Here is a 57,671-nt window from a genome sequence, read left to right as displayed (position 1 = left end):
TCCACACGCCCGCGCCCTGCGACGGGACCACGTACTGGCCCGCCTGCTCTCCCGTGAACGGGAAGCAGGGCATGGCCCAGGTCGACGCCTCGTCACCGAGCACGTCGGGGACGTGGGCGGTGATCCGGCCGATCCGCAGCGGGTCGTCGGTGTCCGCCACCCGGCCCCGGAACTTTCCGAGGAAGCGGTTGTTCGCTGCTGGCGCCATGCGGGCTGCTCCTGCTGTCTCGTGCGGTCGCTGCTGCTTCGTCTGGTGCGGCGCTGGTGCGCTCGACCTGTGGTGCTGCTCTTCGCCTGGACTGCTTCTCGGGTGTTGCCTGCGCTGCCTGCTGCGCGGTTCCTGCTGGGCGGTGCCTGTGGTGTGGTGGCGGTGCGTCAGGGGCGGTGCGTCAGGGGCGGACGGTGTCGCTGAGTGCGACCAGGCCCTCCCGGGAGAGCGTGAAGTTCTGCCGGTAGGAGCCGGGCGTGAGGTGGTGGGTGACGGAGGTGACGTAGTAGTCGCCGTCGTAGGTGACGCCCGCTCCCCGCACCCCGACCAGCTCACGCGGGCGCAGCACGTACCCGTGCCGGTTGACGTCCAACTGACCTGAACCGGAGATGGCGTCGGCGGAGGTCGCGGCGCGGGCCAACGCCTCGGCCTCGGCCTGTCCCTGGTCCTTCTTCGCCGTGCCGGACAGGCGACGGCGCTTGAGCGCCGGACTGGCCCGGCGGCCCAGTGGCGGGCGCAGCGGGCTGATGTCGGGCTGCGGGAGCAGCGTGGACTCCCGGGTGAGCGGGTCCTGCCAGCGGGCCTGCGGCTCCTCCCGGGCGGCGCCGTCGTAGGCGAAGGTCAGCTGGTCGACGGTGGAGTTGACGTCCATGTTGACGTTGAGGGCGTGCTGCCGCTGGCCGAGGCGGCGCTGGGGGCCCCAGTAGGCGGTGGAGCGGCCGGGGGCCGGACCGGGTTCGAGGTAGAAGGTGTAGCCGTTGGCCCGGGCCAGTTCGTTGACGTAGCCGAGGTCGGTGCCGGTCTGGTAGTCGACGCGGAGCTCCTGGCGGGGCGGCTGGGCGATCTGCTCGGGCACCACCTCCGGCTCGATCCCGTAGTCCGCGTACCGCGCGAGGATGCGGGCCACGCGCTGCGATGGCGCGAGGTTGGGGAACCGGTCGGTCCGTTCCGCCAGATCCATCAGCAGCGTCAGGTCCTCACCGGTGAGCGTGAGAGTGGTCTGCCCGGGGACGTTGCTCGCCCCGACCTCCTGACGCACGATCAGGCCGTCCAGCAGGACCGTCGGCACGCCCCGGACGGTCGTGGCGACGATGATCCGGGTGCGCGGGTCGAAGAAGCCCTCGGGCAGCAGGCGCTCGATGATCGCGCCCTTCTTGGTGAGGTCGAAGGCCAGTTGGAAGCCGCTGCGTTCACCCGCCGTACTGGTGATCTGGGCGGAGAGCAGCGCCTCGATCACCTCCGCGGGCACCGGGCGGGTGAGCTGGGAGCCCATGTGCACGGTGAGGTGGATCGGGCCGCCGCCGACGGGTTCATCGGACACCGCGGCCCCCGATCCCTCCGGCGCTTCCCCGTCTCCCGGCCGTCCTTCCGGCCGTGCCGGCGGGGAAAGCGCCCGGCAGTGGGATGTCGACCTCCTGGCCGGGCCCGTCGGTCAGCTCCCGCGGGTCGAGCACCGGGTTGGCGTCGGCTATCCGCCACCACTGGCCGGGGTCACCGAAATAGCGCTGGGCGAGATGGTCGGGACGCTCACCGCTGCTCACGGTGTGGCAGGTGGTGCCGGTGTCCGACTCCTCGGGCAGCGGTGGCAGCAGCCGCCGCTTGGTGTAGCGGACCTCGCCGCCGTCGGCAGTGCGGTGCACCCCGATCTCTGCCTCGTGGTAGCGGCTGGAGCGTGGGTACGGATGCGCTCCGGGGAGCGAGTCCAGCGGGTTCGTCTCGTGCGGCTGGGCGGCCATGGTTCTGCTACACACTCCCCATTCCGATGTCGGACCCGGTCAGCCCGAGTGCGTCGAGACTCCCGGCGCGGGCCATGCCGGCGAGCCGCTCCTTCTGGGCCAGATGCGCGAGGTACAGCTCCGCGCCGCGGTGGCCCGCGGGGAGATCGCTGACGGTGAGCACCTTCATGCCGATGCTGAGCGAGGCCCGTATCGGGTTGAGGTGCACGTCGAAGGCGGATTCGTTGATCGACAGTTCGGTGAGCCGCACCGGCATCACCCGCTTGCTGCCCCAGGTGAACAGGGTCAGCGGCATCTCGATCGGGGAGATCTCGATGGTTCCCTGCTTGCTGAGCCGGCTCGCCTCCCGCAGCTGGGCGGTCGTCGGCTGCACCAGCATTTCGAGGGTGGCCAGTTGCGGGTGGATTCCGTCCGGAGCCGGGATCTCGAACTGGTCGGTGGCGTCGATCTCGGCGGTGAACTTCCAGCTCTCCTGAGCTGGACCCTTGAGACGCAGCGCCTCGTTCCGGTCCCCGCCACCCCCCGCACCGGAGTCTCCGCTGTCACCGGCGGACTGGGGCGCGATCGAACGCTCCAGGGTGTCCGGGTTGAACTGCAGGACGATGATCCGCTGCGGCGTGCCGCGCTCGGGATCGATGATGACGATGCCGGACCGGATGGGTTTGGGGATATCGGGGTAGCGGGTCACAGACGGGCCTCCAGCCGAGCACACAGCGGGGCGTAGTCATGCTCTGGGAAGAGTTCGGGGAAGACGTCGAGCATGGCGCGGAGCCCTTGGGTGATGTGGCACCAGGAGTCATCCCCCAGGAAGATGTCCACATAGAGGTACTGCCAGCCGAAGGTGCCCTTGGTGAGGAGTAGGGCGTCCAGGTATTCGCGGTAGGTGACGTTCATCCTGATGAAGCCGGGCGGGTACGGGGCACCGCCCATGTCTGCCAGATCGCTGTACCACATCTCCAGCGGATTATGGTCGGGCAGGAGGCGCAGGAAGGCCATCCGCCCACTACCCGAGCGGGGGGTGCTGTCGACGCACCGGAGGCTCGCGACGAACTCCTTCCTGAACTGCGTCGGCTCTTTCTGCACCCAGGGATCGATCGGCTGCGCCATGATGTCGTCGAGATGCGGAATAGAAAATTCTCCGCTGAATTGAGGAAGGGGTGGCACCGTCGCCCAGAAGGCAGCCACTTCTTGAAAACGGAGAAAGAAGTCCGGGAAATCGGAATCGTACTCGACGCCCGCCCATGTCGGATCGTATTCATGCGGTTCCAGAACTTCCGAAAAATCGTCCCCGATCCTCCCCAGGGAGGTTTCATGAAGTTCCAACGAGGGGCAACCGCGAAGCTCGTCCAGAGAGTTTCGATACAACGTCTCGTAAGGGGTCAGATCGGTCACTTTCCGTCCTTCCAACGACGCATGGTCACAGGGTGAAATGGCTGGGATACCGATGTCTTATCTCTTCAAGCCGGTCTCTGAGGTCAGGGAATTTTGCCGCCGACTTGTTTCCTGAACGGTAGCTCAGCATTTTTCTCACCAAGTTCTCGATATTGCCGTTGAAGGGCTGGAGATCAATCACTGCGCGGGCGAACGCCGAACTCTCCCCCAAGGCCGCTCTCACGGCTCCGACGTTCTTCTCCGTACTCAGGTTCGGCTTGTTGGCGGCAGCCCCGGGGACCGGCGGCCGCTCGAAATCAGAGTACGAGTAGGCCATCGACGCCTTGAGCTTCTTCCAGTCATTAGGGTTCTTCCCCGTCCGGTTCCCGCCTTTCTTACGTTGATACAGTCCCCACTCCGCCTTGATCTCCTGTGGGAATCCAGCCGGAAACTCGCCCTTCGGGTAGGCAGCGGTCTTGGGGTATCGAGTGTTCTCCCGTGGTCCCGGATAAAGCCCCAGGGTGATCCGGTACCAACCCGGTATCTTGGTGTTGTCAGGGGACTTCTGCCCGAACTTGTAGGCAGCTCCTTTCTCGACGTTGTTGTAGAAGTCCTTGTTGATCCAGTTCCGAGCCGGAACGAAGTTGGATCCCTTAGCCGGACCGCCCAACTCCCGGGGGAGCATGTGCATGCGGTCCCATTGCGCTCTTCCCTTCTCTTGGAGCGTGTTTCGATCGATGTAGTCGAACCCGATCGTATGACTGGCCGCGTGACCGTCCGGCGCCTGGCCCCTGAACGAGTATTTTCTGTTGATGAACTCCGCCTGGAAGCTTGATGCGAGCTTCTTGTTCTTAAACTCGGGAAGACGCGTCTCCGGCAGATCGTCATCGTCCCGACGCGTCCGGTAGTCGTTGTGGTCTTCGCGGTCCGTGTATCCGGTCGTCACTCGCCGGCTCGGGTTGAGTCGCGCCGTGACAGTGAAGTCCTGATCGTTCGACTTGTTGAGGCTGGTTAGCCGGTAGTGGGCGCGAAGGCCCTTCAACATGGCATCGTGGGCAGATTCGGAGATCCCGTGGTCAAGCTTCTTGTTGATCTGGGGGCGAATTCTCTCCACGATCCGACGCAGTCGAGCATCCTTCGAGTTCTCGTCGTCCTTGCGTTCATCCCTTCTGTTCGGCCGTCGGTTCCCGGCCCTCGGCTTACCACTGCCGTTCCTGGGCTTGTTGGAGTCCGGGCCCTTCGGTTTATCGTTGCCGTTTCTTGGCTTGTCGGAATCCCTGCCGTCGTTCCGCCTGGGCTTGTCAGAGTTGTTGCCGTCGTTCCGCCTGGGCTTGTCAGAGTTGTTGCCCTTCGGAGGAGAATCGGTCTCCGTGTCGCCCTTCTGTTTGGTGGACTGATTGGAGTTGGCGTCCGGTTCGCCGGCGTCCTTGTCCGTCTTCGGACTGCCGTCCTTGTCTGCGCCGGTTGGCTTCTGACCGGCACCGTCCCTGTCCGCCGTCGACCTGGGCTCGCCGGGCGTGCTGGTGGAGCTCTTCTCGTCTTTCCTTGGGGCGTCCCGGTCCGACTTCGCGTCGGTTCTCGTCTCCGGCTTCGAGGTCGGTTTCGTGCCAGGTGTGGTCTCCGGCTTCGGTCCCGGCTTGGCGTCCGGTTGTGAGATTGGTTTCGTGTCCGGCTTACCGCCCGGCTTCGGCTTTGTGGTGGACGGACGCGTTCCAGGGGCGCTCGTGTTCTTCGGGGCAGTTTCCTTCGGGCTCTGCTCGTGGTCCTTCCCGGTGCTGCCCTTGTCCCCCTGGCTGCCCTTGCCGTCCGAGCCGTCGGCGCCGGCCTCCTTGCCGCCGCCCGGCTTGTCGCCCTTGCCCTTGCCGAGCTTGGCCGCGACGCCCTTGAGGCGGCGGCCGACCTTCGCGACGTACTTGCCGATGCCGTTCAGCAGTGCCTGGTAGGCAAGTTCGAGGAGCGCGACGACGCCGGCCGCGACGGCCTTGGCGAACAGGATCCCCGCGCCGCCCTGGCGGACCGCCTTCAGCCAGGTGATGACCGCGCCGAGGGCGCGGAGGATCTCACCGAGTGCCCCGACGGCCGTGCGGATCGCGTCGATGACGGCCATCGCCCAGCCCGCGCCAGGGATCAGTTTGGCGACCACCTTGGTGATGACGGTCTCGCCGATGATGAAGGGGAGCATGGGGACGACCGCGTCCCAGGTCTCCTTCACGATCTTCTCCAGGGTGAAGCCACCCTTGATCAGCTTGTCGAAGATGGCCTTCGGGACGCCGAGGATCTGCTCGATCTTGGACTGGAACCATTCCTTGACGGCCGCCTTGACTTCCTGGAACAGGTGGTTCTTGGCGCCGTCCACCGCGGAGTCCTTGGCACCGCCCAACCAACCGCCCGGGTCGGATAGGAAGTCGACGGCGATGAGCATCCAGTCGCCGAGGGCACTGAGCAGTTTGGCGGCGTAGTCCAGGACGGTCTTGATCGCGTCCTTCACCGCGTTGACCACGTCGTGGAGCGCCTTCTTGAGGATCTCCAGGATGTTGCTCAGCAGCTTGCCGATGGCGTCGAGCAGATCGTTGACGATCTGCTTCAGCTTGTTGGCGAGTCGGTTGACCAGCGCGATGGCCGCCGCGATCAGATCGGTGATCAACCGCCTGATGCGGCTGGCCAGTTCGATGACGGCCCGCACCATCGCCTTGGCGAGGTCGATCAGGTCGTCGATGAGGCTCTTGATCGCGTTCACGATGGCCTCGCGGGCGGCGTTGATCCATCCCTCGACCGTCGTCTTGAAGTTCTCGATGAGATCCACGACGGCCCGGCGCGCTTCTCTGATGACGGAGACGATCGCGTTCTTGACCTCGATGACCTTCTCTTTGATCCAGTCGAAGGCCTTGGTGACCCAGTTCCCCGAGTCCTCGACGCTCTTGTCCCGCTTCTTCTCGGCCTCTTCCTCGGCCTTGTCGTTCTCCTCCTGGATCTTCCGGTCGCCGTCCTCCTTCTCCTGGGCGACGTCCCGGTCGGTCTCCTCTTCCTTGTCCTCGACGTCCTTGCGGACCTGCTCGTGCTTCTCGGTCTTCTTCGTGCCGAGGCTCTCCAGCTCCTCGTCCTGCTCCCTACGCCAGTCCTCGCGTTGAGCGGTGACGTCGCTCATCGCCTTCTCGCGCTCGCTCGCCTGGCTCTCGGTGTTGTGCGCGATCTCGGAGTCGACCTGCTGCTTGTGTTTCTGCTGGGAGTCCCGGAAGTCCCGGTCCTTGGTCTGCCGCCCCTCGGACACGCCCTCGCGGCCCTCGCTGAACGCGGCCTGGAACTCCGCGCCCCGGTCGTGCTCCGCCACCTCGGAGGCCGCCTCCGGGGGCACCATCCCCGTGGCGGCGCCACCACCGGGCGCTCCGCCCCTGCCCCCGCCCCGTACTCCGGGGACCTTGGCCCTCATCTGCTCCTTGGGAGCGTCCGGGTAGACCTGGTCCTCGCCCATCGAGCGCCCGGCGTCGTCGCGGCCCGTGGCCACGGTCTCCTCGCCCTTGGTGTCGACGGAGGTGCCCTGCTCGCCCGCTGTCTGCTCCGCGGCGCCGGCCATCTCCACATCCGGCGCGTTGCCCGCCTGGGCCTGCTTGAGCGCTTCGTCCTTGGTCGGCAGCCCGGCGAACTTGGCCGCGAGCTCACTGGCGTCCACGTCGAACCCGAGGCAGCCCGCGACCTTGCCGAGGCCGAACCCAAGGGCCATCTTGAAGGTGTCCCAGCCGCCGGGTTCCTCCGCCTGCTCCGCCTCGATCTCACCCTCGGGCTTCTTGGCGCCCTCGACCTCGGCCTTCTCGTCTTCGGGGGCCTCCGACCGCTCCGCCGGTTCCTCGGAGTACTGGGCGGGCGCGTCCGTCTGCGGCTGGCCGTGGAGAGTCTGCGGCGCCCCTGCCGGGCGGTCCATCGACGGCGGCGCCGCGGCGAGTTGTTTGTGTTCCTCGTCGACGGTGCGGTCCGCCGCGCCGCCGACCCCGTCCATCGCCTCAAGCGCCTTGTGCGGTTTGAGTTTGGCGGCCGTGGACAGCCCGGCCTCCGGGGACACCTGGGAGAGGTTCGGGGTCGGGCCCGAGTCCTTCTTGCCCTTGCCCTTGGCCGAGGCGCTGCCGCCGCCTCCGCCTCCACCCGCGCCGCCCGAGGATCTGGGAGCGGGGGCCGAACGCGCCGGCGCTGTTTCGGGCGATTCCGTCTTGGCGGTCGGTGCGGCCTTCGGCACAGACGCCGCGGCCGGGGCCGTTCCGGGCGCGGGAGCGGCGGAGGCGCTCTTGGTGGCCGGGGCGGGGGTCGGCGCGGAGGGCGTCGGCGTACTCTGCGCGGAGCTACCGCCCGTCGGCTCGCTCTGCGCCTGCTCCGAGGCGCCGCTGCTCGCGCCGCCGGGAATGTCCGCGTTCGAGCCGCCGGAGACATGGGTGTCGCGGGCCGGTGAGGCGGTCTGTGCGGCCTCGGCCAGCTCACCGCCCGTGGACGGGGAGTCAGCACCGCCCCTTTCCTGCGCGCCCCGGCTCCCCTCGCCCGCCTGCTCCTGGCCCGTCGGCTGGTCCTGGCCCGTCGGCTGGTCACGCGCTGCCGCCTGGCCGCCCACCGCCTGCTGGGACGCCTTCTCCGGCGCCTTGCCGGAGGTTTCGCCCCCGGCGGACGTGCCCTTCTCCTCCTTCGCCGCCCGTTCCCCGGTCCCGCTCTCCTTCTCTGAACTCCCGGGCGCCTCCTGCACCGTCGTCTGGGCGGTGACCGGCCCCTCCTTGGGGTCGGAGCCGGCCTTCGGGTCCTTCGACACCGCGCCCGGCACCGCACCCGGCACCGCTTCCGTCCGCTCGGGTGCGAGCCCGCCCGGCTTCCCGCCGCCCTCCGTCTCCACCGACGGCTCGGGCTCGGCCAGTACGGCGGTGCCGGACGCCTCGGGTTCGGCCTCCGCCGCCGCGTCCTCGGCGTCCTCGGCGTCCCGTTCGGCCTGCACCTTGTCGGCCCTGGTCTCCGGCGGAGCCGGGAAGGAGGGCACCGCGGGTGCGCGGGACGACGGGTCGAGCTGGTCCGCGGTCGGCACCCCGGACACATCGAGGTCCTGCTCGGGAAGGAAGTCCTCGGGCTGGAGCTTGACGTCCCAGGCGCTCTTCTCCCCGCCTCCGACCTCGACCTCCGACTCGCTGTCGGAGCCGAACGGGTCCTCCTCGGTGTCCTCTTCCGGACCGTCGAGGTCCTGCGCCCGGACGCCTTGGAGCGTGCTGGACGCCCCGGGCAGTTGGGGGTCGGGGCCGGTCGCCGCCGTCGATCCCGCGGGCTTCTGCTGCCCGGCCTTGTCCTCCTGCTTCAGCTGCCGGCCGGCCACCAGCGAATCCGCCGCGCCCGGACGGTTCTTGGCGGCGGACTCCTCCTTGCTCGCCGCCGGTACGCCCTGCTGCGCCGCCCCCTCGCCCTCGCCCGCCTCGGAGGACTCCTTCTCCGCGGCGGACCCGCCCGCCGCCCCGCCGTCCGAGGACCCGGCGGCGGTGGCGTCCGGGCTTTCGGACTCCGCTCCGGAGGCAGCGGACTCCTGCTGCGGGGCCGGCGCCGATACCGGTGCCGTGGTCTCCGACCGCGCCCCATCGGGGGGCGCGCCCGTACGGCCCTTGGCGGGCCGCTGCGGCTGCGTGGTCCCGCCCGGCTCGCTCCCCTTCTCCTCCCGGGGGCCGCCGTTGCCCGGTGTGCTGCCGGTGGCGCCGTCCTCCGCGGACCGCTCCTTCTCCGGCCCCGGCGCCGCGGCAGGCCGCTCCGCCCGGTCCCGCTCCTCCTCGGCGCTCCGCCGATCGTTCTCGCGCTGGAAGCGCAGGCCCTCGGCTGAGTCCGGCTCGATGCTCGGGGCCTCCATCGAACCCTGTGCCAGGTCGTCGTCCCGGTCCTCGATCTCGTCGACGAGGTCCAGCAGCCGGTCGTGTTCCGAGCTGAGCAGCCGGCTCTCCAGGCGTTCGAGCACCGACTCCTGCAACTCGTCGGGCAGCCTGGCGAGTTGTCTGCGGGTGCGTTTCGACCGGTCCTCCGGGTCGCCGCGGAGCGAGCGGACGACCGAGTTGGTCAGGCGGTCCACCAGCGTCGCCGGGTCGATCTGCTCCAGACGCTGGCGCTCCGCGTCCACCGTGGCGTAGCGGAGCCAGCCGGGGGTGGCCTGGCCTTCCTCGACCCGACCGGCGGACCCGCCCGCCGCGGTGGTGTGGCCCGGCTCGGTGGAGTGACTTGGATCCGTGGAGCGGACGGACTCCTGGGCGGCCTCCTCCGCCTCGCGTTCCACGGACTGCTGCGGCAGGCTGACCGCGCCCAGCTCGCGACCGGCTCGGAGGGCGCCGAGGCCGTGCGGGTTCTGCACGGTGTGCAGCAGCTCGTGGGCGAGCAGCCGCTGGCCGTCGCCGGTGCCCGGTCGGTAGGTGCCCTCCCGGAAGAAGACGTCCTGGCCGACCGCCACGGCGTCGGCGCCGAGCAGTTCGGTGAGGGTGTCGGCGTTCCGGTCGGTGTGCAGCCGCACCTGGCTGAGGTCGTGGCCGAGTTGTTCCTCCAGCTCGCGTCGGACACTGAGGTCCAGCGGGAGTCCGGCACCGCTCACGATGTCCTTGGGCTCGGGCACGGTGGACTTGGCCGGGCGCTCCTTGCGCCTGCGGCGCTTGCCGTCCTGGGCCGAGTGGCTGTCCCGCGCGGCCGCCTGGGGGCCACTCATGTCCGCCCCCGTCCCGCCGGACCGGGGCCGGGCCCGGCGGCCGGACCCGGCCGTCCGGCGGGACGGCCCGCGGATCCGCTCTCGCCGCCACCGGACAGTCCGGCGTGCACAGCCCGCGCCAGCGCCTCGCCGAGCCGGGTGGCCGAGACGGTCGACGGCAGGGGCGGCAGTCCGGACAGTTCGTCCAGCGAGCGGCCCTCGCCGTCCGCCGCCAGCGGTACACCGCGCTCCCGCACCAGCCGCGTCAGCTCGGCCTGGAAGGCGGCGGTGACGCACTCCGGGTCCACTCCCGGGGCGAAGCCGTGGAGCGCCAGTTCACCGATGTCCACCCGTACGGCCGTCTCGGGAACCCGTGCCCCGCGCGCCGTCGGCCCGGGTGGATTCGTCCGGCGCGGTGCCTCGTTCAGCCCCGTCCCCTTGGTCAGACCCATCCGTGGACCTCCGAGGGCGTCAAGGAGCGTTCCAGCTTCAGGTACTCGGTGCGGGCCGCCGCCAGCATGTGGCGCATCTGGAGCCGGTCGCCCTCCTCGGCGGCGAGGAAGGCCCCGGAGAGCGCGATGTTGCGGATCGAGCCGCCCGCCACCGTCAGCTGCGCCAACAGCTCCGGGTCGATCCCCTTCGTCGGGGCCCGGGCCGGTAGCACCCGGCGCCAGATCTCCGCGCGTTCGCTCTCGCCCGGGAACGGGAAGTCCACGACGAAGCGGATACGGCGCATGAAGGCCGTGTCGAGCGCCTTCTTCATGTTGGTGGTGAGGATCGCCAGGCCCCGGTAGGCCTCCATCCGCATCAGCAGGTAGGAGACCTCCAGGTTGGCGTAGCGGTCATGGCTGTCCTTGACCTCGCTGCGCTTGCCGAAGAGGGCGTCGGCCTCGTCGAAGAGCAGCAGCGCGCCGCCCTGCTCGGCCGCGTCGAAGACCCTGCGCAGGTTCTTCTCGGTCTCGCCGATGTACTTGGAGACCACCTGGGAGAGGTCGACGATGAACAGGTCCAGGCCCAGCTCCCGGGCCATCACCTCGGCGGCGAGGGTCTTGCCCGTGCCGGAGCCGCCCGCGAAGAGCGCCGTCACACCGAGGCCGCGACGCAGGGTGTGGGCGAAGCCCCACTCCTGGTGGACGGTGCCCCGCTGCCGTACGTGCGCCACGATCTCGCGCAGGACCCGCGACTGCCGGTCGTGCAGCACCAGATCGCCCCAGCCGGCCTCGGGCTCGATACGCCGGCCCAGCTCGTCCATGCCGACCCGGGCCTCGGTGAGCCCGGCCCGCCAGGCCAGCCGGGCGGCGTCCGGCTCCTCCTCGCCCGGCAGGTCACGGCGTACGCTCGCGGCTGCGGAGCGCACGATGTGCGGGGGCAGCGAGAACTGTGCGACCAGGCCGCGCAGTTCCTCCTCGCCGAGCCCCGGTATGTCGGCGAAGGCGTCGGCCCACAGCCCGAGCTGTTCCTCGTCGTCCAGCGCCGGAACGCTCACCCGCTCGCCTCGGCTGCGTTCGGAGCGCCGGGGATCGGTGCTGGAGACGATCAGCGGCACGGCGGCGGAGGCGATGAACGCCTCTGTGGCGGCGGTCTGCTCGCGGTCGCTCTCCCCGGCTTCCAGCAGCAGGGCGGCGGGCAGCAGGATCGCTTCGCGCTGCCACAGCCTGGCCAGGCGGTCGCGCTCGGCGGGGTCGGTGGGCAGGTCGGCGGCGTCGAGTGTGTAGAGGCCGAGTCCGGACCGTCGGGCCGCCGCGGCGGCGATGTCGTGCCGGCTCCGGCGGTCGCCGCCGACGAGTTCGACTCGCGGCGCCTCGCCCTGCCGTGCGGCGGCCCACCCCTCGGCGACCCGGCTCGCGGTGAGGTCGTAGGAGGCGGGGAGCGCTTCGGGCACGGTGGCGCGGGTGAGCATGCCGTGCAGCCGGGCGTCGAGGTAGGGGGAGCCGACGAGGAAGTGCAGGATCCGCTCGTCCAGGCGGATGCGGGTGGTGGTCAGCCGGGTCTCGTTGTCCAACTCGACCAGCCGCCAGCGGCGGAGGGGCGCCACCGGGGTGAGCGCGCTCCAGTGCGGTTCGCTGAGCGCCGCGAGAGCCAGTGAGAACGTGGGGTGGGCCCGCTGTGGATCTCCGCTGGCGGCGGCGCAGCGGCTGCCGGTGGACGGCACCAGTTCGGCGGCGGCGAGCAGCAGGAGCAGTTCGCGTTCGAAGTCGCTGAGGGCGAAGCAGTGTACGAGCGCATCGAGCGCGGCCGGTTCACCGACACCGGCCGGCAGGGGTGCCGGGCTGTCGGGGACGGCTGGTCCGACGGACGGTTCGGGGAGCGGGGGGCGTTCGGCGCCCGCCCCCTTGACTTCAGCTGCGGTGTCGGCGGGACGGGCGTGCGGTGACGGCCCGTCATGTCCGGCCGGACGCTCCGGGCGGCGGTCCGGTCGGGCCTGGGATGCTCCGTTCGGCTGGGCGGTGCGGTCGGCGCGGGCGGCGTGGGCGTCGATCCGTGCCAGTACCGCACGCATGGCGGCGGACAGCGCCGTGCTCTCCGCCGCCGGCTGCCGGCCGGTATCGGCACCGTGCCGCGCACCGCTCCGCCCGGTACCGCTCCGGGGAGTCTCCTCGCCGCCCGTCCGACGGTCTTCCGCCCTGGACGCCACCGTCTGTCAGCTCCCCTCGTCGCCGGAGTGACCGCCGGACTTCCCGGGGGTGCGCGGGGAGGGATCGCCGGTCTTCCTCGCCGCCGGGGGCGTCGCACCGGATCGGCGCCGGCGGGTGGACGCGGTGGCGGGCTTTGCCGAGGTGCGCTTCGCCGCGCCCGCCCGCGCCGTGCTCCGCCCCCCGGACTTGGGGGCGGTCCCCGTCGCCGCCTTCGCGGCGGAGCCGCCGGACGATCCGGCGGACGCGCTGGGGGAGGGTTTCGAGGTGTCCGCGGCGGGCCGCGGCTCCGCGGAGGGGGCTGCCTCCGCCCCCGTCCCGGCGCGGTCCGGGTCCCCCAGGGGCCGACCGGGCCGCTCCGGGGCACCGGGAGCGCCGAAGGGGGCCGCTCCCACGGTGAGCCGCCGCACGGGCTCGGCAGGGGCCGGCCGTTCCCGGCCGTCGACCAGGACGAGCGCCGCCTGGTAGACGACCGACAGGGCGTACGGCGTCTGGTGGAGCATCCCCCAGAGCTTTGAGGTTTCGTCGATGTCCATCCGGGTCGGTGTGAACCGCACCCGGTCGACGGCCCCGGCGAGATCGCTGCCGGCCAGGTGGGGACGTTCGACGGCCTCCTCGATCAACGCCTTCGGCAGCACCGGCACCTCGTGCAGGGCGCGCACCACGCAGCCGATCAGGCGCTGGCCGACGAGTTCGCTCTCCTCCCCGTAGGCGCTGATGAGGAAGTGCAGGTCGAGGGCTGCCGCCGGGCGCCTCAGCAGGGTCCCGTCGGCGGCCCGGGTCGGCAGGTCGTTGGCGCCGCGGGCGGCGTTGGGGGTGACCTGGTAGAGGAAGACGGTGATGGTCGGGTCGTCCGGGGCCTCGGCGGGCGGGCGCTGGGTCTTGACCGAGACCTGCATGTCGATCTCCGGCCGCAGGCTGTTCTCGATGAGCAGGGCGAGCGCCTGGGTGACGGTCGCGATGGCCAGTGCGTTGCTCATCCCCTCACCCCCTCCCCACCGCCGCCGGACAGGTAGTCCGCCAGGCTCAGCTCCGGCGGGCGGCGCCCGGGCCGCTCCGCTCCGGCCGGGGCCGTGGACGCCCCGCGCGGCGTTGCCCCGGCGCTCACCTCCAGTCGCCCGATCTGGACGTGCACGGTGCGTTCCACACCGGCTGACCGGCGTCGGCCCCCGGCCGCCCGGGCCGCCTCGCGGGCCGCCGAGCCCTCCGGACGGCCGGGCCGCAGCTCCGCGACGGCCTGCGGGGAAGGTCTGATCGGCGGCGGTGCGGCGGCTGCCGCCGGCGGCCGGTCGGCGGCGGCCGGTGGTGCGGCGGCCGGTGGAGTCGCTCGACGGCCGGTCTGCCGGGGCCGGGCACCCGCGGAGCGGGGCGCCGGGCCGCGACGGTCGTCGGTCCGGGGCGGTGGTGCGGCGCGGGCGGGAACGGCGGGACGCTCGGGTTCGGTACCGCGTGGGACCGGTTCGCGGGTGGTGGTGTGGTGTTCGGTGCGGATCTCCCGCTCCCGCCGCGCCCGTTCCGCCGGCTGCGCGGCGGGAGGGGGCGCGGCCTGCCGAGCGGGGCCGGCAGCCGGTGCCTCCTCGGGACCGGGCCGCAGCGACTCGACACGTTCGAACGGCCCGGGCAGACGGGGCCGGACCCGCACCGGAGCGCCCGCCGGCTGTCCGGTGCCACCGGGGTTGCCCACACCGGTCGCCGTGTGGCCCGTCGGCGGGGCGTGCCTGGCCAGCAGCCGGTCGAAGTAGTCAGACATCCGCACACAGCTCCAGGTAGTAGCGGCGCCGCAGCGGGCTGAGCGCCAGGATCTCCGGCTCGCTCCAGCCGTACGCACCGGCGAGCAGATGGACGTCGAGCAGCAGGTCCCGTGCCCAGGCGTCGAGTTCGGTCCACAGGTAGGAGGTGATGTCGAGTTCGGCGGGGGTCGTCTCCCCGCACTCCGGGCAGGCGATCTTGAGCGTCACCTCGGCGGTGGGGTCGGCTCGTTCGGCGGTCTCGGAGATCCGTCGCAGGACCGCTTCCGGTAGTACGCCGGGCAGCCGCTCCACCGGGGCGGGCTCCCCCGCGCGTGCGGCGGAGAGGAGGCAGCGGGCCAGCAGCAGCCGGCGGGCGTCGGGCGCGGAGCTGTCGACCCCTGCCCCGGCGACCGCGTCCAGGTCGGCGACGGTCGGCAGGCGGAACTCGACCGCCCACTCGCCCTCGGTCACCCGCAGCCGCTCATGCCCTCCGGAAGTCCGCCCGGCCCGCTGTCCGGCCAGCTCGTCGGTGCTCAGGTCGAACTCGACGGGCTCACCGCAGGCTCCGCACTCGACCCGCACCTCCATGCGCTCGCCGAAGAGCGTGCGGCGCAGCCCGTAGAGGTCCGCCTCCCGCTCGCCGACCTGCACCGACAGCAGTTCGCCGTCGGCGGCCCCGGGTCGGGCCGCGCGGTGCAGCAGGAGGGCGCGGTCCGCCCCGGGGCGCCCCAGCCCCGCCTCCCAGACGGTGAGCAACTGCGCGGGTCCCGTGTTCGTCATCGGCCGCCCCCACCGCCACTCAGGCCGGGTGGGTGAACGAGGGCTCGACGGGTTCCGGTACCTCGTAGTCGCGCTCCCAGCCCTCGCACTCGAGCTTGAGGCTCTGGATGGCCACGGCGTTGGCGTTGGCGTCCAGTTCCCCCAGCGCCTGGTACTCGCTCACCCAGGTGCGGTAGAGCTTGTGCGAGACCGCGACCTGACCGGCCTCGTTGAGCACCTGGATCACGATGTCCTTGCGGAAGTCCGCGAGCGAGACCTCGGCGCCCAGTCCGGCCCCGACCTGCCACACCTTGTTGGCCCAGCGGTCGAATTCCGGGTCGTGGGTGACCCCGCGTTCGAGGGTGATGCCCTCGAATTCGGAGCGGCCGGGAGACTTGCGGGGCGAGCTCGGGTCGCCGCCGTGCCGGTGTTTGACGACTTCGGTGGTCCGCTTCAACGGGCTGATCTTGCTGATGCCCGCGACCGTGCGCCCTCCCCACAGCACCAAGAACTTGAAGTTCTTGTACGGGTCGAAGCGCTGGGCGTTTACCGTGAATTCAGCCATGGGATTCCTCAACATCGAACTGTCCGGCCATCTGCTGGATCCTGACCACGACGAACTCGGCGGGTTTCACCGGCGCGATTCCGATCAGCACGTTCACCACGCCCTGATCGATGTCCTCGTCGGTGGTGGTGTCCTTGTCGCACTTCACGAAGTACGCCTCGCGCGGTGTGCTGCCCTTGAAGGCGCCCTGCCGGAAGAGCGTGTTCAGATAGGCCGAGGCGTCCAGTCGGATCTGCTGCCACAGCTGCTCGTTGTTGGGCTCGAAGACGACCCACTGCAGGCCGCGGTGGAGGCTCTCCTCGACGTGCAGCGCCAGCCGCCGGACCGGCACGTACTTCCATTCGCTGTTCAGCGCGTCGGCGCCCTGCAGGGTGCGCGCGCCCCAGCTGACCGGGCCGACGACGGGGAAGGTCCGCAGGCAGTTGAGTCCGAGCGGTCCCAGCAGGGCGTTCTCCCGGTCGGTGAGCCGGACGCTCAGCGACCGGACCCCGGCGAGCTTCGCCTCGGTGCCGGCCGGCGCCTTCCACACCCCGCGCTCGGCGTCGGTACGGGCGTAGACCCCGGCGACGGCGCCGGAGGGCGGGAAGGAGCGCAGCCGACCGGTGAGCGGGTCGACCATCTCCAGGTGGGGGAAGTACATCGCCGCGTGGTTGCCGCGCACCGCCTCGAAGGCCCCCAGGCCGGCCCGGGCGCGGTCGACGTTGCCCCAGGCGCCGGGGGCGTCGGCGATCAGGAAGATCCGCCGCTCCCGGCAGAGGGCCTGCGCCGCCGCGAGCACGGTGACCATGTCCTCGGTCGACTCGTAGCCCGCCACCTCCGGCAGCACCAGCAGGTTGACGCCGTCGACGTCGCGGAGCGCCTGCAGGCCGGTCTTGCCGGCCTCCTCGCCGACGATGTCGCGCGGGCCGGGCGGGTCGCCGTCCACACCGCCGTCGAGCCCGAATACCGGTGGGTTGACGGTGCCTTCGAGGCCGAGGTCGTTGGCGCACTCGCCGACGAAGCGGACGACGTCCTCCGGGTCGGTGGAGCCGGCCACCACCTGGAGCCGGCGGCCGAAGGCGATGACCTGGGCGCCGGCGAAGGCCCGCTTGCCCGGCGCGTCGGGCAGGGCGCGCAGCTTGCGCTCCAGCAGGAGCGCGAGTTCGGTGACGGTGGTGGGCGGTTCGCCGTCCCGGTCGGGGTCGTGGAGCCGGAACTCCCGCTCCACATCGCCGATCTTCACCGTCAAGTCGACGGCCAGCTCGGGCAGTTCCCCGGTGAACGGTCTGGAGACCGTGCCCGAGGGGTCGGGACGCCCCTCTCCGACCACGGACGCGCGCACCAGGGAGGAGCCGGAGTTGACCACCGTCTCGACGTGGCGACCGTGGCCGGGGTCCATGGAAAGCTCGGTGAAGGCCTCCCGGGTGCCGCCCCGGGCGTCCATCACCCGGAGGTTGAAGGTCTCGTCCGGCGCACGGGTGTCGTAGTCCACCACCAGGCGGAGTCGGGAGCCCCAGAGGCCGGGCTCCTTGGCGTGCACCGCCAGGACGGGGCAGGCGCTGTGCCCGTCCCGCGATTCCAGCGTGGTGCTGGCCTCCTCGCCGGTGCCGGCCGCCGCGACCCGCACCACGACGGCCACCGTGCCGCCGTTGCCGAAGAACTGGTGCACGGCGTAGGCGACCGCGCTCTGCGAGGTGAGGCCGCCGAAGCGGCGTTCGAAGTCGGCGAAGCTGGTGATCCGCACCGGCCGGTTGAGCGGGCCGCGGCGGGTGTGCCCCACGAACGCGGTGACCGAGGTGCTGACGGCGGAGATGGTGCGGACGCTGCTGGAAAGTTCTTCGATGTATACGCCGGGATAGCCCGTGTGCACCGGCATTCCCCTCCATTCCCATCGAGCACCAAGAGATGATGACGAGAAAGGGGGTGAAGAAATCGTGTACGAGCAGCACAGCGCCCGCACATGCCGTCCGTCCCCCCGTCGCACACGCCACACGTGATCGGTTCGCATGGTCAAGCCAGCGGCTTGCGACTCCTGATGCATGAGTGCCTATGTGAGTGTCACGGCATTCACAAGCACCGGTCAAGGAGAAGAACAAGTCATTCCGGTTATCCGGAATGCAGCGATCCAGGTAATATCATCTACGCGCGAATAAAGGTTTGCTCTGGCCTTTCAAGCACGGAATTCCGCAGGCATCGATTTCGATCAACGGGTGGCCCACCATAAACAAGCCGTATGAGTGAACCTTCCGGCGCGCCCCTTTGCCGGCATCGCTTCCGACAAGGTTTGTCCCGTCGCGACCCCCGGCACGCGCACTCGCCACGTTGGCCGAAAGCCCCGGTGGGGCCCAGCGCGGGTACCACCGGCAGCCGGCCGGCCGCCCACCCCGGAGGCCGCCCCTCGCCCCGATCCGGCCATGGAGTCGAGGCGGCCCTGGTCCGGACGAACGGGTTCCAGCACGCCCACGACACCCCCGGCTCGGCCGACGCGGACCCGCCGGCGCACTTCCCGCTCGGCTACCGGAGCACCGCCCGTGTCGACGTCAGCGGGGACTCCGCCCGTCCCGGCCGATGCCAGCCGGGGGGTTTGCCCGGGGAGACAGGGTGACGCCCGGGAGGATCGGCGCCGGGAGGCGGTCTCCCTCATAGCCCTCGACCCGGCCGAAGCGCTCCGCCGCGCTCTGCCAGTCCTCCCGGGCGCGGACGATCTCCTCGTGGGTGCGCCCGATGAAGTTCCACCACATGATGATCTCCTCCTCGAAGGGAGGTCCGCCCAGCAGCACCAGGCGTGCGGGCTCGCTCGCACCGTTGGCCAGGGTGAGCGCCCCTCGCCCCGGGGCGAGGTAGCCCAGTTCGGCCGGCCGTACCGGTGTGCCGTCGACGCGTACGTCACCGCTGTCGACGAGGACTCCGTGTTCGAAGCCGGGATCGACGTCGAGGACCACGGTGCCACCGGGCGCCACGGCCACCTCGGCGCCCAGTAGGGGCGTGAAGGTGCGGACCGGCGAGGTTTCCCCGGCCAGCGAGCCGAGGAAGACACGGACCTCCCCGCCGTCCAGGGCCACCCGGCCGGGCACATGGTGCCGGAAGTCCGGGGCGGTGTCGCGGTGCTCCGCGGGGAGCACCACCCAGAGCTGAACGCCGTGCAGCACCGTGGTGTCTGGAGTGGACACCTCGGAGTGGCTGATACCGCGGCCACCCGTCATGAGGTTGAGCTCCCCCGGCCGGACGAAGGCGTGACTGCCCAGGCTGTCGCGGTGCTCGATCTCTCCGGTGAACAGCCAGCTGACCGTCTGCAGGCCGATGTGCGGGTGCGGGGCGACGTCCATCCCACCCGTCGCGGCGACATCGTCGGGGCCGTAGTGGTCGGCGAAGCACCAGGCACCGATCATCGTCCGGGCCCGCTGGGGCAGGGTGCGCCGCACCCTCATCGCCCGCGGGCCGCCGAGCGGGACGTTCCGGGCGGTGAGGACCTCCACACCGGCGGCGGGCGCTTCGTCCTCGGCCGAACCGCACCGCAGCTCGGCGGGGTGCGTCTCCGTGTTGCTCACCGCTGTGCCCTCCCACTCGACAAAGGAATGTTTCAATTTCAACATCTATGAGGCCGATGATAGGACCTGCGACCGAGCGACGAAGGATCCCACACTGCGCGGCCGCCCCTGCTCACCGGCGCTCGACACCCGTGCCCCGGCCGCCCACGATCAACGAGGCAGTCGTTGGGCCCACCGCGAGTTGCGGGGCCCGTGGACCGGCCGGACGATGGGCGGACAGACGGACCGCGGGCACGGCGCCGCGCACCATGCGACCGGTCGCCGGAAAGCCGGGTCCGGCCGGCGGCGCCGCGGTCAGAGCAGTCTTCACAAGCGACGTCCACACCGGCGGAACCGGTGGCCCCCTTGCTAGGAGATGCTAGGAGATCTGATGGCGACACCCGGATCCGACGGTGTCCCATCGCGCGCCACCCCGGGGGTCCGCGGAGCCCGCGCCGAACAGCGGGGGAACTCCGATCCCGAGCAGGCCCAGACCGTCATCCGGGCGGACGGGCTGACGAAGGTCTACCCCCGGGCGGACTCCGCCGCCGTGGACGGCGTCGACCTCGAAGTTCGCCAGGGCGAGCTGTTCGGGCTGCTCGGCCCCAACGGCGCGGGGAAGACCACCACGGTCGGGATGCTGACCACCCGGGTGGTGCCCACCTCGGGCTCCGCACGCATCGGCGACATCGACGTGATCGACCAGTCCACCCTGGTCAAGCAGGTCATCTCGGTCGTCACCCAGCAGAACACCCTGGACCGCTCGCTCACCGTCTGGGAGAACCTCTACTTCCACGGGCTCCTGTTCGGGGTGCCGCGCCGCCCCTCCCGGGAGCGGGCCGACGAACTCCTGGAGAAGTTCCGGCTCTCCCGCTGGAAGGACGCCTCGGTCTTCGACCTCTCCGGCGGAATGGCCCAGCGCCTGATGGTGGCCCGCGCGGTCTTCCACCGCCCCGCGGTGCTCTTCCTGGACGAACCGACGGCCGGTCTGGACCCGCAGAGCCGGCTGGCGCTCTGGGAGATGCTCGACCGGCTGACCGCGAGCGGCCAGACCATCCTGCTGACCACCCACAACATGGAGGAGGCCGACCGGCTCTGCGACCGGGTGGCGATCATCGACCACGGCCGGATCCTCGCCCTGGGCACACCCACCACGCTCAAGCAGAGCCTGGGCGCGGACACCATCGTCACGGTCGCGACCAACGGCGACCCGGAGGAACTGGAGCAGCGCCTGCGCCGCGACGTCACCGACGTGGTGCGCACCCGCCAGGTGGACGGGGGCGTCGAGCTCCAGGTCAAGGGGAACAACCGGCTGCTGCCCCGGGTGGTGACCAGCGCCGAGTCGGGCGGCTTCGACCTCGTCGACCTCTCCCTCACCGAGAGCACGCTGGAGACGGTCTTCATCAACCTCACCGGAAAGGAGCTGCGGGAGTGACGACCGCATCAGGGGCCTCGACGCCCAGCGCCGTCCCGCGGGAGCGGCGTACCAGCGTGGTGCCGGCGCGGTCCGCTGCGGCGGCCAGCCGGATCGCGCTGGCCGCCCTCGTCCGCCGGGACCTCACGGTGCTGAAGAAGAACTTCGGCGAGTTCGTCGGGCGCACCCTCATGCAGCCGTTCCTGCTGGTCTTCGTCTTCCTCTACGTCTTCCCCACCATCGGGCAGGGCATCGGCTCCGGCGGCGGCAAGGCCGGGGAGTCGGCGTTCGCCACCGTGCTGGTGCCGGGGGTGGTCTCGGTCGCCATCATGTTCCAGGGGATCCAGTCGGTGGCCATCCAGATGTCCCAGGAGTTCGGCTACACCCGGGAGATCGAGGACCGGGTGCAGGCCCCCTGCCCCATCTGGCTGGTGGCGCTGGCCCGGGTGCTGTCCGGCGCGACCCAGGGCCTGATCTCGGCCGTGATCGTGCTGCCGATCGCCTCCGTGGTGCACGCCTCCGGGGTGGAGCCGAAGCTGAGCATCCACTGGTGGATCGTGGTGACCCTGATCCCGCTGGCCTGCATCGCCATGACCTCGCTGGGCCTGCTGCTCGGCACGACGTTCAACCCCCGCAACATCGGCGTCATGTTCGGGTTCGTGGTACTGCCGATCGTCTTCCTCGGCGGCACCTACTACCAGTGGACCAAGCTCTCCTCCGTGCACATCGGCGGGTTCCACTGGCTCCAGGTGCTCGTCCTGGCCAACCCGCTGATCTACATCAGCGAGGGTATGCGGGCCGGCTTCACCGACCTCTCCCATCTGCCGCTGTACGTCGTCTACCCGGTACTGCTGGCCTTCTGCGTGCTCTTCCTCGGCCTGGGCCTACGGAACTTCCGCCACCGGGTGCGCTCCTGAAGGCTCCGGAGCGGAGTGCGTCGGCCGTCGTCTTCCGCAGCCTTCCCGCCCCGCAGCGATCCCGGGAGGGGGCGGGGCCGGGCCGGGCAGCGGATCGACGGCGACCTCAGGCGGCGAGCTGCCGCACGTTGGCCCGCACCCAGTCGACGACGGCGCTGGTCGGCGTCCCGGGGGTGAAGATCTCGGCCACCCCGAGGTGCTTGAGCGGGGCGATGTCCTCGTCGGGGATGATGCCGCCGCCGAAGACCTTGATGTCCTCGGCCTCCCGTTCCTTCAGGAGTTCCAGCACCGCCGCGAACAGCGTGTTGTGGGCACCGGAGAGGATGGAGAGGCCGACCGCGTCGGCGTCCTCCTGGATCGCGGTGTCGACGATCTGCTCGGGAGTCTGGTGGAGGCCGGTGTAGATGACCTCCATGCCGGCGTCGCGCAGCGCCCGGGCGATGACCTTGACCCCGCGGTCATGGCCGTCGAGCCCCGGCTTGGCCACCACGACGCGGATCGGACCCGACACACCCATCACTGCCTCCATGTACGACTGCCGCCACCGGTCTGGGGCCCCGCGCCGCCGGAGGCGGCCAAGGGCGGTGAACGAACGTTATCTCCCTCCTTCCGCACCCGGCAGATACCCGGTGCCACAGAGGGGGAAATCACACGGGGCGGCGGTGGCCCACCACGGCCGCCGACACCTGACGGGCCTCTCCTCGGAAGACGCGCGAGGCGGACGGTACGTCGGGACACGGCAGCGGCCCCGCCGGTCCCGCGCGGGTTCCGCGGCGGAAAGCGCACCGCACTGTGGAGAGAGCACGGTGTCCCTGGAAGCGCGCGGCGTCAGCGACGGAGAGGCGTTACATATCCGGAGGCGTTCGGACGCTTCGGACAGTGAGGCGGCGCGCCGCGACCGTCACCGCGCGTCGATGGGGGCCACGACAACAACCCACACCTTCGAACACCGATCGAACGCAAAGTCAAACCCTCGTCCGCACTCCGCCGATAGGCAGCCAAATGCCCGTTCTCGGCGGGCGGTAAAACGAGCCGTAGATTGTCGGCCGCGTGTACCGCCGGGTACAGTCGCCGCTAATTCTCCTGCTGTCGAGGCGAAAGAGAAGTTGGTGGTGAACGACCGTCATCCGTCCGGGACCCCCACCCCGGCGGACCCCGCTACTGACGCCTCATACGGTCAGCATTCCCAGTACGGCGGCCAGTACGCCGGCTATGACGTGTACGGCGGCTACGGGGCCTACGACCAGCAGACGGCGCCATACGGTCACCAGGACCACGGCGGCTACTCCGCCGGCGGCTACGAGACCAGCGGTTACGACAACCTGGCCACCGCCTACGGAGTCGGCGATCCGCTCTTCGGCCAGATGCCCGCCGGAACCGGCACCGACCACCTCGGCCAGGGCTACGACACCACCGGCTACGGCACCGCGGGCTACGGCACGCTCGGGCAAGGCATGGACGGCCAGCAGCCCACCACCGGGTGGGGCACGGGCTTCGACCCCTTGGGCGGCCAGGACTTCCCGCAGCCGGCCCATGAGGTCGCCGGCTACGTCCAGCACGGCTACGGCACAGGGGCACAGGACACCGGCGGATACGACCAGACGCTGTGGGCCGGGGCCGAGCAGCAGGCCTGGCTGGGCTACCCGGAGCAGGCCGGAGCGGACCAGACCGGTCAGTGGGACACCACCGGCTGGGGGACGGCGGATCCGTACGGCACCGCCCAGAGCCCGTACGAGGGCTCCGACTGGCAGACGGCGGGGCAGTACGAGGCCACGGGAGCCGAACACACCCACGCCGGGTTCGACGCCACGGCTCAGTACGGCGGCAGCGGGTTCGAAAGCACCGCGCAGTACGACACCACCGCGCAGTACGACACCACCGAGTGGGCCACGCCCACCGGCCGATCCGCCCGGCAGGACCCGGCGGCCGAACCGGATCCCACGGCCGTCTTCGAGGCACAGCCCGAGATGGCCGCCCCCAGCGGCTCCGCCGAGGGATTCGAGCCGGAGCCCGGGGCCGTACCCGGCCCCGACGCGGAAACCGGCTACCGCACCGGCTACGGAGCCGAGTTCATCCCGCCTCAGCAGAGCCACGGCCTGGACCATGCCCCGGACAGCGGCCGTCACGAGGGAGCCGAAGAAGACGATCCGGAAGCGGCGTACCAGGACCACGAGTCCGCCGAGCGGCGGAACTCCGCCGCCGCCTACTTCGCCAACCCCTCCTCCGACCTCGCTGACAGCGATGGCACCGAGCCGTCCTCGACCCTCTCGCACTCCGTCGTCTCCCCCCGCGGCGCCGGCCGTGGCAGGCGCCGCTCCCCCGCCAAGCGCTCAGCGCTCCTCACCGTCGCCGTGCCGTCCGTCGCCGTGATGGGTGTGGCGGGCATCGCGGCCGCCTCCGTGAGCGGAGCCGGCAACGAGAAGGACGACTCGAGCAAGGTACAGGCCACCGCTGACAACGCCGCCGAGGTGAAGGCCGCCAACAGCAGGCTGGACACCCAGCTGGCAACGGTCGCCGAGGACGCCGGTGACTTCGGAGAGCGGGCCAGCCGGGCGCAGAAGCGCATCGACCTGAGGGAGCGGCAGGCGGAGGAACGGAAGCGCAAGGCTGCCGAGGCCGCCCGCAAGGAGGCGCTCCGCCCGAAGTTCTGGCTCCCGGTCGCCCAGCACGGACTGAGCGCCACCTACGGGCAGGCCGGCGTCAACTGGATGTCCGTGCACACCGGGATCGACTTCCCGGTCAACTACGGCACCCAGGTGATGGCCGCCACCGACGGCACCGTCCGCACCCAGTACCACCCGTCCTACGGCAACATGGCCATCGTCACCTCTCCGGACGGTACCGAGACCTGGTACTGCCATCTCAGCAGCACCAAGATCCGGTCCGGTTCGGTGAAGGCCGGCGACGTCATCGCCTACTCGGGGAGTTCCGGCAACTCCACCGGTCCGCACCTGCACTTCGAGGTGCACCCCGGCGGCGGCGCCGCCATCGACCCGCTGGCCTGGCTCCGCAGCCACGGCCTGGAACCGACCTGAGGCCACCGCCCGCCGCGGCACCGCGCGGCGGGCATCGCCACCTCTGCTCGGACACCGGCCTGGCGCGGATCCCTCAGAGCTTCTCCACCGGCGCGTAGCGGAGCAGCAGCACCTTGGGCTTCTCACCGCCGAAGTCGATCGTCGCCTTGGCGTTCTGGCCGCCGCCGCTGACCGAGACCACGGTGCCGAGCCCGAACTGGTCGTGGGTGACCCGGTCTCCGGGCAGCAGGCTCACCACCGGCCGTTCCTGGGCCTTGCGGGTCGCGAACCCGCTCGGCCCGGCCTTGGAGCGGCTGGTGGACAGCGCGGCGGAGGTCGTTCCCCAACCGCCCGCCGCCGGTCCGGTCTGGCCGGTTCGGCGCCAGTCCACGTAAGCGTCCGGGATCTCCTCCAGGAAACGCGAGGGCGGGTTGTACGAGGGCTGTCCCCAGGCGCTGCGCAGGGAGGCACGGGTGAGGTAGAGCCGCTCCCGGGCGCGGGTGATGCCGACGTACGCCAGCCGCCGCTCCTCCTCCAGCTCCTTGGTCTGCCCCAGGGCGCGCTGGTGCGGGAAGACGCCGTCCTCCATGCCGGTCAGGAAGACCACCGGGAACTCCAGCCCCTTGGCGGTGTGCAGGGTCATCAGGGTGATGACGCCCGGGTCGTCCTCGCCTCCGGCGTCCTCGGGGATCTGGTCGGAGTCGGCGACCAGCGCAACCTGTTCCAGGAAGTCGGCGAGGGTGCCCGGTTCGTCCTCGCCGCGGTCCTGCTCGTACTCGAGCGCCACCGCCGCCAGTTCCTGGAGGTTCTCCACCCGGGTCTCGTCCTGCGGGTCGTCGGAGGACTGCAGCTCGGCGAGGTAGCCGGTGCGCTCCAGCACCGCCTCCAGCACGGTCGCCGGGCCGGCCCCCGACTCCACCACCGTCCGCAACTCCTCCATCAGCGCGTTGAACCGCTTGACCGCGTTGGCCGAGCGCGCCGCCATGCCGTAGGCCTCGTCGACCCGGCGCAGCGCCTGCGGGAAGGTGATCTTCTCCCGCTGGGAGAGCGCGTCCAGCATCGCCTCCGCCCGCTCTCCGATACCGCGCTTGGGCACGTTGAGGATGCGGCGCAGCGGCACACTGTCCTCGGGGTTGGACAGGACGCGCAGGTAGGCCAGGACGTCCCGGACCTCCCTGCGCTCGTAGAAGCGCACCCCGCCGACGACCTTGTACGGCAGTCCGACGCGGATGAAGACCTCTTCGAAGACCCGGGACTGCGCGTTGGTCCGGTAGAAGACGGCGATGTCCCCGGCGCGGGCCTGCCCTGCGTCGCCCAGCCGGTCGATCTCCTCGGCGACGAACTGCGCCTCGTCGTGTTCGGTGTCGGCCACGTAGCCGGTGATCGTGGAACCGGCGCCGGCCTCCGTCCACAGGTTCTTCGGCCGGCGGTTCTCGTTCCGCTCGATGACGGCGTTGGCGGCGCTGAGGATCGTCTGGGTGGAGCGGTAGTTCTGCTCCAGCAGGATGGTGGTGGCGTCCGGGTAGTCCTCCTCGAACTGGAGGATGTTGCGGATGGTGGCGCCGCGGAAGGCGTAGATCGACTGGTCGGCGTCGCCGACCACGCACAGCTCGGCCCGCTCCTCGCCCGCTCCCACCAGCTCCCTGACCAGCGTGTACTGGGCGTGGTTGGTGTCCTGGTACTCGTCGACCAGGACGTGCCGGAAGCGCCGGCGGTAGTGCTGGGCGATGTCCGGGAAGGCCTGGAGCAGGTTGACGGTGGTCATGATGATGTCGTCGAAGTCCAGGGCGTTGGCCTCGCGCAGCCGGGACTGGTACATCGAGTAGGCCTCGGCGAGGGTCCGGTCGAACCCGCCGCCGGCCTCGGAGCCGCCCGCGGCGGCCTGCGCGGCGAAGGTCTCCTCGTCGATCAGCTCGTTCTTGAGGTTCGACACCTTCGCGGTGAAGGACTTCGGCGGGAAGCGCTTGGGGTCCAGGTCGAGATCGCGGCAGACCAGCGCCATCAGCCGCTTGGAGTCGGCCGCGTCGTAGATGGAGAAGCTGGAGGTGAAGCCGAGGTGCTTGCTCTCCCGCCGCAGGATCCGGACGCAGGCGCTGTGGAAGGTCGAGACCCACATGGCCCCGGCGCGGGGGCCGACCAGCTCCTCGACCCGCTCCTTCATCTCCCCGGCCGCCTTGTTGGTGAAGGTGATCGCCAGGACCGAGCCGGGGTGCACCCCGCGGGCGCCGAGCAGGTGGGCGATCCGGTGGGTGAGCACCCGGGTCTTGCCCGAACCGGCGCCGGCGACGATGAGCAGCGGGGAGCCGGTGTGCACGACCGCGGCCCGCTGCCGGTCGTTCAACCCCTCCAGCAGCGCGGCGGGGTCGATCACGGGCCGGGGGGCGCCGTCCCGGTAGTACGCCTCGTAGGGGGCGGAGCCGTCGAAGCGGCCCTCGAAGAGGTCGTCGGGGACCTCCTCCGGACCGTGCTCCTCCGGGGGCGGCGGCTCGTCCGCAGGCCCGAGGTCCGCCAGGAAACCGTCATCGAAAAGGCTGCTCATCGCCCACCGAGTCTAACGACCCGGTGCCGGTGCCCGGCAGGCGCTCCACGGAGCCGTCGGCGTCCGCCGGGCGGCGGTGGCGCGACCTGGGCTCAGGTCCAGAGCAGGGCGATGAAGATGTTGGCGACGGTGAGCAGGCCCACCGCGCCGAAGGCGGCCTTGTCGACCCGCTCCTCGTCCCGCTTGACGTAGACCAGGGCCAGGATCACCACCAGCACCGCCAACTTCACGCCGATCTTGACGTGGTTCACCGTCCGGCCGTCGGCCTCGTCCAGGCCCACCAGAGCCACCCCGGTGACCAGCATGGTCAGCGCACCGTGCAGCATCGCCGGGACGAACCGGGCCGTCCCCGCGGCCAGCGCCTTCAGCTGGGTGAGGAAGCCGCCGAGCAGCGCCGCGATACCGATGATGTGCAGGGCCACGAAGACATGGATGAGTACGTCCATGCCCGTGACCCTAGCCCGTGCCTCCCGCCCCGTTCCGGGCAGGTGCGCCCCCGCCCGGCCGGGCTCAGACCAGCCGGCGCGCGGTCGCCCAGCGGGTCAGCTCGTGCCGGTTGGACAGCTGGAGCTTTCGCAGCACCGCCGAGACATGGCTCTCCACCGTCTTCACCGAGATGAACAGCTGCTTGGCGATCTCCTTGTAGGCGTAGCCGCGCGCGATCAGGCGGAGCACCTCGCGCTCCCGCTGGGTCAGCCGGTCCAGGTCCTCGTCGACCGGCGGGGCGTCGGTGGAGGCGAAGGCGTCGAGCACGAAACCGGCGAGCCGGGGGGAGAACACCGCGTCGCCCTCCTTGACCCGGAAGACCGCGTCCACCAGGTCGGAGCCGGTGATGGTCTTGGTCACGTAGCCCCGGGCACCTCCGCGGATGACGCCGATGACGTCCTCCGCCGCGTCCGAGACGGACAGCGCCAGGAACCGCACCGGCTGGTCGCCGGTCATCAGTGAGGCGCAGCGGCGCAGCACCTCAACCCCGCCGCCCCCGGGCAGGTGGACGTCGAGCAGGACGACCTCCGGTCGGGTGGCGGTGATGACGGTCACGGCCTGGTCCACGTCGGCGGCCTCGCCGACGACCCGCACCCCGGTGCTCTCGGTCTGGCCGATCTCCGCCTGCACCCCGGTGCGGAACATGCGGTGGTCGTCCACGAGCACCACCCGCGCCCGGCGGCCGCCGGCGGCCGTCTCGTCCTGGCTCGGGTCCTGCCTGCCCTCGGTCATCGCCTGTCCGTCCCTCGTCTCCACCCGGCCGCCACCGGTTCGGTGGCCGCCGTCCTCCGGCGGGCCGCTCTGGCGCCCGCTCGGCGTCTCCGTGCTCCCGGTCAGGGCGCGGCACTCCCGGCACGCTCCATCTCCAGCTCCACCTCGGTGCCGCCGCCGGGCGCCGGGCGGATCCGGGCCGTGCCGCCGTGGCGCCGCATCCTTCCGATGATGGACTCCCGGACGCCCATCCGGTCCTCGGGCACCGCCTCCGGGTCGAAACCGGGGCCCCGGTCCCGTATGGACACGAAGGCCGTACCCCCGTCGACTTCGGCGAAGACCTGCACCGCGCCGCCCCCGCCACCGTACTTGGCGGCGTTGACCATCGCCTCGCGCGCTGCCTGGACCTGCGCCACCAGCCTCTCGTCGAGCTGGCAGTCGCCCACGCAGACCACCTCGACCGGCACCCCGTGGGCGTCCTCCACCTCCGCCACGGTGGCCTTCACCGCCTCGGCGAAGGTCTCGGGCTGCTCGTCCTCGTCCTTGCCCCGGCCCTCCGGGCGGTACAGCCAGGTGCGCAACTCCCGCTCCTGCGCCCGAGCCAGCCGCGCCACCTCCCGGGCGTCGTCGGCGTTCCGCTGGATCAGGGTCAGGGTGTGCAGCACCGAGTCGTGGACGTGCGCCGCGACCTCGGCTCGTTCCTGCGCCCGGATGCGCATCAGCCGTTCCTCGGAGAGGTCCTGGATCATCCGTACCAGGTAGGGGCCGGCCAGCAGCGCGATCCCCACCACCACCGCGAGCGAGGCCTGGAGCACGGTGCCCAGGTGCTGCAGCGAGCCCTGGAGCACCACGATGCCGCTCACCCCGGCGCAGACCAGCACCACACCGGCCGCGGTGCGCGCCACCGGCAGCACCCGCTTGCTCCGGCTCACCTGGGCCCAGTGCGCCCTGCGGGTGTTGTCCGCCTGCCGCCAGACCAGCGCCACACCGGCACCGATCAGCAGCGCCGGCCAGAGGTAGGCGTGGGTGCGGCGGCTGCCGAGTTCGAGGTTGTCGACGAACACCGCCGTGCCCACGACCAGCGCCAGCAGCGCCACCAGTTGGCCTTGGTCCGGCTTGCGGGCCAGGAGTCGGCGGCGCCCGTCGGCACCGGTCTCGGCCGGCGGTTCGGGCGCGGCCCGGCGGGCGTCGACACCGCCGACCCCCAGCGGCACCACGAACCAGAAGGCGGCGTACAGCAACGCCCCCAGCCCCTCGACCATGAACAACGCCACGAACATGATCCGCACCCAGGAGACCGGCAGCCCCAGATGCCCGGCGAGGCCGCGGGCGACCCCGCCCAGGAGCCTGCCCTCGGCGCTCCGGTACAGCCGGCGGCCCGGGGACTCCTGAGGAGGCTCGGGCACGGCGGAGCGGGGCGTGCCGGCGCGGGGCGGGGCGGCGGTCATACCCCGATCGTCACATGGCCGCGGGGTCGGAGGCATCAGGGTCGCCCCTGATCGTTCCCCGGGCCTTCCCGGGGCGGGGCCGCGGGTATCAGGGAGATCTCAGGGACGGTCCAGGGTCGGCCCCCGGTGCTTTCTCCGCGCCGGTACCCGCACCATGGATCCATGACCGAGCAGCAGTCCGTTCCGGGCGCGACGGCACCGCCCACCGCGGCGGCCGACGACCCCGAGCCAGCCCTCCCTCCGCTGCGGCGCAGCCGGCACAACAAGGTGCTCTCCGGCGTCTGCGGTGGGCTGGGCCGGCAGTACGACGTCGATCCGGTGGTCTTCCGGGTGGCGCTCACCGTGCTGGCGATCGCGGGCGGCACCGGGCTGATCGGCTACGGCTTCGCCTGGCTGCTGATCCCGCTCGACGGCGAGGACGAGAACGAGGGGCGCCGGCTGCTGTCCGGCCGGGTGGAGGGCCAGGGGCTGACCGCCCTGGTGTTCGCCCTCGTGGGCTGCGGCCTGCTGCTGTCCATGCTCAACAACGGCTCCGTCATCGCGTTCGCGCTGATGCTGTCGGCGGCCCTCGCCGGCGCGGCCTACTGGTCGCGCGAGCGCAGGCACGGGGAGCGGGATGGGGCGGCGGTGAACGCGGCGACGGCCCAGGCGGTCGCGGACGCGCCGCCGGAGGCCACGGCGCCGCCCGTGCCCGGCACGCCCTCCTGGTGGCGCGACCCGCCGACGAAGGGCGACGGCGGGCCGGCCGGGGCCGGCTGGGCCGCGGGAGGCGGCGGCTACCTCTGGGGGCCGGACGACGGCCCGCCCCCTCCCTCGCGTCCCGGGGACGACTGGTCCGCCCCGGAGCAGTCCCCGCTCTGGCCGGCCCGCCGGCGCGGCGGCTGGATCGGCGGCTGGACCTTCCTCTGCGCGGTGTTCACGGCGGTGGCCGCCGCCCTCCTGATCGGGCCCGGCCACCCGCTGGGCACCACCGCGCAGATCAGCCTCGGCTGCGCGCTGGCCGTCTTCGGATTGGGGCTGGTGCTCAGTTCCTGGATCGGGCGGGCCGGCGGGGGGACCGTCATCGCCGCACTGGTGACCTGCGCGCTGCTGGCCGGCGCGGCCGTGCTGCCGAAGAGCATCACCGCCGAGTGGGTGCAGCGGGACTGGAAGCCGGTGCAGGCGTCCACCCTGCGACCGGAGTACCAGCTGGGCACCGGTGACGGCATGCTGGACCTCAGCGGGCTCAGGTTGACCGAGCGGCAGGAGGTGTCCACCCGGGCGAGTGTGGGGGCGGGCAGGCTCCGGGTGGTGGTGCCCGCCGACGCGACCGTCGAACTCAGCGTCTCCGTGGGCCTCGGCGAGGCGCGGCTGCCGGGCGAGAACCGGCCTGGTGAGCACCGCTTCGTCCCCGGTCTGCACCGGGAGGAGAAGCTCGCACCGGCCGGCGGCCGATCCTCCGGAGGCACCGTCGTTCTGGAGCTGGAGATCGGTGTCGGCCAGTTGGAGGTGGATCGTGGGACGTCATGACTTCGAGCCGGCCAAACTGCTCGCCGGCCTGGTGCTGCTCGCGGCCGGCATCGCCTACGTGCTGGACGGGTTGGGCGAGGTGGACCTGCCGGGTGCGCTGCCGCTTGCGATGGTCCCGCCGGCGCTCTGCCTGGCGGGACTCGTCGGGGCGGTGACGTACGGCGCCCGGCGCCGCTCGGCCCGGCGCGGCGCCGGTCCCGGTCGCCCGGGCCAGCGTCCCTGAGGCCGGAGCCGTCCGGAGCCGGCGGGGTCGCGACCGGTCTCCGCCGCGCTCAGGGGCGCGGGCGCCTGAACCAGGCCACGCCTCCTTCCTGGAGCAGCAGGATGATCAGGAGGACGCCGGCGGCCAGTTGCACGACGGATGCCATGGTGGTGGTCGCGCCGGCGAAGCTGGCGGTGAGGCCGAGGGTGAAGGTGCCCACCACAGCGAGCCAGGCACCGTAGACGACGGTGCCGACGCGGAGCGCGTTGCCGCCGTTGCCGAACCGGGCGGCCAGCACGAGCGCGAGCACGGCGTAGACGACGTTCCAGACCATGCCGGCTTGGGCGAGCGCCGCCTGCGCCGCAGCCTTTCGCGCCGCCTCGTGGCCGGCAGGGGTCAGCCACCTCGCCGAGGACTCCCCGTAGGCGTCGAAAGCGCGCAGGGTCGCCTCGGCCTGAACGAGCGCGGCCAGGCCCAGGACGATCAGCAGACCCGACAGCAGGTACAGGAGGATCCGGGCCGTCCTGACCGGCTGCGGCATGTGCGGGGAGGCGTTGGGGCTCGGCGGCTGCGGCACGTGTCGGAAGACGGCCGGCGTCTGAGGTGGGGGACAACTCGGCGGGTTGTGACTCGGCCGGGGCGGCATGGCCGGGAAGGCCGGTTCCGGCTGCGGGCCGGGAAGCTCGCTCCGCTCGGACTCCGGACGGGATGTTCCGTTCATGAGGGTGTTCTCCTTCGGTCTTGGATCGACGGGCCGGTGTCGATCCCCGCGGGACGGGTTGCCGGTCGAACCGGTGCGGGGTGGGCCGGTGCGGGGTGGGCCGGTGCGGGGTGGGCCGGTGCGGGGTGGGCCGGTGCGGGGTGGGCCGGTGCGGGGTGGGCCGGTGCGGGGTGGGCCGGTGCGGGGTGGGCCGGTGCGGGGTGGGCCGGTGCGGGGTGGAAGAGGGCACGCCGGTGCGACGGGCCCACAGGCCTCACAACGAGGTCTGGGAGGGTGGGTGAGGGCTCCGAACAGGAACCCGGAAAAGGAGCCCTCACCGGAGAACGAGGCGGGTCAGCCCGCGGTGTTCACGCGGTCAGCCGCGGCCGTCGCACGCCTTGCAGTCGCCGCTGCCGCGGCAGCTGTCGCACTTCCACAGACCGCTGTAGCCGGAGCCGTCGCAGGTGGTGCACTTTCCCTTGCCCTCGCAGCGCTGGCACTGGTTCCACATGGTGGGGTCCTCTTCTCGTCGTCGCCTTGTCGGCGGTCGGACACTGGCTGGCGGGTGGGTCACGCCCGGCGGCGTCGGCGCGGTCGCGCCCTCGCCACCGGTGCGACGTGCGGATCCGCCCCTCAGCCCGTCGGGGCCTTCTGCCGACCGCCCGCGTTGCCGAGGGCGGTCGCGCAGTGCTTCCCGAGCGCGGCCGTGGGGAGGGGAGAAGGTGTGCGATGCTTTCGGGTCGTCAATCGCTTCACGGCAGGACTCCGCTCCCGGACAGCCGGGTTGAGGGCGGATCAGCTCTTCTCCGTCCGCCGCGACCCACTGTCCTGAATGCGGGGGGCCTGCTCCAGACCTTTCGTCCGGCAGGTGCTTGCAGTGCCAGGTACACCGGCTCTGACCTGCTGTTTCACTAGCGCGGTGCAAGCTTTGGAGCAGAGGGGAAGCAGTGGTGGGGGAACAGGAGGAGTTCTTCGAGGAGTTGGCGTACGCCCTCGTCCGGACCCTGGACGAGTGGAGTCGGTGCTTACAGGAAATGCTGGAGGGGCCCGGGCCGTCCCGCCCGGGGTTGGTCGCCCGACTGCGGGATGCGGTCCCCAAGATCGACAATCCCCTTCTGGGGCACTGGCTGCTGGGCCGCGATCAACTGCTCGGTGCGAACAAGAGATCCGGCCGGCTGCCGACGGTCCAGGACACCGCCCGGATCGTGGCGGCTTTCCGGGACGATGCCGGGGCCCAGCGCCGGCGACTGATGGCGATCGCCAGGCGGATCGAGTTCCACCGGGACGTGTTGCAGAAGATCAGAGGACACCAGTGGCGGAGCGCGGTGGTCAACGCCCTCCGGGCCCCGGAGCAGCCCAACCCGCCGGCCCCCGAGGGCCCACCGGGCTCCCCGGAAACGGACCTTCCGCCGGGCGCCGGCTTGGCCGCCCGGGCCGTCCCGGGCGGGGAGGCCGCCCCGGGCGAGAAGGCCGAACGGCCCCTCCCTGGGCCCACCGGCCCGCTGCCGCCCCCGGACGATGCCCCTGCCCCTGCCGGCCGCCGCTCATGGACGGGGCCCACCGCCGTCCTGGCCGCCATCGGCCTGGTGATCGGATTGGCGATCGCCGTGAAGGGGTGGCCCGGGGCGGCCGAGCGGGGAAGTCGGTCCGGGCCTTCCGGCCCGTCGGCGACGTCGGCCGCGGGGAGGAGCGCTCAGCCCGTCGACACCTTGGGAGGGGAGAGCCGCTGCTCCCCGCCGAGGACCGGTCCGTCCGGTGTCCGGCTGCGGGCCTGTGTGGGAGTCCAGCCGGACAGGGTGGTTTTCGTCCTCAAGGTCGACAATCCCACGGCCTCCGCCGCGGCGGTCACCGTCCGGTTGGGCGGTTTCTGGGCGGGAGCGGCCCACGACTGCCAACCTGGCCCTGCCGTCAGCCGTGTCACCGTCGAACCGGGCACCACGTTCACCACCGACCCGGACCACTGTCAGACGGCGCGCCAGGACAGCCCGTTGGCCTACCAGGCGGAGGCGTACATCGCCACGGGCGACTCGGAGGAGTGGACCGGCCACACGTTCTCTCCCCGGGCCAACGTCTACCCGGACCGGGGAACCCTGTGGCGGTGTGGCGACGACGTGCCGTGCTGAGTGGGCGCGCCGTCCCGCGGCCCGGCGGGACGGCGCCCGGCCACCGCTGCTCTGTCCTCCCCGACCACCCCGGTGGGCCCGACCCTCGCGAGCGGGCTCAGCCCGCTTTCCGGCCGAACGCTCCCGCGCCCCGGGTCACTCCCACTCGATGGTGCCCGGCGGCTTGCTCGTCACATCGAGCACCACCCGGTTGACCTCGTCGACCTCGTTGGTGATCCGGGTGGAGATACGCGCCAGCACCTCGTACGGCAGCCGGGACCAGTCCGCCGTCATCGCGTCCTCGGAGGAGACCGGACGCAGCACCACGGGGTGACCGTAGGTGCGGCCGTCGCCCTGCACGCCCACCGAGCGGACGTCCGCGAGGAGCACCACCGGGCACTGCCAGATACCGCGGTCCAGACCGGCCGCGGTCAGCTCCTGGCGGGCGATGGCGTCGGCTTCGCGCAGCAGGTCGAGACGGGCCTTGGTGACCTCGCCGACGATCCGGATACCGAGCCCGGGCCCGGGGAACGGCTGCCGCTGGACGATCTCCTCGGGCAGGCCGAGCTCCTGGCCCACCATCCGCACCTCGTCCTTGAACAGCTGCCGCAACGGCTCCACCAGCTGGAACTGGAGGTCCTCGGGGAGCCCGCCGACGTTGTGGTGCGACTTGATGCTGGCCGTGCCGCTGCCGCCGCCGGACTCCACCACATCCGGGTAGAGCGTGCCCTGGACGAGGAACTCCACGGCCTCGCCGGCCGCGCCGGCCTCGGCCACGATCTCGCTGGCGGCCTGCTCGAAGACTCTGATGAACTCCCGGCCGATGATCTTCCGCTTCTGTTCCGGGTCGGACACCCCGGCCAGTGCGGAGAGGAAGCGCTCCTCGGCGTCGACGACCTTGAGCTGCACTCCGGTGGCGGCGACGAAGTCCTTCTCGACCTGCTCCGACTCTCCCTTGCGCATCAGGCCGTGGTCGACGTAGACGCAGGTCAGCTGGGAGCCGACGGCCTTCTGGACGAGGGCCGCGGCGACCGCGGAGTCCACACCGCCGGAGAGGCCGCAGATCGCCCGCCTGGAGCCGATCTGCTCCCGGATGGCGGCGACGGACTCCTCGACGATGCTGCTGGTCGTCCAGTTCGGTTCCAGCCCGGCGCCCCGGTGCAGGAAGTGCTCGATGATCTGCTGCCCGTGCGTGGAGTGCATCACCTCGGGGTGGTGCTGGACACCGTAGAGCCGCCGCTCGTCGGACTCGAAGGCGGCGACGGGGGTGCCCGGGGTGGAGGCGGTGACGGTGAAGCCGGCCGGTGCCTCGGTGACCGAGTCGCCGTGGGACATCCACACCGACTGCTCGGCCGGGGTCCCCTCGAAGAGCGTCGAGCCGGTCCGGGAGACGGTCAGTTCGGTGCCGCCGTACTCACGGGTGCCGGTGCGCTCGACGGTGCCCCCGAGCGCCCGGGCCATCGCCTGGAAGCCGTAGCAGATCCCCAGCACGGGCACGCCCGCCTCGAAGAGTTCGGGGCCGACGCCCGGTGCGTCCTCGGCGTACACCGACGAGGGGCCCCCGGAGAGGATGATCGCCTTCGGGTTCCTGGCGAGCATCTCCGGCACCGGCGTGGTGTGCGGGACGATCTCGCTGTAGACCCGGGCCTCGCGGACCCGGCGGGCGATGAGCTGTGCGTACTGCGCGCCGAAGTCCACGACGAGGACCACGCCGGAGCTGCGGTCGGTGGCGGTGGCGGGGTTCGCTGCGGGCCCGTTCGCTGCGGGCTCGTTCGCTGAGGGCACTGGGCGGCCTTCCGGCGGATCTGACGGGAATGCGGTGCCCCCGAGTCTACCGGCGGCACGGACCGCGCCGGCACTCGCTGCCGGCCCGCCGCCTACCGCCCGCCCGCGGCCCCGGACCGCCCTCCGTCTCGGTATCCGGACCGGCTTGTCCGGCGCGCCGCCGCCGAGGCATACTGCCTGCCATGTTCCAGCAGCTGAGCTTCGTCTTTACCTATGGCACCGGTCCGTCCGGCTGCCGTGGTCCCGCTGCTTGAACGACTTGAGAAGCGACTTACCGACAGCCCCGGGCGACCACCGCCCGGGGCTGTCGACGTTTCTCGGCTCCGGGTGGCACCTCCTCCGTCGGGCGCGACCTTGTAGGAGAGCACGATGAGCCGGAACAGCACGATCAGCCAGGACGCCGCTGTGGAGCCGAGCACCGCGGTGGGCGGGGACGGGCGCAGCGGCGGCTCCACTGCCCCCCAGGGCCGGCCGGAGCCCGCCGGCCCGAGCGCGTCCACCGGCGCCCACGAGGAGGGTGCCGAGAGACTGATCGCCGAGGCCCGGCAGCAGATCGACGACCTGGACGGCCGGATCATCGGTCTGGTGCAGCAGCGGATCGCGGTCTCGGCCAGGATCCAGCAGGCGCGGATCGCCTCGGGGGGTCGCCGGGTGAACCTCTCCCGGGAGATGGAGATCCTCCGCCACTACGAGAGCCAGCTCGGCCAGCCCGGCACCGCACTGGCGATGACCCTGCTGGAACTCTGCCGCGGGCGCGGCTGACGCCCCTGCGCGGCGGGCGTCCCGGCCCGGCCGCCGGTGAACGGACCCACCACCGGTGTAAACAGAGCGGCGGCCGCCTTCACCCCTACGGTGCGTGACCGTCCTCGCCGGGATGTCGTTGGTCCGGATGTCCGTGCCGGCGAGGGGCGGCTGAAGAAGATCCACGCGTGGCTCCGTCCGTGGTGATTCGGGCACCCGGAGAGCAGGCAGGACGGATCCGCCGAAGTGTGTGGCGTGCGACCGGGCTCCACCGGGGCCCTGAGCGGCGTACGCCGTGGGACCACGTTTCGGCGAGTGACCGGTCAGCAGGGGACAGCAGCCCGGTCACGGCTCAGGAGGACGGTTGGTTCCGGGGACGCCCGGGACCAACCGCCTCTCATCCCCCCGCCGCCGTACCCTCCCCCGTGCCCGGCACCTCTCCTCCGCTCTCCGACCGTTTCCGGGGAACCCGCGGCATCGGCAGATCCACCGGCAACCGGAGCGCGGCGAAGGCCGTCTCGGGTACGACGGGTTCCCGCGGCTCCACCGGCGCCACCCGCACGTAGGGCGTGCCCTGCCGGGGGCGCGGGTCCGGCTCTCCCTTGTTCGGCCAGAGCGCCATCGCCCGCTCAGCCTGTGCCGTGATCGTCAGCGACGGGTTGACGCCCAGGTTGGCGGAGACCGCCGAGCCGTCCACCACATGGATGCCGGGATGGCCGTAGAGCCGGTGGTACGGGTCGATGACGCCGTGCTCGGCGTCCGCCCCGATCGGGCAACCGCCCAGGAAGTGCGCGGTCATCGGGGTGCCCATCAGTTCGCCGAGGTTGGTGCCGGGGTGGCCGTTGATCTCCTCGGCGATCAGCCGTGCGGCCTCCGCGCCTTCGGGCAGGTGGTCCGGGTTGGGGGCGCCGTGCCCCTGGACGGCCGTCAGCAGCCCCCGGCCGATCCCCTTCGGTTTCCGGTAGGTGGTCAGCGAGTTGTCCAGGCTCTGCATCACCAGGCCGATGATGGTCCGCTCCGACCAGCGGCGGTTGGAGAGCGAGCGGGCGAAAAGCACCGGGTGGCGCAGGCAGTGCAGCGCGTGGGCCAGGAGCCGGGGCAGCCGGGTGTCCTGCGGCACCTGGAGGGTGGTGAGGGCGCCCATGGCGTTGGAGCCCTTGCCGTAGCGGACGGGCTCGATATGGGTGTTCTCGTCCGGGTGGACCGACGAGGTGATCGCCACGCCCCGGGTGAAGTCCGGGGCCTCGCCGTGCTTCCTCCGGTAGCGGCGGCCGCTGGTCACGGCACCCACCAGAGCCTCGGAGTTGGTGCGCGTCAGTTCGCCGAGCCGGGCGGAGATCCCCGGCAGCTTCCCCTCGTCCCGCATGGTGTGGAGCAGGGTCTGGGTTCCGTAGGTGCCGGCGGCGAGGACGACCTGGCGGGCGCGGAGCACCCTCGGCTCGGCCCTCCGCCGGTCGGTGGGCACCGTGCTGACCAGATAGCCGCTCTCCGCTCCCGGCCCGCCGGCGCCGCCGGGCTCCGGTTCCACGGCGACGACGGAGGTCATCGGGTGGATGGTGGCGCCGGCCCGCTCGGCGAGGTGCAGGTAGTTCTCGGTGAGGGTGTTCTTGGCGCCGTGCCGGCAGCCGGTCATGCACTCCCCGCACTCCCGGCAGGCCTTCCGCCCGGGCCCGAGGCCGCCGAAGTAGGGGTCGGGCACCTCCTCGCCGGGTGCGGCCCGCAACTCGCCGCCGGCGTCCTGACCGTCGCCGAAGAACACCCCGACCGGCGCCAGATGGAAGGTCTCGCCCACCCCCATCCGCTCGGCGGCGGCCTTCAGGTGGACGTCGGAGGGCGTGACGGTGGGGTTGAGCCGTACGCCGAGCATCCGCCGCGCCTGGTCGTAGTAGGGCCGCAGTTCCTCCTGCCAGTCGGTGATGCGGCCCCACTGGCGGTCCTCGAAGAACGCTTTCGGCGGCACGTAGAGGGTGTTGGCGTAGTTGAGCGAACCACCGCCGACGCCCGCTCCGGCGAGGATCATGACGTTGCCCAGCAGATGGATCCGCTGGAGGCCGTAGAGGCCCAGTCTCGGGGCCCAGAGGAAGTTCCGGATGTCCCAGGAGTTCCTCGGCAGCGTGGCTGGCGTGAACCGGCGCCCGGCCTCGATGACACCGACCCGGTAGCCCTTCTCGGTCAGCCGCAGGGCGGCCACCGAACCTCCGAAGCCGGATCCCACGACGATCACGTCGTAGTCCGGGCCGCCGCCCTCCTGTTCGCCGTCCCGTTCGACGCCCCGCTCCACCATGCCGCCGCCCTCTCCTCCCCCGGTCGCCCGGCTGCTCCGACTGCCCGCACGTACCGGCCCCGCCGTTCCGCTCCCGGTGCCGTCAGCGGATCCGGAGGGCCTTCATGGCCCGCATACCGCGGCTCATCAGCCGTGCGTACCGCGCGTCGTCGAGCCCGAACGCCGGCCCCAGCGGGAGCAGTCGCTGCTGTGCCACGGTCTGCGCCTCGGTGTACTTGGCTATGCCCTCCCTGCCGTGCCGCCTGCCGAGGCCGGAGTCGCCCAGACCGCCCATGGGCGCGGCCACGCTGCCGTAGGCGGCGGCGTAGCTCTCGTTGACGTTGACCGTGCCGGCGCGCAGCCGCTCGGCGATCGCCCGGCCCCGCCGGCCGTCCCTGGTCCAGACGCTCGCGTTGAGGCCGTAGGCGGTGGCGTTGGCCCGCTCGACCGCCTCCTCCTCGGTGCGGAAGCGGTAGACCGAGACGACGGGGCCGAACGTCTCCTCGGCGTGGACGGCCATCGACTCCTCGACGCCGTCCAGGATCGTCGGCTCGTGGAACAGCGGGCCGACGTCCGGTCGGTGCCGCCCGCCGGCGAGCAGTCGGGCGCCGCCCGCCCGGGCCTCCTCCACGTGTCGGCGGACGGTCGCCAGTTGCCGTTCGGAGACCAGGCTGCCCATGTCGGCGCCGTAGGCTAGTCCGGCGCCGAGCCGCAGACCGCGGGTGCGTTCGGCGAACCGGTCCAGGAACTCCTCGGCGACGGACTCGTCCACGTACAGCCGCTCCATGGAGATGCAGAGCTGTCCGGCGGAGGCGAAGCAGCCGCGGATCGCGCCGGCCACCGCCCGGTCCAGGTCGGCGTCCCGGAGCACCAGCATGGCGTTCTTGCCGCCCAGCTCCAGCGAGCACCCGACGAGGCGGGCCCCGGCCGACCGGGCGATCTCGCGGCCGGTGCGGGTGGAGCCGGTGAAGGAGACGTAGTCGGCGTGGGCTACGACGGCCGGGCCGACCACCGGCCCCTCGCCCAGCACCACCTGCCAGATCCCTTCCGGCAGCCCCGCCTCGAGCATCAGCTCGCGCGCCCAGAGGGCGGTGAGCGCGGTCTCGGTGTCCGGCTTCATCACGACCGCGTTGCCCGCGGCGAAGGCGGGCAGTGCGTCACCGACGGACAGTTCCAGGGGGTAGTTCCAGGGGGCGATCTGGCCGACCACACCGCAGGGCCGGCGGACCTCGGTGACCCTGGTGAGCAGCGGGATGACCCCGGTGCGGCGCCTGGCCCCGAGGTAGGCCGGGGCCTTCCGCCCGTAGTGGCGGGCGGCGCTGGCGACCGACAGCACCTCCTCGTGGGCGTGCAGTCGGGCCTTGCCGGTCTCCGACTGCACCAGGTCCAGCACCTCCGACTGCCGGCTGAGCAGCAGGTCGTGGAAGCGGAGCAGCACCGCGGCCCGCTCCCGGAGCGGCGTCGCCGCCCAGGAGGGCTGCGCCGCACGCGCCCGGCCGAAAGCGGCCGCGACGTCCTCCGGGGTGGACTCCGGCAGGGCGGCCAGCCGGGCCCCGGTGAACGGCGTGTGGCTGGCGGTGCTGCCGGAGCCGGTGACCGCTCCGGTGAGCCGGGCGACGAGCTCCGGCGTGACCACTTCGGCGACGGTCCGGGTGCCGGGCGGTGGAGCGACGGCCGGGTTTCCGTCCTCGGGGAAGGCGTTCCCCGCGTCCTCGATGGCGGTTTGACTGGCCTGTCCGGCCCGGGAGTCCGTCATACCCGCGAGGGTAGAGCCGGCCGGGCGCTTTGTGTACCCGTCGGTAACACCTTTCCCGCACCCCGACCCGACCGCCTCCGGGGGCGTGCAGCGCGCCCCGACCGGTGTTGCCCGCAGCGCGGCGGGATCGGCCGGTCACGGCCGCTCGCCGCGGAACGTCAGAGGTCCTCGATCCGCAGGTGCTTGACCACTTCCGCGAAGAGTTCCTCACCGTCGGCACGAGCGTGGCCGTCGGCGGGCATGGTCACCAGGAGCCGCCAGCCGACGTTCTTGTCGTTGGTGTAGAAGTGCTCGATCCGGTGGTAGCGGATCGAGTCCTCGTCGTATCCGCTGTCGTAGTAGGTGGTGACGAGCTGCGCCGCCGGCCGGCCCTGCTGCTCCGCCTGCCGGACCTCGGACTCGACCTCCTCCATGGAGGACTCCGCGCCCTCTTCGTAGTACTCCTTCCACTCCTTGGCCTCGTCCATCGCCGGATCCACCTCCTCACCGGTGAGCTGGTAGAGGTCGACGGTGAAGACGCCGCTGGGGTCCGAGAAGGTCACATGGCCGCCCTCGTCGGTGTCGTCCACCGTGCGCTTGTACTCCTTGGGAAGGGCCAGCGAGGCTCCGACGACCTCGCGCTCCTGACGCCCCTCCCAGCCCTCCGGCGGGCCGTCGCCCGCGAACGGGTTGACCAGCACCAGAACCAGCGCCAGCACAACGGCCAACACGCCGGCGCCCGCGCCGTACTGCGTCTTCCGGTTGCTGCGCAGAGCCTGCAGCAGACCGGGCCGGGGCCCGCCGGTCCCGACCCCGGCCGGGAACTGGGGCGGCCTGGCCTCGTTCTCCAGGGTCTGCCGGATCTCCGCGGCGGTCGGCCGCTCCACCGGGTCCTTCCGCAGCAACTGCATGATCAGGTGGCCGAGCGCGCCCGAGCCCCGCGGTGCCCCCGGCTCGGCGGAGAGCACCGCCTGCAGGGTGGCGGGGGTGTTGGAGCGGCGGAACGGTGAGGTGCCCTCTACGGCGGCGTACAGCACCACCCCGAGCGACCAGAGGTCGGACTCCGGGCCGGGCCGGCGGCCGAGCAGCCGCTCCGGGGCGATGAACTCCGGGGACCCGACGAACGCGCCGGTCTCCGTCAGCCCCTGCTCGCCCTCCACCTGGGCGATGCCGAAGTCGGTGAGCACCACCCGGTCGTAGCGGCCGAGCAGTACGTTGTCCGGCTTGACGTCCCGGTGGAGCACCCCGGCCTCGTGGGCGGCCGCCAGGGCGCCCAGCACCGCGAGCCCGATCCGCGCCGCCTCCCGCGGGTCGAGCGTCCCCTCGGTCAGCAGGTCGCCGAGGGAGCGCCCGCGCACCAGCTCCATCACGATCCACGGCTGGCCGCCCTCCAGGACCACGTCGTGCACGGTGACGACCGAGGGGTGGTCGATCCGGGCCGCGGCCCGGGCCTCCCGCTGCATCCGGGTGTAGGCCGTCTGCCGCTCCTCGGCGGAGAGGTGCTCCGGAAGGCGGGGCTCCTTGACCGCGACCTCGCGGCCCACGACCTCGTCCCGGGCCCGCCAGACGGTGCCCATCCCGCCGTGTCCCAGACGCGCGAGGAGCCGGTAGCGACCGCCGACGAGCCGACTCCCCTCGGGGACCACCCCGGGCTGGAGGGAGGTGGAGCGCTGGGTCGCCTCGGGGGCTCCCGCCGGTTCGCCCTGCGGCGGCACACCGCCGTAGCCGGCGGCGGGCTGGCCGGGGACCGCCCCAGGGCCGGGGCGGCCCGGGGACGGCTGCGGTGGCTGAAGAGCGTAGCTCGTAGGCTCCTCGCCCCATCCTGCGTCGTTCGTCATGGTCCCATCATTACCGTTTGGTGATGTGCGGCCACCACCGGTCCTCCTCGGCAGATGCCGCACCGTGACAAAACCTGTCGGCCGGTCGCGCCGCGAACCCCGCGCCCGGTGGCGCCGCTCAGTCCACCCGGTAGGTGGCGGAGGCCTGTTGGAAGGCGCGTTCGACCTCCTCCGCCTCGTCCTCCGGCCCGAGGACGAGCAGCACATGGTAGTGACCGCCGCGGACCATGGCGAGGTTGCGCGCCTGCACCCGTCTGCCGCCCTTCTCCTTCCAGGCGAACGTGCCCTCGGCCATCGCCGTCTCGCCGACGTCGATCCGGCGCAGCCCGGAGGCCGAGGACCACTGCGCGTCCCGGAAGGGAGCCAGCTCCGGCTCGGTGTTCTGCTGGTAGGCCATCGGGTCGCGGCCGAAGCCGCGTACCGAGTCCCGGCCGGCGACCACCACCAGCTCGAAGTGCCCGCGGCCGTAGCGGACCTGGCCCCGGCTGTTCTCGGCCTTCCGCCGCCAGCCCTTGGGCACCACGACCTGGAAGCCCTTCGGGTCCTTCCGGAGCACGAACCCCTCGGCCACCTCGACCGGTTGGCTGGTCTGCGGCGCTCCGGAGCCGCCCTTGCCGTCGCCGCCCGATCCGTCCGTCTCCTCCCCCGACGGGCCGGGGCCGGTGGTGGCACTGGCCGCGCCCGCCGGATCGGACGGCCCGGACCGTCCCGAGCGGCCGGCCTCCGGCATGAAGAGCATGGCGTAGGCCACGGCCCCCACCAGCCCCAACAGGATGAGGCCCACGAGCAGTCGGCCGAGGCCGCGCGGGCCGCCGCGCGGCCGCTGCCTGGGTTTCGGCTTCTTGTGCCTGCCGTGTACGGCGACCGTCTCACCGCCGCGCCGCCGCCGCACCAGTTCCCCTCGGCGGCGGACGATCGGCAGCCGCCGCGGGTCGGCGGGCTCGGCGCTCTCCAGCGAGGGAACGGTCACCGTGTGCCGCCCCAGGTCGGGCTCCGGCGCCGACCGGACGAGGGAGCGCAGCCAGCCGCCCACCTCCTCGGCCTCGGGCCGCTCCGTCGGGTCCTGACGGAGCAGGGACTCGACGACCGGGCGCAGCGCCCCGCACTCCTCGGCGAAGGCCGGTGCCTCCGCGCAGACGAGCTGCACGACTTCGGCGGCGCTCTCCTCCGGGTAGGGCGCATGGCCCTGGACGGCGCGGAAGAGCAGCGCGCCCAACGCCCAGAGGTCGGTGGCCGGGCCGACGGGCGGGGCGAGTTGCCAGCTCTGGTGGATCGGCCCGGCCTGTTCGGGGGCCCAGCGCTCGGTGACGGCGCCGACCATCAGGATGCGTGCCTGGCGGGCGCGTTCGGCGGCCAGGGAGTTCGGCTGCGGGGTCGGGGAGCCCGGTTGGGCGGCCGGCGGGTTGGACCGGGGGGCGGGGAGCGCTCCGCGGCCCGGGTCGTCGGCTTCCGGGGGGTCCGCCACGGTGTCCGCTCCGGCACCGGCGGCGCCGTCCTCCACCGTGGGCCTCGGCACCCGGTCGGCGTCCTCGTCCACCGGGCGCGGCGGCCCGGCGGTGCCCTCCTCCGGCCCGGTGTGCGGGAGGACGGGGAGCGGGTCGCCGCCACACAGCGCCTCCTCCGCCGCGCCCGCCGCCAGGCCGGTCAGTACGGCGCGGCCGTCCGGGCAGATCCACACCGTGCGGGCGGTGACGTTGCGGTGCGTCCACCCGTGGCCGTGCACCTCCCGCAGGGCGGTCAGCACGTCGGCGGCCACCTCCGCCGCCCGGTAAGGGGTCAGCCGGCGTTCGGCGAGCAGCGCGGCGAGTGGGCGTCCGCCCACCAGTTCGCCGGCGATCCACAGGCTGCCGCCTTCGACGAACGCGTCGAAGACCTGGCCCAGCCGCGGGTGGTCGGGCAGGGCGGCAGCCGCCCGGGCCGCTTCCAACGCCCGCTGGACCGCGGGGTCGTCCGCGGGGACCGAGCCGGCCCTGCCGCTCCGGCCGTCCGGCCGGGCCCGGTGCCTGGCCGCCGCCCCGACGGCCTCCGCGTCCACGACCTCGGCTTCGACGACCTCGGGCAGCGGCACCTGACGGAGCAGCACCTCCTGGCCGCTGTAGGTGTCCAGCGCCCGGGTCTCCACGAAGTCGTAGGCATCGGCCGGCAGACGGGGCAGACGGTAGCGCTCGGCGAGCACCCGACCCGCGTAACCGTCCACGACATCGCCCCCAACCCTGCTCGCTCGCCCCACTGGTCAACCACGCGCGGACAGCGCGCCGGCCGGTCGCCCCCGGTGCGGTGAGCGCCGGTCAGGAACCGGGCGCGGCCTCTGACACGATCAGCCACCGACGGCACACGATCCGCGACACCTCACGATACGTGCCCGCGGCGGCACGCGACGAGGAGACGAGGAAACCGAACACCCCATCGACGGCCCGCGGTCAGTCCTCCGGCGCGAAAGTGCCGAAGGCCGTCTCCCGCAGGGTCTTGCACTCCTTCCCGTCCCAGGCGTCGGCGGCGCAGCTGATCATGATCGCGTAGCCGTGGGTGCCGTCCACCTTGAAACCGCGGTTGATCACCCGGACCCGCTGGCCGTTCATGGTCCGCTCGAAGCTCCAGTCGGCCGCGGTGGGGTAGCCGTTGAAGGCGACCGGCACGATGTCGATCTGGCGGTACCCCTCGGAGCTGCCGCGCACCGCGGGTTCGAGTCCGCGCCAGGCCTCGGCGGCGTCGTCGGAGGGACGGCTGTTGAAGTCCACCTGCACCCGGGGGTAGGCGCCGCGGGCGCGGTTGTAGATGCCGCCGGAGTTCTGTCCGGCGATCGCCGTCCGCTTGAAGTCCTCGGGCATCGCCATGCGGAAGTGGAAGCGGTCGTCCGTCACCTCGGCGTACCCCTGGGGGAGTTCGCCGCCGCCCTCCTCCTCGGAGCCCTTCGCGTCGTCGCCCCCCGCCGCGTCCTCCCCGGAACCCGGCTCGGAGGCGGAGCCGGCCGGGGTCTCACCACTGTCGGCACCGTCCTCGGAGACCTTGCCGCCGTCGGAGGACGCCTGCCCGGTCCCGCCCTTGGACTGCCCCCCGGCGCCCTTCTCGTCCCCCTCTCGGAGCACCACCGCCAAGGTCACCCCGACCACCACCGCCAACAGCGCCAGGACCACGCCCACCACGGTCAAGGTCCTGCTCCGCCGCGTCGTCCCGGGCCCGCCCGGGGCGGCCGCGGGCACCGGCGGCGTGGGGGCCGGCCCGGCCGGCGGCTGCGGCGCCACCCGGCCGGCCGGGCCGGCGGGGGCTGCGGGCGCCGCGGCCGGCCGCTGGGCGGACTGCGCCACGTTCACCGGAGCCGCCATCACCGCCGTCCTGCTCTGCCCGGGGTCAGCGGCCGTCGGCTCCGACTCCTTGACGATCTTCGACAGCAGCGCCCGGGCGCCGGCGTCCGCGAGCCGCTGGTCCGGGTCCTTGGTGAGCAGCCCGCGGATGACCTCCTCGAGCGGCCCGGCGTTCCGCGGCGGCTCCAGCGGCTCGGTCATCACGGCGGTCAGCGTGGCGAGCGCCGCCCCCTTGTCGTACGGCGGCACCCCCTCGACACAGGCGTACAGCAGTCCGCCCAGCGACCAGAGGTCGGCCGGCGGCCCGGGCTTCTTGCCGCGGGCGCGCTCCGGGGCGATGTAGGAAGGCGCGCCGACGAGCATTCCGGTGGAGGTCACCGACGGGTCGCCCTCGACCTTGGCGATGCCGAAGTCGGTGAGCACCACCCGGCCTTCGTCCGAGATGAGGACGTTGGACGGCTTCACATCCCGGTGGAGGATGCCGACCGCGTGCGCGGCACGCAGCACGTCGAGCACCGCGAGCCCGATCTCGGCGGCCCGCCGGTACGGCAGCCCGCCGCTGTCGCGGATCACGTCCGCCAGCGACCGGCCCTCGATCAGCTCCATGACGATCCACGGCCGGTCGTCCTCGTCGACGACGTCGTAGACGGTGACCGCGCCGCTGCTGCGGATCCGCGCGATCGCCTTGGCCTCCCGCAGCGTCCGGGTGATCAGACGTCTTTTCTCGTCCTCGTCGACACTGGAGGGGAAACGCAGTTCCTTCACCGCGACGGTCCGACCCAGGGTCTCGTCGACCGCGCGCCAGACCGTGCCCATGCCGCCGCTACCCAGGGGTTCCCCCAGTCGGTAACGCCCGGTCAGCAGGCGTCCGGTGGTGCTCTCTGTCTGCTCGGCCTCCGACATGCATCCCCTCAGCGCTGCAATCAGTGGAGTCGGCGTGAGTCGGCGGCGGGCTCATCGCGTCGCCGCGTCAACTCCCCTGCCCCTCCTCGGAAGTACCTCCATTCTCTCTCATCCCGGGGCCTGCCGGAGTACAGGGTCCACCCCGCGGACCGCCCGTTCGCCCGCTCGCCCCGCTCCCGGGGGCGGGTTGGGTACGCCCGGGAGCGGGGCCGGCGGGTGAACAGCGGACTCAGCCGAGCGGCACGATGTCGGGTGCTCCCAACCGGGCCGCGTCGGCGGTCTGGTCGTCCGGCTGGAGCTGCGACTCCCGCTCCGCCTCCACCCGCTTCTGGTAGTGCTCGACCTCTCGTTCGATCTGGCTCTCGTCCCAGCCGAGGACGGGGGCCATGAGTTCGGCGCAGTCCCGGGCGCTGCGGGCGCCGCGGTCGAAGGTCTCGATCGAGATCCGGCTGCGCCGGGTGAGCACGTCCTCCAGGTGCCGCGCCCCTTCGTGGGAGGCGGCGTAGACGATCTCGGCGCGCAGGTAGTCGTCGGCCGCCGGCAGCGGCTCGCCCAGCGAGGGGTCGGCGGCGATCAGCGCCAGCACCTCCTCGACCAGCGTTCCGTACCGGCTCAGCAGGTGCTCCACCCGGACCACGTGCAGCCCGGTGCGGGCGGCCATCCTGGCCCGGGCGTTCCACAGCGCCGCGTAGCCCTCGGCGCCCAGCAGCGGGACGTCCTCGGTGACGCAGTCGGCGACCCGCTGGTCGAGCCCGTGCACCGCCTCGTCCACCGCGTCCTGGGCCATCACCCGGTAGGTGGTGTACTTGCCGCCCGCGACCACCACCAGGCCCGGCACCGGGTGCGCCACGGTGTGCTCCCGGGACAGTTTGCTGGTCGCGTCGGACTCGCCCGCCAGCAGCGGTCGGAGTCCGGCGTAGACGCCCTGCACGTCGTCTCGAGTGAGGGGCACCGAGAGCACCGAGTTGACGTGTTCGAGCAGGTAGTCGATGTCGGCGCTGGACGCCGCCGGGTGGGCCTTGTCCAGGTCCCAGTCGGTGTCCGTGGTGCCGATGACCCAGTGCCGGCCCCAGGGGATCACGAAGAGCACGCTTTTCTCGGTCCGCAGGATCAGCCCGGTGCTGGAGTGGATGCGGTCCTTCGGCACGACCAGGTGGATGCCCTTGGAGGCGCGCACATGGAACTGGCCGCGCTCACCGATCAGCCCCTGGGTGTCGTCGGTCCACACCCCGGTCGCGTTCACCACCTGCCGGGCCCGGACCTCGTACTCGCCACCGCCCTCCACGTCCTGCACCCTGGCCCCGACGACCCGCTCCCCCTCCCGGAGGAAGCCGACCACCCGCGCCCCGTTGGCCACGTCGGCGCCGTAGGCCGCCGCGGTCCGCACCAGGGTCGTGACGTACCGCGCGTCGTCGACCTGGGCGTCGTAGTACTGCAGGGCGCCGACCAGGGCGTCCTTCCGCAGGCAGGGGGCGACCCGGAGCGCGTGCCGGCGCGTCAGGTGACGGTGCGCCGGCAGTCCCCTGCCGTGGCCGGAGGCGAAGGACATGGCGTCGTAGAGCGCGACGCCGGAGCCGGCGTACCACCGCTCCCAGCCCCGGTGCTGGAGGGGGTAGAGGAAGGGGACCGGCTTCACCAGGTGCGGGGCCAGCCGCTGGAGCAGCAGCCCACGCTCCTTCAGGGCCTCGCGCACCAGGGCGAAGTCGAGCATCTCCAGGTAGCGCAGCCCGCCGTGGATCAGTTTGCTCGACCGGCTCGAGGTGCCGGAGGCCCAGTCGCGCGCCTCGACCAGGCCGGTGGCGAGCCCGCGGGTCACGGCGTCCAGGGCCGTGCCGGCACCGACCACACCGGCACCCACGACCAGAATGTCCAGCTCACGTTCGGCCATTCGAGCGAGCGCCTCACCGCGCTCACTCGGCCCCAGGGTCGCTGTTCTCACCGTGCCTCCATCGTGGTTTCGGCTCGCACCTGTTCCCACCCGACGCTTACCACTCCTCCCCCGCCCCTCAACCACCTCCAGTACAGAGCGGCCACACCCGCGCCCCCAACACCGGTGACCTGAGTTCCCCTAATACTGCATATCAGTCTTATATGCGCTTACCCTACTTAAAGGCTCTGCCGTGGTCGCCGACGGACGGCTCCGTCGGCGACCACGGCAGAGCCCTCGGTGACACGAAGGTTCGTCGTGGAAGGCGGCCCAGCCATGCCCGTAGACCTCGCCGTCATCGGACTCGGCCGACTCGGCCTCCCGCTCGGTCGGGCCGCCACCGCCGCCGGCATCGCCACCCTCGGCTTCGACACCGACGCCCGGACCGTCGCCGCACTGAGCGCCGGCCGGCCACCCGCCGACGGCCCCCTCACCCCCGCCGAACTCCGCCGGATGCTCGCCGGCGGTTTCCGGGCCACCAGCGACCCCGACACGCTGCGCCGGGCCCGCACCATCGCCATCTGCGTGGCCACCCCCGCTCCCCAACACCCCGATCCCGACCGGGGCCCGGTGGAGGCAGCGGCCCGGACCCTCGCCCCCCGGCTGCGCCCCCGCTCCACGGTGCTCCTGGAGTCCTCCGCCTACCCGGGCACCACCGAGGAGTTCCTCCGCCCCCTGCTGGAGCAGGGGTCCGGGCTCCGCGCCGGACGGGACTTCCACCTCGCCTGCGCACCGAACCGGATCGGCCCGGACGAGCAGCCCCCCGGCGACACCGGTGCACCACGGGTCGTCGGCGGTCTCACCGCCGGCTGCACCGAGTCCGCCGCGGCCTTCTACCGGCGGATCACCCACCGTGTCGTGCGCGCCCGCGGGCCGCGCGAGGCCGAGACCGTCCACCTCCTGGAGAGCCACTACCGGCAGGTGAACACCGCGCTCGCCAACGAGATGGCGCTCTTCTGCCACGACACCGGGGTCGACCTTTGGGAGGTGCTCCGCTGCGCGGAGACCGGGCCGTTCGGCTTCCGCGCCCTCCGCCCCGGCGTCGGCGGCCACGGAGCGCAGACCGCCCCGCTCACCCACCGCGGCCCCGGCCGTCCGCCGCGCCTGGTGGAGCTGGCCCGGCGGATCAACCACGGGATGCCGGGCTACGTCGTGGACCGCTGCGCCGACCTCCTCAACGAACGCGGCAAGGCCCTCCGCGGCGCCCGGATCGTGCTGCTCGGGGTCGCCCGCCGACCGGACGCCGGCGACGAACAGGGCGCGCTAGCCCGGCAGATCGCCGAGCGGCTGATGTCGCTGGGGTCACAACTCAGTTACCACGACCCCTATGTGCCCCACTGGCGGGTGGGGGGTCGGCCGGTTCCGCGGGCGGAGCCGCTCGTCGAGGCGGCCGCCGCCGCGGACCTGACCCTCCTGCTCCGACACCACCGCGGCTACGACCTCCAAGTCCTCACAGCCAAAACGGAGTTGCTCCTCGACACCCAGGGGGCCACACCGGCCGGCACGGCACACCGCCTCTGAATCCGGCTCTCCGACGACGGCGGGTTCGGCTCCCCGACGGCACCGGTCAGCCCCGAGGCCGAGCGCGCCGGCCGTGTCCCAGTCCTGTCCTGATCGCCCTCGAGCCTGCCGGAGCGTCATCGCGGGCTGCTAGCCTCACCGGCACTATTCGAACATCGACCTTCGTTTCTCGGGGGAACCATGAGCTGGCAACAGCCACCGCAGCAGCCCAACCAGAGCCCTTACGGCCAGCAGCCGCCACCGCAGCCCGGTCAGGCGCCGTACGCCCAGCAGCAGCCGTCCCAGCCCGGCCAGCCGCCGCAGGCCGGAGCGGCGCCCTACGGCCAGCAGCCCCCGGCCCAGCCCGGGTTCCAGCAGCCGCCCCACGGGCAGCCGCAGCCCTACGGCCAGCCCGGTGGCTTCCCGCCGCCGCCTGCGCCGCGGCAGGGCAACGCCGCGCTCGCCGTCCTCGCCGGGGTGGTCGCCATGCTGGTGGCCGCCGGGATCTACGGCTTCATCCTCAGCACGGTGGAGCGGCAGATCGGCTACATCGCCCTCGGTCTGGGCGCGCTGATCGGTCTGGCGCTCGGCAAGCTGGGCGGCCGGAACCCGGCGCTGCCGTTCGTCGGCGCGCTGCTCGGTCTGGTCGGTGTATACCTCGGCCAGGTCTTCGGCGTCGCCATGGTCTTCAGCGACATCCCCGGCGCCCCCGGCTTCTTCACGGTGCTCACCGACCACTTCGGTGACATCAACGAGGGGCTGAAGGAGGGGTTGGAGTTCGTCGACTACCTCTTCTACCTGCTCGGTGCCGCCGCGGCCTTCGCTACCTGCAAGAAGGTCAGCGACTGAGACGGCGCTGCCGGAGCGGAGCACGGGGGCGGCCCGGACCATGCGGTCCCGGGCCGCCCCCGTGTCGCAAGGGAGCCACCGCCGCGGCGGGCGGCCCCGCTCAGCCGTGCCGCGACAGCGCCGCCGTCACCTCGACCCGCTGGAACTCCTTCAGGTCGGAGTAGCCCGTGGTGGCCATCGCCCGGCGCAGCGCGCCGAAGAAGTTCATCGAGCCGTCCGGGGTGTGGGAGGGGCCGAGCAGGATCTCCTCCAGCGTCCCGGCGGTCCCCAGGTGCATCCGCTTGCCGCGCGGCACCTCGTCGTGCACCGCCTCCATGCCCCAGTGGTGGCCGTTCCCGGGGGCGTCGCTGGCGCGCGCCAACGGCGAGCCCATCATCACCGCGTCCGCTCCGCAGGCCACCGCCTTCGGCAGGTCCCCGCTCCAGCCCACCCCGCCGTCGGCGATGACGTGGACGTACCGCCCGCCGGACTCGTCGAGGTAGTCCCGCCGGGCGGCGGCCACGTCGGCGACCGCGGTGGCCATCGGCACCTCGATCCCCAGGACGTTCCTGGTGGTGTGCGCCGCCCCGCCGCCGAATCCGACGAGCACCCCGGCCGCGCCGGTCCGCATCAGATGGAGCGCGGCGGTGTACGTGGCGCAGCCGCCGACGATGACCGGGACGTCCAGCTCGTAGATGAACTGCTTGAGGTTGAGCGGCTCGGCGGCGCCCGAGACGTGCTCGGCCGAGACGGTCGTCCCGCGGATCACGAAGATGTCGACCCCGGCGTCCACCACCGCCTTGGAGAACTGCGCGGTGCGCTGCGGGGAGAGCGCCGCGGCGGTGACCACCCCGGAGTCGCGCACCTCCTTGATGCGCTGCCCGATCAGCTCCTCCTTGATCGGGCTGGCGTAGATCTCCTGCATCCGGCGGGTCGCGGTCTCGTCGTCGAGCTCCGCGATCTCGGCCAGCAGCGGCTCGGGGTCCTCGTGCCGGGTCCACAGCCCCTCGAGGTTGAGCACCCCCAGGCCGCCGAGCTCACCGATCCGGATCGCGGTGCTCGGCGAGACGACCGAGTCCATGGGTGCGGCGAGGAAGGGCAGCTCGAAGCGGTAGGCGTCGATCTGCCAGGCGATCGAGACCTCCTTCGGGTCCCGGGTGCGGCGGCTCGGAACAACGGCGATGTCGTCGAACGCGTACGCACTGCGGCCGCGCTTGCCGCGCCCGATCTCGATCTCAGTCACGATTGGCCTTTCCCTCTACTTCAGCGGCGCTAGTGCCCGCGTCCGGCGAGGCGAACCCTGCTGGACGCGACCCTAAGGGGCTGCCCGTGATCCCTGGTGGATCAGTGCACGGCGTCAGATGACCGGGGCACCCTGCCCAAGCTCGTCCGGGCCGTGGTCGGATGTCCGGACACTGGAGGTGTCCGCCCGTCCGACCACGCGGGGAGTCGCCGTATCCGTCGTCGTGCGCCCGCCGGGGACCACGGGGCAGCCCTCAGTATCCCCGACCCGCCGCGCGGCCCGTCCAGCGCGGCCCCGCCGGTCAGCGCCGTACGTAGTTGGGGGCCTCGCTGGTCATCTGGATGTCGTGCGGGTGGCTCTCCTTCAGCCCGGCCCCGGTGATCCGGACGAAGCGGCCCTTCTCCTTCAGTTCGGCGATGTCGGCCGAGCCCACGTAGCCCATGGAGGCACGTAGCCCGCCGACCAGCTGGTGGGCCACCGGCCCGAGCGGTCCGCGGTACGGCACCTGGCCCTCGATGCCCTCGGGCACCAGCTTGTCCTCGGAGAGCACGTTGTCCTGGAAGTAGCGGTCCTTGGAGTACGAACGGCCCTGGCCGCGGGACTGCATCGCCCCGAGCGAGCCCATGCCCCGGTAGGACTTGAACTGCTTGCCGCCGACGAAGACCATCTCGCCGGGGGACTCCTCGCAGCCGGCCAGCAGGCTGCCGAGCATGACGGTGTCCGCCCCGGCGGCGATCGCCTTCGCGATGTCCCCGGAGTACTGGAGCCCGCCGTCACCGATCAGCGGCACCCCGGCCGGGCCGCAGGCGAGCGAGGCCTGGTAGATCGCGGTGACCTGCGGTACACCGATGCCGGCCACCACCCGGGTGGTGCAGATGGAGCCCGGCCCCACGCCCACCTTGACGCCGTCGGCGCCCGCGTCGATGAGCGCCTGGGCACCGTCCCTGGTCGCCACGTTGCCGCCGACCACGTCCACCGCGATGTTGGACTTCACCTTGGCGATCATGTCGACGATGCCGCGGCTGTGGCCGTGCGCGCTGTCCACCACCAGGAAGTCGGCCCCGGCCTCCACCAGCGCCTGCGCCCGCTCGTAGGCCTCGTCGCCGACGCCCACCGCGGCACCGACGAGCAGCCGCCCCTCGGCGTCCTTCGCGGCGTTCGGGTACTTCTCGGCCTTCACGAAGTCCTTGACCGTGATCAGGCCGCGGAGCACTCCGGAGCCGTCGACCAGCGGCAGCTTCTCGATCTTGTGCCGGCGGAGCAGTTCCACCGCGTCCTCGCCGGAGATCCCGACCTCACCGGTGACCAGCGGCATCGGCGTCATGATCTCGCGCACCTGCCGGCCGCGGTCCATCTCGAAGGCCATGTCGCGGTTGGTGACGATGCCCAGCAGCTTGCCGGCGTCGTCGGTCACCGGCACCCCGCTGATCCGGAACCTCGCACAGAGCTCGTCGGCCTCGGCCAGCGTCGCGTCCGGGCGGACGGTGATCGGATCGGTCACCATGCCCGACTCGGAGCGCTTGACCAGGTCGACCTGGTTGGCCTGGTCCTCGATGGAGAGGTTGCGGTGCAGTACGCCCACGCCGCCCTGCCGGGCCATGGCGATGGCCATCCGGGCCTCGGTGACCTTGTCCATCGCGGCGGAGAGCAGCGGGATACGGACGGATACGTTCCGCGATACCCGGGAGGCGGTGTCGACGGCGTTCGGCAGCACCTCGGACGCACCGGGCAGCAGCAGCACGTCGTCGTATGTCAACCCGAGCATCGCGAACTTCTCGGGCGTTCCGTCGACGTTGTCAGTCATGACACCTTCCCCAGTGCTCTTGCCCAGCGCGGACTCCCATGCTAACGGGCTCTGGGAGCCTTCGATCCCGGCTCCGGAGAGGGAAGCGTCACCCGGGGCGCCCCGAACCTCCCGGCCCCCGGCCGGCTCACTGTTCGGCGAGCGCCCGCAGCCGGCTCAGCGCCCGGTGCTGGGCCACCCTGACCGCACCGGGCGACATGCCGAGCAGGTGTCCGGTCTCCTCGGCCGTCAGCCCGACGGCCACTCGGAGCAGCACCAGCTCACGCTGGTTGGGCGGCAGGTTCGCCAGCAGCTTCTTGGCCCACTCGGCGTCGCTGCTCAGCAGCGCCCGCTCCTCCGGCCCCAGCGAACTGTCCGGTTGCTCCGGCATCTCGTCGGAAGGCCAGGCCGTGCTGCCCGGGCGGCGCATCGCGGCGCGCTGCAGGTCGGCCACCTTGTGGGCGGCGATGGCGACGACGAACGCCTCGAAGGGTCTGCCGGTGTCGCGGTAGCGGGGCAGCGCGCAGAGCACCGCCAGGCAGACCTCCTGGGCCAGGTCGTCGACGAAGTGACGCGCGTCGCCGGGCAGCCGGGACAACCGGGTGCGGCAGTAGCGCAGCGCCAGGGGGTGAACCAGGGCCAGCAGGTCGTGAGTGGCCTGCTCGTCGCCCTCGACCGCGCGGTGGACCAGAGCACCGATCTCCGCCGGGCCGTCGGCCAGGGCCGACCCCGTGGTCTCGTCGTCGCGCATCGGTCCATGGTGCCTTGGCCCGGAACGATCCGCGGCACCGCGTTGGCGGTTGTGCACCGATCCGTTATGAGCAGGTGCGCCAGCGGCTGTCATGTCGTGCGCCCTCCCCTGACCGAGCCGTCCCCGAGGAACTCCATACCCCCAAGCATGCGGCAGGCCGCGCGAAACGAGTATGTGGCACTCGTCCGGGCGCTCCGGGAGCCCCCGGACCACGGTGGAGACCGGCTCGTCGCCCCCCGGCGGCGCGGCGGCGGGCCCGACCGCCCGGCCGGCGACGGCGAGGGCCGTCCCCCGGTCACTCCTCCGGAGGGAACGGCCCCGTCAGCCCTCGCCCGCCCGTCGCGAGCCGGTGAGCCGTGCCGGTCACCGCTCTAACGAACCAGGCCCCAGCGGAAGCCGAGCGCCACGGCGTGCGCGCGGTCGGAGGCGCCGAGCTTCTTGAACAGCCGGCGGGCATGGGTCTTCACGGTGTCCTCCGAAAGGAAGAGCTCCCGCCCGATCTCGGCGTTCGACCGTCCGTGGCTCATCCCTTCCAGCACCTGGATCTCCCGCGCCGTGAGCGTCGGCGCGGCGCCCATCTCGGCGGACCTCAGCCGGCGCGGGGCCAGCCGCCAGGTGGGGTCGGCCAGGGCCTGGGTGACGGTCGCCCGCAGTTCGGCGCGGGAGGCGTCCTTGTGGAGGTAGCCGCGGGCGCCGGCGGCGACGGCGAGCGCCACCCCGTCGAGATCCTCCGCGACCGTCAGCATGATGATCCGCGCGCCCGGGTCGGCGGAGAGCAGCCGACGTACGGTCTCGACGCCGCCGAGGCCGGGCATCCGTACGTCCATCAGAATCAGGTCCGAGCGGTCGGCGCCCCAGCGTCGGAGCACTTCCTCACCGTTGGCGGCGGTCGTCACGCGCTCGACGCCGGGCACGGTCGCGACCGCGCGGCGGAGCGCCTCTCGAGCAAGCGGGGAATCGTCGCAGACGAGGACGGATGTCATGACTGTCCTCCGCAGCTGATGCGCGTCACCTTGAGCCTCCAGGCTGGTTCTGATCGTCACCTGAGCGGTTGGCCGCCTCGGACGCCCGTCCGAGTGCTGGTTTTGTCAACCGCCTCCGCCCTCTCAACGACGGTCACCCGAAAGAGTTACGGGTCCGGGACGTGGGAAGAGTCCGCACTTTCCGCACCACGGAGAAGGAAGGCAGCACGGACTCCTGGAGCACGGTACGCCACCTTCGCGCCGCATACGCCCCATCCGGTCGCTTTCGTTACATTTTGCTGGTGTCTGATACTAGATTTACTGATGGATCATATTTTCATCTGCTTATACATGAGACGTTCGGTCGTGGGCACTGAGTCCGTACCGGATCACTTCCGAGGAGATGAGCAATGGCAGATTTCTCCCGTCTTCCCGGGCCCAACGCCGATCTGTGGGACTGGCAGTTGCTGGCCGCCTGCCGCGGTGTCGACAGCTCGCTCTTCTTCCACCCGGAGGGTGAGCGCGGAGCGGCCCGGACCGCTCGCGAGGCATCAGCCAAGGAGGTCTGCATGCGCTGCCCGGTCCGAGCGGAGTGCGCCGCCCACGCCCTGGCGGTGCGGGAGCCCTACGGGGTGTGGGGCGGCCTGACCGAGGACGAGCGCGAGGAGTTGATGGGCAGGGCGCGGAACCGCCTGATCAGCGCCCCCGGGGGCTGAGCGGCGGCCCCGGCGCGGAAGGGGCGCCGCGGCTGTCAGCGCGCACCGGACGCCGCTCCTTGACGGGCAGGGCCTTGCCTGACGCAGCACTAGCATGCCGCCATGACCCGCAGTCCAGCTCCTTCCGGCGGCTACACCGGGAAGCTCCTCTCCGTGAACCTCGGCCGCCCCCGCGCCGAGGCCTACACCAGCGCCCGGGTGACCGGCATCGACAAACGCCCGGTCGACGCCCCGGTCGCGGTCTCCGCACCCGGCGCCCGGGGCGTCGGCGGCAGCGGCCTGGCCGGCGACACGGTGGGGGACCTGCGCCACCACGGCGGGGACGACCAGGCGGTCTACGCCTACGCCCGGGAGGATCTCGACCACTGGGAGGTGGAACTGGGTCGGCCGCTGCCGGGCGGGGTCTTCGGCGAGAACCTCACCACCCGCGGGCTCGACGTCAACGGCGCGCTCATCGGTGAGCGCTGGCGGGTCGGCCCGGAGCTGCTGCTCGAGGTGAGCACCGCCCGCATCCCCTGCCGGACGTTCGCCGGCTGGCTCGGCGAGCGGGGCTGGGTCCGGCGGTTCACCCGGGCGGCCAGGCCCGGGGCGTACCTGCGGGTCGTCCAGCCGGGCACGATCCGGGCCGGTGACACCGTCGAGGTCGTACACCGCCCCGACCACGGGGTGTCGGTCTCCCTCTGCTTCCGGGCGCTGACCCTCGAACCGGAGTCGCTGCCGAGGATCCTGGCCGCGGGTGACGCCCTGCCGGCCCAGGAGCGGGAGATTGCCCGCAGGCGGGCGTCGGCTGTCGGCCGCCGGCGACCGGAAGCCCCGGCGGTCGGTAGCGTGCAGCCATGACGACTGCTTTGATCACTGGGGCGACCGCGGGCATCGGCGCCGCCTTCGCCCGCCGGCTGGCCGCCGACGGCCACGACTTGGTGCTCGTCGCCCGCGGCGCCGCACGACTGCGGGAGCTGGCGGTGGACCTCCACGACCGCCACGGCGTCGAGGCGGAGGTGCTCGTCGCCGATCTGTCGCAGGAGAGCGGGATCACCGCCGTCGAAACCCGGCTGGCGGACCGGCGGAACCCGGTGGACCTGCTCGTCAACAACGCGGGCTTCGGCATCCGCGGCCGGTACCTCGAGGTGCCGATGGCCGAGGAGCTGACGATGCTCAAGGTGCACTGCGAGGCGGT

44 protein-coding genes (2 of these 44 running past the window's edge) are annotated in these 57,671 nt (G+C 72.1%); 12 read left to right on the top strand and 32 right to left on the bottom strand.

Annotation, left to right across the window (positions count from 1 at the left end):
• From BGP73_RS13560 to BGP73_RS13495, 14 genes are all read right to left on the bottom strand, one after another.
• On the bottom strand, window positions 1–208 hold the beginning of the coding sequence (locus BGP73_RS13560) for a phage baseplate assembly protein V (RefSeq protein WP_069814586.1). 332 nt of this gene lie to the left of the window's left edge; only the first 208 of its 540 coding nucleotides appear in the window; its start codon is at window positions 206–208; its stop codon lies off the left edge, out of view.
• A 181-nt stretch (window positions 209–389) separates the two neighbouring features.
• Complete coding sequence (locus tag BGP73_RS13555) at window positions 390–1,529, bottom strand: hypothetical protein (RefSeq protein WP_069814585.1); 1,140 nt, start codon at window positions 1,527–1,529, stop codon at window positions 390–392.
• A complete protein-coding gene (locus BGP73_RS13550; RefSeq protein ID WP_069814584.1) occupies window positions 1,519–1,944 on the bottom strand; it encodes a LysM peptidoglycan-binding domain-containing protein in 426 nt (141 codons plus the stop codon). The genes BGP73_RS13555 and BGP73_RS13550 overlap by 11 nt, the downstream gene beginning before the upstream one ends.
• A 7-nt stretch (window positions 1,945–1,951) precedes the next feature.
• Entirely contained in the window at window positions 1,952–2,632 is a 681-nt protein-coding gene (locus BGP73_RS13545) for a hypothetical protein (protein WP_069814583.1), read from the bottom strand.
• On the bottom strand, window positions 2,629–3,336 hold the full coding sequence (locus tag BGP73_RS13540; protein WP_069814582.1) for a hypothetical protein: 708 nt from the start codon (window positions 3,334–3,336) through the stop codon (window positions 2,629–2,631). The genes BGP73_RS13545 and BGP73_RS13540 overlap by 4 nt, the downstream gene beginning before the upstream one ends.
• Window positions 3,337–3,361: 25 nt before the next feature.
• Complete coding sequence (locus BGP73_RS13535) at window positions 3,362–10,003, bottom strand: eCIS core domain-containing protein (RefSeq protein ID WP_069814581.1); 6,642 nt, start codon at window positions 10,001–10,003, stop codon at window positions 3,362–3,364.
• A complete protein-coding gene (locus tag BGP73_RS23545) occupies window positions 10,000–10,434 on the bottom strand; it encodes a hypothetical protein (RefSeq protein ID WP_244501187.1) in 435 nt (144 codons plus the stop codon). Before BGP73_RS23545 ends, BGP73_RS13535 begins: the two co-directional genes overlap by 4 nt.
• Window positions 10,425–12,482, bottom strand: coding sequence for an ATP-binding protein (locus BGP73_RS13525; RefSeq protein ID WP_212732814.1), 2,058 nt, complete (start codon window positions 12,480–12,482; stop codon window positions 10,425–10,427). Before BGP73_RS13525 ends, BGP73_RS23545 begins: the two co-directional genes overlap by 10 nt.
• Before the next feature lie 141 nt (window positions 12,483–12,623).
• Window positions 12,624–13,595 carry a DUF4255 domain-containing protein gene (locus tag BGP73_RS13520; protein ID WP_069814579.1) on the bottom strand — a complete coding sequence of 324 codons (972 nt, stop codon included), beginning with the start codon at window positions 13,593–13,595 and terminating at the stop codon, window positions 12,624–12,626.
• Entirely contained in the window at window positions 13,592–14,365 is a 774-nt protein-coding gene (locus tag BGP73_RS13515; protein ID WP_069814578.1) for a hypothetical protein, read from the bottom strand. Before BGP73_RS13515 ends, BGP73_RS13520 begins: the two co-directional genes overlap by 4 nt.
• Complete coding sequence (locus BGP73_RS13510) at window positions 14,358–15,125, bottom strand: hypothetical protein (protein ID WP_069814577.1); 768 nt, start codon at window positions 15,123–15,125, stop codon at window positions 14,358–14,360. The genes BGP73_RS13515 and BGP73_RS13510 overlap by 8 nt, the downstream gene beginning before the upstream one ends.
• 19 nt (window positions 15,126–15,144) lie before the next feature.
• On the bottom strand, window positions 15,145–15,669 hold the full coding sequence (locus BGP73_RS13505) for a phage tail protein (RefSeq protein ID WP_069814576.1): 525 nt from the start codon (window positions 15,667–15,669) through the stop codon (window positions 15,145–15,147).
• Window positions 15,662–17,524 carry a phage tail sheath family protein gene (locus BGP73_RS13500; RefSeq protein ID WP_069814575.1) on the bottom strand — a complete coding sequence of 621 codons (1,863 nt, stop codon included), beginning with the start codon at window positions 17,522–17,524 and terminating at the stop codon, window positions 15,662–15,664. Before BGP73_RS13500 ends, BGP73_RS13505 begins: the two co-directional genes overlap by 8 nt.
• A gap of 664 nt (window positions 17,525–18,188) precedes the next feature.
• Window positions 18,189–19,196 carry a pirin family protein gene (locus BGP73_RS13495; RefSeq protein WP_069814574.1) on the bottom strand — a complete coding sequence of 336 codons (1,008 nt, stop codon included), beginning with the start codon at window positions 19,194–19,196 and terminating at the stop codon, window positions 18,189–18,191.
• A 370-nt stretch (window positions 19,197–19,566) separates the two neighbouring features.
• Between BGP73_RS13495 and BGP73_RS13490 the strand changes: the two genes are divergently transcribed.
• Window positions 19,567–20,610: an ABC transporter ATP-binding protein gene (locus tag BGP73_RS13490; RefSeq protein WP_079127497.1), complete on the top strand. Its 1,044-nt coding sequence runs from the start codon at window positions 19,567–19,569 to the stop codon at window positions 20,608–20,610.
• Window positions 20,607–21,506: an ABC transporter permease gene (locus BGP73_RS13485; RefSeq protein ID WP_079127496.1), complete on the top strand. Its 900-nt coding sequence runs from the start codon at window positions 20,607–20,609 to the stop codon at window positions 21,504–21,506. The genes BGP73_RS13490 and BGP73_RS13485 overlap by 4 nt, the downstream gene beginning before the upstream one ends.
• 106 nt (window positions 21,507–21,612) lie before the next feature.
• On the opposite strand, the gene BGP73_RS13480 is transcribed toward BGP73_RS13485, so the two are convergent.
• Window positions 21,613–22,023, bottom strand: a complete 411-nt coding sequence (locus BGP73_RS13480) for a cobalamin B12-binding domain-containing protein (protein WP_069814573.1) — start codon at window positions 22,021–22,023, stop codon at window positions 21,613–21,615.
• A 595-nt stretch (window positions 22,024–22,618) separates the two neighbouring features.
• On the opposite strand from BGP73_RS13480, the gene BGP73_RS13475 reads away from it, so the two are divergent.
• Entirely contained in the window at window positions 22,619–24,541 is a 1,923-nt protein-coding gene (locus tag BGP73_RS13475; protein WP_069814572.1) for a M23 family metallopeptidase, read from the top strand.
• 73 nt (window positions 24,542–24,614) lie between these two features.
• Here the strand turns inward: BGP73_RS13475 and pcrA are convergent, their stop codons facing one another.
• From pcrA to BGP73_RS13455, 4 genes are all read right to left on the bottom strand, one after another.
• A complete protein-coding gene (gene pcrA / locus BGP73_RS13470) occupies window positions 24,615–27,059 on the bottom strand; it encodes a DNA helicase PcrA (RefSeq protein WP_069814571.1) in 2,445 nt (814 codons plus the stop codon).
• A gap of 92 nt (window positions 27,060–27,151) precedes the next feature.
• Window positions 27,152–27,505 (bottom strand): hypothetical protein, encoded by a 354-nt coding sequence (locus BGP73_RS13465; RefSeq protein ID WP_069814570.1) that lies wholly within the window; start codon window positions 27,503–27,505, stop codon window positions 27,152–27,154.
• Between the two features lie 64 nt (window positions 27,506–27,569).
• Window positions 27,570–28,277, bottom strand: coding sequence for a LuxR C-terminal-related transcriptional regulator (locus tag BGP73_RS13460; RefSeq protein ID WP_069814569.1), 708 nt, complete (start codon window positions 28,275–28,277; stop codon window positions 27,570–27,572).
• A 101-nt stretch (window positions 28,278–28,378) separates the two neighbouring features.
• Window positions 28,379–29,704 (bottom strand): ATP-binding protein, encoded by a 1,326-nt coding sequence (locus BGP73_RS13455; RefSeq protein ID WP_069814568.1) that lies wholly within the window; start codon window positions 29,702–29,704, stop codon window positions 28,379–28,381.
• Window positions 29,705–29,866: 162 nt separating this feature from the next.
• Between BGP73_RS13455 and BGP73_RS13450 the strand changes: the two genes are divergently transcribed.
• A complete protein-coding gene (locus BGP73_RS13450; RefSeq protein WP_069814567.1) occupies window positions 29,867–31,213 on the top strand; it encodes a PspC domain-containing protein in 1,347 nt (448 codons plus the stop codon).
• Window positions 31,200–31,436: a hypothetical protein gene (locus BGP73_RS13445; RefSeq protein ID WP_069814566.1), complete on the top strand. Its 237-nt coding sequence runs from the start codon at window positions 31,200–31,202 to the stop codon at window positions 31,434–31,436. Before BGP73_RS13450 ends, BGP73_RS13445 begins: the two co-directional genes overlap by 14 nt.
• A gap of 49 nt (window positions 31,437–31,485) precedes the next feature.
• Here the strand turns inward: BGP73_RS13445 and BGP73_RS13440 are convergent, their stop codons facing one another.
• Entirely contained in the window at window positions 31,486–32,136 is a 651-nt protein-coding gene (locus BGP73_RS13440) for a hypothetical protein (RefSeq protein ID WP_139134557.1), read from the bottom strand.
• Between the two features lie 355 nt (window positions 32,137–32,491).
• Window positions 32,492–32,626 (bottom strand): hypothetical protein, encoded by a 135-nt coding sequence (locus BGP73_RS23765; RefSeq protein ID WP_280138176.1) that lies wholly within the window; start codon window positions 32,624–32,626, stop codon window positions 32,492–32,494.
• Between the two features lie 436 nt (window positions 32,627–33,062).
• On the opposite strand from BGP73_RS23765, the gene BGP73_RS13435 reads away from it, so the two are divergent.
• A complete protein-coding gene (locus BGP73_RS13435) occupies window positions 33,063–34,238 on the top strand; it encodes a hypothetical protein (protein WP_139134556.1) in 1,176 nt (391 codons plus the stop codon).
• Window positions 34,239–34,373: 135 nt separating this feature from the next.
• On the opposite strand, the gene guaA is transcribed toward BGP73_RS13435, so the two are convergent.
• On the bottom strand, window positions 34,374–35,927 hold the full coding sequence (guaA, locus tag BGP73_RS13430; RefSeq protein ID WP_244501201.1) for a glutamine-hydrolyzing GMP synthase: 1,554 nt from the start codon (window positions 35,925–35,927) through the stop codon (window positions 34,374–34,376).
• 498 nt (window positions 35,928–36,425) lie between these two features.
• Here guaA and BGP73_RS23760 point away from each other — a divergent pair, with 498 nt between their 5' ends.
• Window positions 36,426–36,764 (top strand): chorismate mutase, encoded by a 339-nt coding sequence (locus BGP73_RS23760; protein ID WP_069814799.1) that lies wholly within the window; start codon window positions 36,426–36,428, stop codon window positions 36,762–36,764.
• 376 nt (window positions 36,765–37,140) lie between these two features.
• On the opposite strand, the gene BGP73_RS13420 is transcribed toward BGP73_RS23760, so the two are convergent.
• The 6 genes from BGP73_RS13420 to BGP73_RS13395 form a co-directional block, all read right to left on the bottom strand.
• A complete protein-coding gene (locus BGP73_RS13420) occupies window positions 37,141–39,027 on the bottom strand; it encodes a GMC oxidoreductase (RefSeq protein WP_069814562.1) in 1,887 nt (628 codons plus the stop codon).
• Between the two features lie 82 nt (window positions 39,028–39,109).
• Entirely contained in the window at window positions 39,110–40,762 is a 1,653-nt protein-coding gene (locus BGP73_RS13415) for a succinic semialdehyde dehydrogenase (protein WP_079127493.1), read from the bottom strand.
• A gap of 158 nt (window positions 40,763–40,920) precedes the next feature.
• Complete coding sequence (locus BGP73_RS13410; protein ID WP_069814561.1) at window positions 40,921–42,579, bottom strand: serine/threonine-protein kinase; 1,659 nt, start codon at window positions 42,577–42,579, stop codon at window positions 40,921–40,923.
• Between the two features lie 118 nt (window positions 42,580–42,697).
• A complete protein-coding gene (locus BGP73_RS13405) occupies window positions 42,698–44,776 on the bottom strand; it encodes a hypothetical protein (RefSeq protein WP_069814560.1) in 2,079 nt (692 codons plus the stop codon).
• A 223-nt stretch (window positions 44,777–44,999) separates the two neighbouring features.
• Complete coding sequence (locus BGP73_RS13400; RefSeq protein WP_069814559.1) at window positions 45,000–46,784, bottom strand: serine/threonine-protein kinase; 1,785 nt, start codon at window positions 46,782–46,784, stop codon at window positions 45,000–45,002.
• A gap of 229 nt (window positions 46,785–47,013) precedes the next feature.
• Window positions 47,014–48,723 carry a glycerol-3-phosphate dehydrogenase/oxidase gene (locus tag BGP73_RS13395; protein ID WP_069814558.1) on the bottom strand — a complete coding sequence of 570 codons (1,710 nt, stop codon included), beginning with the start codon at window positions 48,721–48,723 and terminating at the stop codon, window positions 47,014–47,016.
• Window positions 48,724–48,987: 264 nt separating this feature from the next.
• On the opposite strand from BGP73_RS13395, the gene BGP73_RS13390 reads away from it, so the two are divergent.
• Window positions 48,988–50,232 (top strand): nucleotide sugar dehydrogenase, encoded by a 1,245-nt coding sequence (locus tag BGP73_RS13390; RefSeq protein WP_069814557.1) that lies wholly within the window; start codon window positions 48,988–48,990, stop codon window positions 50,230–50,232.
• Window positions 50,233–50,412: 180 nt separating this feature from the next.
• Window positions 50,413–51,060 (top strand): hypothetical protein, encoded by a 648-nt coding sequence (locus tag BGP73_RS13385; RefSeq protein WP_069814556.1) that lies wholly within the window; start codon window positions 50,413–50,415, stop codon window positions 51,058–51,060.
• Between the two features lie 100 nt (window positions 51,061–51,160).
• Here the strand turns inward: BGP73_RS13385 and BGP73_RS13380 are convergent, their stop codons facing one another.
• The 4 genes from BGP73_RS13380 to BGP73_RS13365 all read right to left on the bottom strand — a co-directional run bounded on the left by BGP73_RS13380 (window position 51,161) and on the right by BGP73_RS13365 (window position 55,799).
• Window positions 51,161–52,282 (bottom strand): GuaB3 family IMP dehydrogenase-related protein, encoded by a 1,122-nt coding sequence (locus BGP73_RS13380; protein WP_069814555.1) that lies wholly within the window; start codon window positions 52,280–52,282, stop codon window positions 51,161–51,163.
• 301 nt (window positions 52,283–52,583) lie between these two features.
• Window positions 52,584–54,086 carry an IMP dehydrogenase gene (gene guaB, locus BGP73_RS13375; RefSeq protein ID WP_069814554.1) on the bottom strand — a complete coding sequence of 501 codons (1,503 nt, stop codon included), beginning with the start codon at window positions 54,084–54,086 and terminating at the stop codon, window positions 52,584–52,586.
• A gap of 127 nt (window positions 54,087–54,213) precedes the next feature.
• Entirely contained in the window at window positions 54,214–54,816 is a 603-nt protein-coding gene (locus BGP73_RS13370) for a sigma-70 family RNA polymerase sigma factor (RefSeq protein ID WP_069814553.1), read from the bottom strand.
• Between the two features lie 371 nt (window positions 54,817–55,187).
• A complete protein-coding gene (locus tag BGP73_RS13365; RefSeq protein ID WP_003948568.1) occupies window positions 55,188–55,799 on the bottom strand; it encodes a response regulator transcription factor in 612 nt (203 codons plus the stop codon).
• Between the two features lie 389 nt (window positions 55,800–56,188).
• Between BGP73_RS13365 and BGP73_RS13360 the strand changes: the two genes are divergently transcribed.
• The 3 genes from BGP73_RS13360 to BGP73_RS13350 all read left to right on the top strand — a co-directional run.
• Window positions 56,189–56,494, top strand: coding sequence for a WhiB family transcriptional regulator (locus BGP73_RS13360; protein WP_069814552.1), 306 nt, complete (start codon window positions 56,189–56,191; stop codon window positions 56,492–56,494).
• Window positions 56,495–56,596: 102 nt separating this feature from the next.
• A complete protein-coding gene (locus BGP73_RS13355; RefSeq protein ID WP_069814551.1) occupies window positions 56,597–57,334 on the top strand; it encodes an MOSC domain-containing protein in 738 nt (245 codons plus the stop codon).
• Window positions 57,331–57,671 carry the 5' end (the start) of an SDR family NAD(P)-dependent oxidoreductase gene (locus tag BGP73_RS13350; RefSeq protein ID WP_069814550.1) on the top strand. 433 nt of this gene lie beyond the right edge of the window, so the window shows 341 of its 774 coding nt (coding positions 1–341); the start codon lies at window positions 57,331–57,333; its stop codon lies off the right edge, out of view. Before BGP73_RS13355 ends, BGP73_RS13350 begins: the two co-directional genes overlap by 4 nt.

It is taken from the genome of Streptomyces sp. TP-A0874 (assembly GCF_001748085.1).
Classification (GTDB): domain Bacteria; phylum Actinomycetota; class Actinomycetes; order Streptomycetales; family Streptomycetaceae; genus Streptomyces.
Note: the sequence above shows the minus strand (reverse complement) of the source record. Positions and strands in the feature narration are given on the sequence as shown.

What these genes read in the sequence shown, in the direction of transcription:
- BGP73_RS13400 (WP_069814559.1), bottom strand. Translation starts at nt 46,784, where the DNA reads ATGTCGGAGGCCGAGCAGACAGAGAGCACCACCGGACGCCTGCTGACC.
- BGP73_RS23545 (WP_244501187.1), bottom strand. Translation starts at nt 10,434, where the DNA reads ATGGGTCTGACCAAGGGGACGGGGCTGAACGAGGCACCGCGCCGGACG.
- BGP73_RS13360 (WP_069814552.1), top strand. Translation starts at nt 56,189, where the DNA reads ATGGCAGATTTCTCCCGTCTTCCCGGGCCCAACGCCGATCTGTGGGAC.
- BGP73_RS13465 (WP_069814570.1), bottom strand. Translation starts at nt 27,505, where the DNA reads ATGGACGTACTCATCCATGTCTTCGTGGCCCTGCACATCATCGGTATC.
- BGP73_RS13515 (WP_069814578.1), bottom strand. Translation starts at nt 14,365, where the DNA reads ATGTCTGACTACTTCGACCGGCTGCTGGCCAGGCACGCCCCGCCGACG.
- BGP73_RS13490 (WP_079127497.1), top strand. Translation starts at nt 19,567, where the DNA reads ATGGCGACACCCGGATCCGACGGTGTCCCATCGCGCGCCACCCCGGGG.
- BGP73_RS13505 (WP_069814576.1), bottom strand. Translation starts at nt 15,669, where the DNA reads ATGGCTGAATTCACGGTAAACGCCCAGCGCTTCGACCCGTACAAGAAC.
- BGP73_RS13410 (WP_069814561.1), bottom strand. Translation starts at nt 42,579, where the DNA reads ATGACGAACGACGCAGGATGGGGCGAGGAGCCTACGAGCTACGCTCTT.
- BGP73_RS13440 (WP_139134557.1), bottom strand. Translation starts at nt 32,136, where the DNA reads ATGAACGGAACATCCCGTCCGGAGTCCGAGCGGAGCGAGCTTCCCGGC.
- BGP73_RS13480 (WP_069814573.1), bottom strand. Translation starts at nt 22,023, where the DNA reads ATGGGTGTGTCGGGTCCGATCCGCGTCGTGGTGGCCAAGCCGGGGCTC.
- BGP73_RS13460 (WP_069814569.1), bottom strand. Translation starts at nt 28,277, where the DNA reads ATGACCGAGGGCAGGCAGGACCCGAGCCAGGACGAGACGGCCGCCGGC.
- BGP73_RS13365 (WP_003948568.1), bottom strand. Translation starts at nt 55,799, where the DNA reads ATGACATCCGTCCTCGTCTGCGACGATTCCCCGCTTGCTCGAGAGGCG.
- BGP73_RS13500 (WP_069814575.1), bottom strand. Translation starts at nt 17,524, where the DNA reads ATGCCGGTGCACACGGGCTATCCCGGCGTATACATCGAAGAACTTTCC.
- BGP73_RS13390 (WP_069814557.1), top strand. Translation starts at nt 48,988, where the DNA reads ATGCCCGTAGACCTCGCCGTCATCGGACTCGGCCGACTCGGCCTCCCG.
- BGP73_RS13455 (WP_069814568.1), bottom strand. Translation starts at nt 29,704, where the DNA reads ATGACCGCCGCCCCGCCCCGCGCCGGCACGCCCCGCTCCGCCGTGCCC.
- BGP73_RS23765 (WP_280138176.1), bottom strand. Translation starts at nt 32,626, where the DNA reads ATGTGGAACCAGTGCCAGCGCTGCGAGGGCAAGGGAAAGTGCACCACC.
- BGP73_RS13370 (WP_069814553.1), bottom strand. Translation starts at nt 54,816, where the DNA reads ATGCGCGACGACGAGACCACGGGGTCGGCCCTGGCCGACGGCCCGGCG.
- BGP73_RS13535 (WP_069814581.1), bottom strand. Translation starts at nt 10,003, where the DNA reads ATGAGTGGCCCCCAGGCGGCCGCGCGGGACAGCCACTCGGCCCAGGAC.
- BGP73_RS13385 (WP_069814556.1), top strand. Translation starts at nt 50,413, where the DNA reads ATGAGCTGGCAACAGCCACCGCAGCAGCCCAACCAGAGCCCTTACGGC.
- BGP73_RS13525 (WP_212732814.1), bottom strand. Translation starts at nt 12,482, where the DNA reads ATGCGTGCGGTACTGGCACGGATCGACGCCCACGCCGCCCGCGCCGAC.
- BGP73_RS13355 (WP_069814551.1), top strand. Translation starts at nt 56,597, where the DNA reads ATGACCCGCAGTCCAGCTCCTTCCGGCGGCTACACCGGGAAGCTCCTC.
- guaB (WP_069814554.1), bottom strand. Translation starts at nt 54,086, where the DNA reads ATGACTGACAACGTCGACGGAACGCCCGAGAAGTTCGCGATGCTCGGG.
- pcrA (WP_069814571.1), bottom strand. Translation starts at nt 27,059, where the DNA reads ATGAGCAGCCTTTTCGATGACGGTTTCCTGGCGGACCTCGGGCCTGCG.
- BGP73_RS13520 (WP_069814579.1), bottom strand. Translation starts at nt 13,595, where the DNA reads ATGAGCAACGCACTGGCCATCGCGACCGTCACCCAGGCGCTCGCCCTG.
- BGP73_RS13415 (WP_079127493.1), bottom strand. Translation starts at nt 40,762, where the DNA reads ATGACGGACTCCCGGGCCGGACAGGCCAGTCAAACCGCCATCGAGGAC.
- BGP73_RS13450 (WP_069814567.1), top strand. Translation starts at nt 29,867, where the DNA reads ATGACCGAGCAGCAGTCCGTTCCGGGCGCGACGGCACCGCCCACCGCG.
- BGP73_RS13550 (WP_069814584.1), bottom strand. Translation starts at nt 1,944, where the DNA reads ATGGCCGCCCAGCCGCACGAGACGAACCCGCTGGACTCGCTCCCCGGA.
- BGP73_RS13510 (WP_069814577.1), bottom strand. Translation starts at nt 15,125, where the DNA reads ATGACGAACACGGGACCCGCGCAGTTGCTCACCGTCTGGGAGGCGGGG.
- BGP73_RS13420 (WP_069814562.1), bottom strand. Translation starts at nt 39,027, where the DNA reads ATGGTGGAGCGGGGCGTCGAACGGGACGGCGAACAGGAGGGCGGCGGC.